60 protein-coding genes and 2 pseudogenes (1 of these 62 running past the window's edge) are annotated in these 54,425 nt (G+C 69.2%); 40 read left to right on the forward strand and 22 right to left on the reverse strand.

Annotation, left to right across the window (positions count from 1 at the left end; genetic code table 11):
- Window positions 1–134: 134 nt before the first annotated feature.
- Window positions 135–479 carry a hypothetical protein gene (locus tag ACFY3C_RS35445; RefSeq protein ID WP_390773721.1) on the forward strand — a complete coding sequence of 115 codons (345 nt, stop codon included), beginning with the start codon at window positions 135–137 and terminating at the stop codon, window positions 477–479.
- Between the two features lie 276 nt (window positions 480–755).
- Entirely contained in the window at window positions 756–1,064 is a 309-nt protein-coding gene (locus ACFY3C_RS35450) for a helix-turn-helix domain-containing protein (RefSeq protein WP_390773722.1), read from the forward strand.
- Between the two features lie 56 nt (window positions 1,065–1,120).
- On the opposite strand, the gene ACFY3C_RS35455 is transcribed toward ACFY3C_RS35450, so the two are convergent.
- Complete coding sequence (locus ACFY3C_RS35455; RefSeq protein WP_390773723.1) at window positions 1,121–1,879, reverse strand: GntR family transcriptional regulator; 759 nt, start codon at window positions 1,877–1,879, stop codon at window positions 1,121–1,123.
- A 286-nt stretch (window positions 1,880–2,165) separates the two neighbouring features.
- Here ACFY3C_RS35455 and ACFY3C_RS35460 point away from each other — a divergent pair, with 286 nt between their 5' ends.
- From ACFY3C_RS35460 to ACFY3C_RS35550, 19 genes are all read left to right on the forward strand, one after another.
- On the forward strand, window positions 2,166–2,480 hold the full coding sequence (locus ACFY3C_RS35460) for a helix-turn-helix domain-containing protein (protein ID WP_390773724.1): 315 nt from the start codon (window positions 2,166–2,168) through the stop codon (window positions 2,478–2,480).
- A gap of 79 nt (window positions 2,481–2,559) precedes the next feature.
- The gene (locus tag ACFY3C_RS35465) at window positions 2,560–2,850 is read left to right on the forward strand and encodes a WhiB family transcriptional regulator (RefSeq protein WP_390773725.1); all 291 of its coding nucleotides are present in this window, start codon (window positions 2,560–2,562) and stop codon (window positions 2,848–2,850) included.
- Window positions 2,847–3,113 carry a hypothetical protein gene (locus ACFY3C_RS35470; RefSeq protein ID WP_390773726.1) on the forward strand — a complete coding sequence of 89 codons (267 nt, stop codon included), beginning with the start codon at window positions 2,847–2,849 and terminating at the stop codon, window positions 3,111–3,113. The genes ACFY3C_RS35465 and ACFY3C_RS35470 overlap by 4 nt, the downstream gene beginning before the upstream one ends.
- On the forward strand, window positions 3,110–4,288 hold the full coding sequence (locus ACFY3C_RS35475; RefSeq protein WP_390773727.1) for a hypothetical protein: 1,179 nt from the start codon (window positions 3,110–3,112) through the stop codon (window positions 4,286–4,288). The genes ACFY3C_RS35470 and ACFY3C_RS35475 overlap by 4 nt, the downstream gene beginning before the upstream one ends.
- 27 nt (window positions 4,289–4,315) lie before the next feature.
- Window positions 4,316–4,897, forward strand: coding sequence for a hypothetical protein (locus tag ACFY3C_RS35480; RefSeq protein ID WP_390773728.1), 582 nt, complete (start codon window positions 4,316–4,318; stop codon window positions 4,895–4,897).
- A gap of 53 nt (window positions 4,898–4,950) precedes the next feature.
- A complete protein-coding gene (locus tag ACFY3C_RS35485) occupies window positions 4,951–5,250 on the forward strand; it encodes a hypothetical protein (RefSeq protein ID WP_390773729.1) in 300 nt (99 codons plus the stop codon).
- A gap of 84 nt (window positions 5,251–5,334) precedes the next feature.
- Complete coding sequence (locus ACFY3C_RS35490) at window positions 5,335–6,957, forward strand: hypothetical protein (protein ID WP_390773730.1); 1,623 nt, start codon at window positions 5,335–5,337, stop codon at window positions 6,955–6,957.
- Entirely contained in the window at window positions 6,936–7,613 is a 678-nt protein-coding gene (locus ACFY3C_RS35495) for a hypothetical protein (protein WP_390773731.1), read from the forward strand. Before ACFY3C_RS35490 ends, ACFY3C_RS35495 begins: the two co-directional genes overlap by 22 nt.
- 268 nt (window positions 7,614–7,881) lie before the next feature.
- On the forward strand, window positions 7,882–8,289 hold the full coding sequence (locus ACFY3C_RS35500; protein ID WP_390773732.1) for a hypothetical protein: 408 nt from the start codon (window positions 7,882–7,884) through the stop codon (window positions 8,287–8,289).
- Window positions 8,290–8,294: 5 nt separating this feature from the next.
- Window positions 8,295–8,480, forward strand: a complete 186-nt coding sequence (locus tag ACFY3C_RS35505; RefSeq protein ID WP_390773733.1) for a hypothetical protein — start codon at window positions 8,295–8,297, stop codon at window positions 8,478–8,480.
- Between the two features lie 82 nt (window positions 8,481–8,562).
- The gene (locus ACFY3C_RS35510; RefSeq protein WP_390773734.1) at window positions 8,563–9,159 is read left to right on the forward strand and encodes a hypothetical protein; all 597 of its coding nucleotides are present in this window, start codon (window positions 8,563–8,565) and stop codon (window positions 9,157–9,159) included.
- 16 nt (window positions 9,160–9,175) lie between these two features.
- On the forward strand, window positions 9,176–9,379 hold the full coding sequence (locus ACFY3C_RS35515; protein ID WP_390773735.1) for a hypothetical protein: 204 nt from the start codon (window positions 9,176–9,178) through the stop codon (window positions 9,377–9,379).
- Window positions 9,373–9,696, forward strand: coding sequence for a hypothetical protein (locus tag ACFY3C_RS35520; protein WP_390773736.1), 324 nt, complete (start codon window positions 9,373–9,375; stop codon window positions 9,694–9,696). Before ACFY3C_RS35515 ends, ACFY3C_RS35520 begins: the two co-directional genes overlap by 7 nt.
- A gap of 5 nt (window positions 9,697–9,701) precedes the next feature.
- Complete coding sequence (locus ACFY3C_RS35525; RefSeq protein ID WP_390773737.1) at window positions 9,702–10,028, forward strand: hypothetical protein; 327 nt, start codon at window positions 9,702–9,704, stop codon at window positions 10,026–10,028.
- Window positions 10,025–10,165, forward strand: a complete 141-nt coding sequence (locus ACFY3C_RS35530) for a hypothetical protein (protein WP_390773738.1) — start codon at window positions 10,025–10,027, stop codon at window positions 10,163–10,165. Before ACFY3C_RS35525 ends, ACFY3C_RS35530 begins: the two co-directional genes overlap by 4 nt.
- A 115-nt stretch (window positions 10,166–10,280) precedes the next feature.
- A complete protein-coding gene (locus ACFY3C_RS35535; RefSeq protein WP_390773739.1) occupies window positions 10,281–10,907 on the forward strand; it encodes a hypothetical protein in 627 nt (208 codons plus the stop codon).
- Window positions 10,908–11,124: 217 nt separating this feature from the next.
- A complete protein-coding gene (locus tag ACFY3C_RS35540) occupies window positions 11,125–13,041 on the forward strand; it encodes a DUF3987 domain-containing protein (protein WP_390773740.1) in 1,917 nt (638 codons plus the stop codon).
- Window positions 13,042–13,425: 384 nt separating this feature from the next.
- Complete coding sequence (locus tag ACFY3C_RS35545; RefSeq protein ID WP_390773741.1) at window positions 13,426–14,007, forward strand: hypothetical protein; 582 nt, start codon at window positions 13,426–13,428, stop codon at window positions 14,005–14,007.
- A gap of 500 nt (window positions 14,008–14,507) precedes the next feature.
- Window positions 14,508–14,645: a hypothetical protein gene (locus ACFY3C_RS35550; RefSeq protein WP_390773869.1), complete on the forward strand. Its 138-nt coding sequence runs from the start codon at window positions 14,508–14,510 to the stop codon at window positions 14,643–14,645.
- 48 nt (window positions 14,646–14,693) lie between these two features.
- On the opposite strand, the gene ACFY3C_RS35555 is transcribed toward ACFY3C_RS35550, so the two are convergent.
- Window positions 14,694–15,638, reverse strand: coding sequence for a 5,10-methylenetetrahydrofolate reductase (locus ACFY3C_RS35555; protein WP_355944478.1), 945 nt, complete (start codon window positions 15,636–15,638; stop codon window positions 14,694–14,696).
- Between the two features lie 200 nt (window positions 15,639–15,838).
- On the opposite strand from ACFY3C_RS35555, the gene ACFY3C_RS35560 reads away from it, so the two are divergent.
- Window positions 15,839–16,861 (forward strand): IS110 family transposase, encoded by a 1,023-nt coding sequence (locus ACFY3C_RS35560; protein ID WP_390773742.1) that lies wholly within the window; start codon window positions 15,839–15,841, stop codon window positions 16,859–16,861.
- A gap of 239 nt (window positions 16,862–17,100) precedes the next feature.
- Here ACFY3C_RS35560 and ACFY3C_RS35565 read toward each other — a convergent pair whose 3' ends face one another.
- The 3 genes and pseudogenes from ACFY3C_RS35565 to ACFY3C_RS35575 all read right to left on the reverse strand — a co-directional run bounded on the left by ACFY3C_RS35565 (window position 17,101) and on the right by ACFY3C_RS35575 (window position 19,678).
- Complete coding sequence (locus ACFY3C_RS35565) at window positions 17,101–17,376, reverse strand: hypothetical protein (protein WP_390773743.1); 276 nt, start codon at window positions 17,374–17,376, stop codon at window positions 17,101–17,103.
- A pseudogene (locus ACFY3C_RS35570) lies at window positions 17,376–17,581 on the reverse strand (excisionase family DNA-binding protein). Before ACFY3C_RS35570 ends, ACFY3C_RS35565 begins: the two are co-directional and overlap by 1 nt.
- A 126-nt stretch (window positions 17,582–17,707) precedes the next feature.
- Window positions 17,708–19,678: a hypothetical protein gene (locus ACFY3C_RS35575; RefSeq protein ID WP_390773744.1), complete on the reverse strand. Its 1,971-nt coding sequence runs from the start codon at window positions 19,676–19,678 to the stop codon at window positions 17,708–17,710.
- A gap of 486 nt (window positions 19,679–20,164) precedes the next feature.
- Here ACFY3C_RS35575 and ACFY3C_RS35580 point away from each other — a divergent pair, with 486 nt between their 5' ends.
- Entirely contained in the window at window positions 20,165–20,320 is a 156-nt protein-coding gene (locus tag ACFY3C_RS35580; protein WP_390773745.1) for a hypothetical protein, read from the forward strand.
- Between the two features lie 388 nt (window positions 20,321–20,708).
- Here ACFY3C_RS35580 and ACFY3C_RS35585 read toward each other — a convergent pair whose 3' ends face one another.
- Window positions 20,709–21,056, reverse strand: coding sequence for a tyrosine-type recombinase/integrase (locus ACFY3C_RS35585; RefSeq protein WP_390773746.1), 348 nt, complete (start codon window positions 21,054–21,056; stop codon window positions 20,709–20,711).
- Window positions 21,057–21,993: 937 nt separating this feature from the next.
- On the opposite strand from ACFY3C_RS35585, the gene ACFY3C_RS35590 reads away from it, so the two are divergent.
- The gene (locus ACFY3C_RS35590) at window positions 21,994–23,157 is read left to right on the forward strand and encodes an acyl-CoA thioesterase/BAAT N-terminal domain-containing protein (RefSeq protein ID WP_390773747.1); all 1,164 of its coding nucleotides are present in this window, start codon (window positions 21,994–21,996) and stop codon (window positions 23,155–23,157) included.
- A gap of 701 nt (window positions 23,158–23,858) precedes the next feature.
- Complete coding sequence (locus tag ACFY3C_RS35595; RefSeq protein WP_390773748.1) at window positions 23,859–25,262, forward strand: arylsulfotransferase family protein; 1,404 nt, start codon at window positions 23,859–23,861, stop codon at window positions 25,260–25,262.
- Window positions 25,263–25,283: 21 nt separating this feature from the next.
- Here the strand turns inward: ACFY3C_RS35595 and ACFY3C_RS35600 are convergent, their stop codons facing one another.
- From ACFY3C_RS35600 to ACFY3C_RS35615, 4 genes are all read right to left on the reverse strand, one after another.
- The gene (locus tag ACFY3C_RS35600; RefSeq protein ID WP_390773749.1) at window positions 25,284–25,730 is read right to left on the reverse strand and encodes a cupin domain-containing protein; all 447 of its coding nucleotides are present in this window, start codon (window positions 25,728–25,730) and stop codon (window positions 25,284–25,286) included.
- A gap of 31 nt (window positions 25,731–25,761) precedes the next feature.
- A complete protein-coding gene (locus ACFY3C_RS35605; protein ID WP_390773750.1) occupies window positions 25,762–26,493 on the reverse strand; it encodes an SDR family oxidoreductase in 732 nt (243 codons plus the stop codon).
- 254 nt (window positions 26,494–26,747) lie between these two features.
- Window positions 26,748–27,626: a universal stress protein gene (locus tag ACFY3C_RS35610; RefSeq protein ID WP_390773751.1), complete on the reverse strand. Its 879-nt coding sequence runs from the start codon at window positions 27,624–27,626 to the stop codon at window positions 26,748–26,750.
- 399 nt (window positions 27,627–28,025) lie between these two features.
- Complete coding sequence (locus ACFY3C_RS35615) at window positions 28,026–28,559, reverse strand: MarR family winged helix-turn-helix transcriptional regulator (RefSeq protein ID WP_390773867.1); 534 nt, start codon at window positions 28,557–28,559, stop codon at window positions 28,026–28,028.
- Between the two features lie 251 nt (window positions 28,560–28,810).
- Between ACFY3C_RS35615 and ACFY3C_RS35620 the strand changes: the two genes are divergently transcribed.
- Window positions 28,811–29,878, forward strand: a complete 1,068-nt coding sequence (locus ACFY3C_RS35620; protein WP_390773752.1) for an alkene reductase — start codon at window positions 28,811–28,813, stop codon at window positions 29,876–29,878.
- A gap of 85 nt (window positions 29,879–29,963) precedes the next feature.
- Here the strand turns inward: ACFY3C_RS35620 and ACFY3C_RS35625 are convergent, their stop codons facing one another.
- Window positions 29,964–31,175 (reverse strand): M23 family metallopeptidase, encoded by a 1,212-nt coding sequence (locus ACFY3C_RS35625; protein WP_390773753.1) that lies wholly within the window; start codon window positions 31,173–31,175, stop codon window positions 29,964–29,966.
- Between the two features lie 222 nt (window positions 31,176–31,397).
- Here ACFY3C_RS35625 and ACFY3C_RS35630 point away from each other — a divergent pair, with 222 nt between their 5' ends.
- From ACFY3C_RS35630 to ACFY3C_RS35640, 3 genes are all read left to right on the forward strand, one after another.
- Window positions 31,398–32,252, forward strand: a complete 855-nt coding sequence (locus ACFY3C_RS35630; protein WP_390773754.1) for a slipin family protein — start codon at window positions 31,398–31,400, stop codon at window positions 32,250–32,252.
- A 24-nt stretch (window positions 32,253–32,276) separates the two neighbouring features.
- A complete protein-coding gene (locus tag ACFY3C_RS35635) occupies window positions 32,277–32,783 on the forward strand; it encodes a glutathione peroxidase (RefSeq protein ID WP_386573417.1) in 507 nt (168 codons plus the stop codon).
- A 65-nt stretch (window positions 32,784–32,848) separates the two neighbouring features.
- Window positions 32,849–33,715, forward strand: a complete 867-nt coding sequence (locus ACFY3C_RS35640; protein ID WP_390773755.1) for a MerR family transcriptional regulator — start codon at window positions 32,849–32,851, stop codon at window positions 33,713–33,715.
- Window positions 33,716–33,823: 108 nt separating this feature from the next.
- On the opposite strand, the gene ACFY3C_RS35645 is transcribed toward ACFY3C_RS35640, so the two are convergent.
- The 3 genes from ACFY3C_RS35645 to ACFY3C_RS35655 all read right to left on the reverse strand — a co-directional run bounded on the left by ACFY3C_RS35645 (window position 33,824) and on the right by ACFY3C_RS35655 (window position 36,060).
- The gene (locus tag ACFY3C_RS35645) at window positions 33,824–34,015 is read right to left on the reverse strand and encodes a DUF397 domain-containing protein (protein WP_386573419.1); all 192 of its coding nucleotides are present in this window, start codon (window positions 34,013–34,015) and stop codon (window positions 33,824–33,826) included.
- Between the two features lie 190 nt (window positions 34,016–34,205).
- Window positions 34,206–35,063 (reverse strand): helix-turn-helix domain-containing protein, encoded by an 858-nt coding sequence (locus ACFY3C_RS35650; RefSeq protein WP_390773756.1) that lies wholly within the window; start codon window positions 35,061–35,063, stop codon window positions 34,206–34,208.
- Between the two features lie 241 nt (window positions 35,064–35,304).
- Window positions 35,305–36,060 (reverse strand): GPP34 family phosphoprotein, encoded by a 756-nt coding sequence (locus ACFY3C_RS35655; RefSeq protein WP_390773757.1) that lies wholly within the window; start codon window positions 36,058–36,060, stop codon window positions 35,305–35,307.
- Window positions 36,061–36,255: 195 nt separating this feature from the next.
- Here ACFY3C_RS35655 and ACFY3C_RS35660 point away from each other — a divergent pair, with 195 nt between their 5' ends.
- The gene (locus ACFY3C_RS35660; RefSeq protein WP_390773758.1) at window positions 36,256–38,616 is read left to right on the forward strand and encodes a D-alanyl-D-alanine carboxypeptidase; all 2,361 of its coding nucleotides are present in this window, start codon (window positions 36,256–36,258) and stop codon (window positions 38,614–38,616) included.
- A 186-nt stretch (window positions 38,617–38,802) separates the two neighbouring features.
- A complete protein-coding gene (locus tag ACFY3C_RS35665) occupies window positions 38,803–40,746 on the forward strand; it encodes an MFS transporter (RefSeq protein ID WP_390773759.1) in 1,944 nt (647 codons plus the stop codon).
- A 3-nt stretch (window positions 40,747–40,749) separates the two neighbouring features.
- Here the strand turns inward: ACFY3C_RS35665 and ACFY3C_RS35670 are convergent, their stop codons facing one another.
- Complete coding sequence (locus ACFY3C_RS35670; RefSeq protein WP_390773760.1) at window positions 40,750–41,598, reverse strand: hypothetical protein; 849 nt, start codon at window positions 41,596–41,598, stop codon at window positions 40,750–40,752.
- A 92-nt stretch (window positions 41,599–41,690) separates the two neighbouring features.
- Between ACFY3C_RS35670 and ACFY3C_RS35675 the strand changes: the two genes are divergently transcribed.
- The 3 genes from ACFY3C_RS35675 to ACFY3C_RS35685 all read left to right on the forward strand — a co-directional run bounded on the left by ACFY3C_RS35675 (window position 41,691) and on the right by ACFY3C_RS35685 (window position 44,842).
- A complete protein-coding gene (locus tag ACFY3C_RS35675; RefSeq protein ID WP_390773761.1) occupies window positions 41,691–42,479 on the forward strand; it encodes an SDR family oxidoreductase in 789 nt (262 codons plus the stop codon).
- A 116-nt stretch (window positions 42,480–42,595) separates the two neighbouring features.
- Window positions 42,596–44,167 (forward strand): sodium:solute symporter family protein, encoded by a 1,572-nt coding sequence (locus ACFY3C_RS35680; RefSeq protein WP_390773762.1) that lies wholly within the window; start codon window positions 42,596–42,598, stop codon window positions 44,165–44,167.
- A 39-nt stretch (window positions 44,168–44,206) separates the two neighbouring features.
- Window positions 44,207–44,842, forward strand: a complete 636-nt coding sequence (locus tag ACFY3C_RS35685) for a lipocalin family protein (protein WP_390773763.1) — start codon at window positions 44,207–44,209, stop codon at window positions 44,840–44,842.
- A 24-nt stretch (window positions 44,843–44,866) separates the two neighbouring features.
- Here the strand turns inward: ACFY3C_RS35685 and ACFY3C_RS35690 are convergent, their stop codons facing one another.
- Window positions 44,867–45,982 (reverse strand): ADP-ribosylglycohydrolase family protein, encoded by a 1,116-nt coding sequence (locus tag ACFY3C_RS35690; protein ID WP_390773764.1) that lies wholly within the window; start codon window positions 45,980–45,982, stop codon window positions 44,867–44,869.
- Between the two features lie 95 nt (window positions 45,983–46,077).
- Window positions 46,078–46,566, reverse strand: coding sequence for a MarR family winged helix-turn-helix transcriptional regulator (locus ACFY3C_RS35695; RefSeq protein WP_390773765.1), 489 nt, complete (start codon window positions 46,564–46,566; stop codon window positions 46,078–46,080).
- 95 nt (window positions 46,567–46,661) lie between these two features.
- On the opposite strand from ACFY3C_RS35695, the gene ACFY3C_RS35700 reads away from it, so the two are divergent.
- Window positions 46,662–47,114 carry an SgcJ/EcaC family oxidoreductase gene (locus ACFY3C_RS35700; RefSeq protein WP_390773766.1) on the forward strand — a complete coding sequence of 151 codons (453 nt, stop codon included), beginning with the start codon at window positions 46,662–46,664 and terminating at the stop codon, window positions 47,112–47,114.
- A gap of 33 nt (window positions 47,115–47,147) precedes the next feature.
- Here the strand turns inward: ACFY3C_RS35700 and ACFY3C_RS35705 are convergent, their stop codons facing one another.
- The 4 genes and pseudogenes from ACFY3C_RS35705 to ACFY3C_RS35720 form a co-directional block, all read right to left on the reverse strand.
- Window positions 47,148–47,408, reverse strand: coding sequence for a hypothetical protein (locus ACFY3C_RS35705; protein ID WP_390773767.1), 261 nt, complete (start codon window positions 47,406–47,408; stop codon window positions 47,148–47,150).
- Window positions 47,405–47,752 (reverse strand): DUF6247 family protein, encoded by a 348-nt coding sequence (locus ACFY3C_RS35710; protein WP_390773768.1) that lies wholly within the window; start codon window positions 47,750–47,752, stop codon window positions 47,405–47,407. Before ACFY3C_RS35710 ends, ACFY3C_RS35705 begins: the two co-directional genes overlap by 4 nt.
- Window positions 47,753–48,330: 578 nt before the next feature.
- Window positions 48,331–48,606 carry a hypothetical protein gene (locus tag ACFY3C_RS35715; protein WP_390773769.1) on the reverse strand — a complete coding sequence of 92 codons (276 nt, stop codon included), beginning with the start codon at window positions 48,604–48,606 and terminating at the stop codon, window positions 48,331–48,333.
- Window positions 48,607–48,832: 226 nt separating this feature from the next.
- Window positions 48,833–49,158, reverse strand: a pseudogene (locus tag ACFY3C_RS35720) (ATP-binding protein).
- A 194-nt stretch (window positions 49,159–49,352) separates the two neighbouring features.
- Between ACFY3C_RS35720 and ACFY3C_RS35725 the strand changes: the two are divergent.
- Both ACFY3C_RS35725 and ACFY3C_RS35730 read left to right on the forward strand, forming a co-directional pair.
- On the forward strand, window positions 49,353–50,165 hold the full coding sequence (locus ACFY3C_RS35725) for a helix-turn-helix domain-containing protein (RefSeq protein WP_390773770.1): 813 nt from the start codon (window positions 49,353–49,355) through the stop codon (window positions 50,163–50,165).
- A complete protein-coding gene (locus tag ACFY3C_RS35730; protein ID WP_390773771.1) occupies window positions 50,162–50,344 on the forward strand; it encodes a DUF397 domain-containing protein in 183 nt (60 codons plus the stop codon). Before ACFY3C_RS35725 ends, ACFY3C_RS35730 begins: the two co-directional genes overlap by 4 nt.
- Here the strand turns inward: ACFY3C_RS35730 and ACFY3C_RS35735 are convergent.
- Window positions 50,332–53,394 (reverse strand): tetratricopeptide repeat protein, encoded by a 3,063-nt coding sequence (locus ACFY3C_RS35735; RefSeq protein WP_390773772.1) that lies wholly within the window; start codon window positions 53,392–53,394, stop codon window positions 50,332–50,334. The two genes, ACFY3C_RS35730 and ACFY3C_RS35735, sit on opposite strands and share 13 nt — an antisense overlap.
- Window positions 53,395–53,501: 107 nt before the next feature.
- On the opposite strand from ACFY3C_RS35735, the gene ACFY3C_RS35740 reads away from it, so the two are divergent.
- The 3 genes from ACFY3C_RS35740 to ACFY3C_RS35750 form a co-directional block, all read left to right on the forward strand.
- Window positions 53,502–53,963 carry a prevent-host-death family protein gene (locus tag ACFY3C_RS35740; protein WP_390773773.1) on the forward strand — a complete coding sequence of 154 codons (462 nt, stop codon included), beginning with the start codon at window positions 53,502–53,504 and terminating at the stop codon, window positions 53,961–53,963.
- Entirely contained in the window at window positions 53,960–54,313 is a 354-nt protein-coding gene (locus ACFY3C_RS35745) for a hypothetical protein (protein WP_390773774.1), read from the forward strand. Before ACFY3C_RS35740 ends, ACFY3C_RS35745 begins: the two co-directional genes overlap by 4 nt.
- A gap of 102 nt (window positions 54,314–54,415) precedes the next feature.
- Window positions 54,416–54,425, forward strand: the 5' end (the start) of a protein-coding gene (locus ACFY3C_RS35750; protein WP_390773775.1) for a DUF2165 domain-containing protein. 527 nt of this gene lie beyond the right edge of the window; the window shows 10 of its 537 coding nt (coding positions 1–10); it begins with the start codon at window positions 54,416–54,418; its stop codon lies off the right edge, out of view.

Here is a 54,425-nt window from a genome sequence, read left to right on the forward strand (position 1 = left end):
TAACTCACCCCGGAGCCGCTCCACTTCCCCCAACCTCACACCACGAGGATGCCCACCACCAGCCGAGATCACTCGACGTAACGAAGCACTACTAGGGTCTGTCCGGCGGATCACCGCATCGTAGGCTCCAGGGCATGCACAGCACTCTGACGGAGCACGCGCGGTGTCTCTACGGAGACGAGTACCGGACGACGCCGGAGTGCGGTCGCGAGCACCAAGAGCACTACTTCGTCGAAGAGCTGACCTTCGCTGACGCGGATTCGATCCTCGCCATGCTGCATGAGCTCAGCCCGCACGTGGTCGACGGTTATCTGCCGGTTTGGGTCCGCAATCTGGCCTATCGGTTGGTGCTCCTGCAGCGCCCGGACGAGCCGGCGCTCATGCGGGAGGCTGCCGAGAACCTGTGGCTGCACGGCCCAGACTGGGACCACATCGCAGCGGATTTGACGAGAAGGGCGGACGCTCTGGAAGCGCGCTGATCCATGCGTCCGAACGGATCGAAACGGCGCATGACTCCTACCATCCCCCAGCCGTCAGAACCGCGTTGTCCAGACGGGCCTGCCCGCTCGGCGGGAAATCGAGAAGAAAGTTTCCCGCCCTGCGGGTAGTTCGGCGCTCGCCGCCGTTCCGCGCTTGTAAGTCCTGTCAGCCTCAGGAGATCAAGGACCCGGAACCGGGTCGCGAAGTGTTCACACACCCCGCGAACCGCTCTCCGACGCCCGAAACGCCACCACCCTGAGTACACAGGAGTATCAATGCACGACCTGGCTGGTCAGCCCGCTCCCGCTGTGAAACTGCAGCGCATCAACGGCGACCACAAGCCGAATCGGCTCGCCGTCCCCATCGCCGAGGCCGCTGAGCGACTCGGTGTCAGCTACCAGACACTGTGGCGAGCGATCCGCGAGGGCGATTTCCCCGGCATCAAGATCCGCGGCCGCATTCTCGTCCCGATCAAGGCCATCGAGCTGCTGATGGAGTCCGTGACTCAGTCCGGGCAGCTCGTTGACGTCGCCGAGTGGACGGCCGCTTGGCGAACCGAGACGGCCATCGCCGAGGTGAGCTGAGATGGCCACACCGCGCCGTACTGTGCGCCTCGCTGCAACCTCGACATCCCGCCGAGTCAGGCGTCGAAGTCGTACTCCAGGATGTACGAAGCCGAATCCAGGACCATCTCGTTCACTTCGACGGCGCGCCCTCCATCGGCGAAGGCCGTGCGGCAGATCTCGATCACCGGCGTCCCCATGGAGAGATCGAGCTGCGCGGCCTCGCTCTGTGCAGGCATCCGGCAGCGGATCTCTTCACGGAAGTGCACGGGCTTGTGGCCGAGTTCGGCGAGGCGCGCATATGTTCCGCCCGGCCCCGTGTCCTCTTGGAGGATGGCCGATCCCGCTACAAGCTCGGCCGACAGGTATGACGTGGCGAGCAACACGGGCTTTCCATCCAAGACGAAGCGCCGACTCCGCGCGCAAGCATCCGCGCCTTGCGGCAGATCGAGAACGGCGGCGACTACGTCGGGCGCCGGCCGCACACCGACTTCAAGCTGGTCGACCACCAGCCGCCGATCCTCGACGTCGACCGCCCAGATCGACCGCCCCGCCCCCCAGTTCTCCTTCGCGAGGCGCTGAATCCCTCTACGCCGAAGGGGTCGAAAAGCACGGACGAAGACGCCAGCCCCCTTGCGGGCCTCTGCAACGCCTTCACTCCGCAGCACCCCGAGCGCCTGCCGCGCGGTCATGCGAGCCACTTCATAAGTGGCCATGAGGTCATTCTCGCCGGGCAACCGGTCGCCGGGGGCATAGACCCCTTCCTTGATCGCCCGCTTCAGGTCATCGGCGATCCGCTGGTACTTGGGCTGGCGGCTGGCGCCCTGGGTGGCCATCGAGCGATCACTCTCCCTTCCTCTCTAGACAGCGTACGGGCGACACCCGCACGCGCGCATCGAGGGGGATCACCCCCTTTCGCCATCCGACAGAAGCCCCGTTGACATCTCTAGAGATGTTCGGTTCACTGAAGACGTCTCTAGAGATGTCAGCCAAAGTGTGGCGTCTCAGGAGAGCTCTTGTCACGGGAAAGCCCTGGTGAGTCGCGAGATCACACGGTGCCGCCAGCACCTTCTGATCCCTCACCAGGGCCCCACATCACCCCCTGAGCACACAGGAGGATCGATGCACGACCAGGTTAATGAACAGGCCGCCCACGTCGTAAAGCTGCAGCGGGCCGGCCGCGAGCGTCAGCCCGGCGCCAAGCTCGCCGTGACGATCGCCGAGGCCGCCGAGCAGCTCGGCGTGAGCTACCAGACACTGTGGCGGGCGATCCGTGAGGGCGAGTTCCCCGGCATCAAGATCCGCGGCCGCATCCTCGTCCCGATCAAGGCCATCGAGCTGTTGATGGAGTCCGTGACTCAGGCCGGGCAGCTCGTCGACGTAGCCGAGTGGACGGCCGCTTGGCGAGCCGAGACGGCCATCGCCGAGGTGAGCTGAGATGGCCACACCGCGCCGAACTGTGCGCATCGCTGCCACCTCGAAGCCCACTCCAGCCCCGCTTGACTGGCGAGCTCAGATGGCGAGGCGAACCGCACAGGCCGCTCCTCGCCTCGACGAGGACATCGAGCGCCGGGCCGCCTGCGCCGGCCGGGACACCGACATCTTCTTCCCTCACGCGTCCGACACTCGGGCCGTCGAGATGGCCAAGGTCATGTGTCGAAGCTGCCCGGTCATGCAGGCCTGCCTGATGCAAGCGCTGCGGAACGGCGACGAGTTCGCGGTCTTGGGAGGCACGACCCCCGACGAGCGGCGGCTCATCCGTCGCCGGCTCGCCACGCAAAAGCGCGAGATGGGGGCGGCGGCATGACTTCGCCCACGAAGTTCCGCAAGGAACACGGCGACCCGGTCACTTGGTGCGGTGCGGAGTTCGACGAGTACCTCGCCGTCTGCGACCGCAGCAAGGACATCACCGAGCGCCTGGAGGGCGCGGCCGCCGTCGATATGAACGGCGCCGAGGTGGAGATCGCGTGCACCCGCGGCCTGTCGGACGACGAGGCTCAGGCCTGGCCCACCAGGCAGGACCTGGCTTCCGTCGGAAAGCCCGCGGACCAGTCGGGAGGTGCCCGGTGAGCGTCACCGAGCTGCACGCGTCCGGCGACACGTACGCCGAGGGCCTGGCGCGTGCCGAGCAGCTGCAGGCCGACGCCGAAGCCAAGCGCATCAAGAACGAGGGCGAGCGCGTCCGCCAAGAGCTGGCGAGCGAGCGGGCCCGCGCGAAGGCGCAGAAGGACATCCAGCGCGACCTCGACGACGCGACCGAGGAGCGCCGGCGCCGCGAGGAGACCCGCCGAGAGGAGGCCGCCGCCAAGGCCAGGGCCGAGAAGTCGGCGACGACCTGGCGGAAGGCCGCGAAGACGATCGCGATCGTGTGCGTCGTCGTCAGCTTGCCGATGCAGGTCATGGCGTTCTGGGACCCGCACGCCTGGTTCCTCGTTGCCGCGCCCTTCGTCCTGGAGGGCGTCGCCTGGGCGCTGCTTTGCGGGGGGCAGGCTGCCATCGACGAGGGCCGCCCGTCCTGGCACTACCGGCTCGGGGCCCTGGTCCAGGCGCTCATCGCCGCCGGGATCAACTTCGCGCACGGCAGTGCCGAGTACGGCATCGCCACCGGGATCGGCGGCGCGCTGTGCTCCGTGATCGGCCCGGCAATCTGGGACCTGCACGAGCACGGCCGGATCGCCAAGCGCGAGGGCCGCACCCCCCGCTCGGTGCGCCGTGCCGAGCGTCGTACGGCCCATGCCGAGCTGCTGCGGCTGGGCGCGGTCAACGCCGCCCGGGCCGCCGGGGACCCGGAGGTGTGGGAGCGGGCGATCGACCTCGCGACCGCGCTGGGCGAGGTCCGTCCCGGCCGCCGCCGGAGCCCGTTCGGACTGCGCCGGCCGGAGGGCCCGGAGGTCGTGCCGAGCGAGAAGACCTACGCCCGCGCGTGCCTGGAAATCCACGGCGCGGAGCCTGGCTCGACGGCCGACCGGATCGCCCACATGCGGGCAGCCAAGCGCGCCGTCCGTCTCGCCCAGAACGGCCCCCTGGACGCCCCCGGGAAGGACGAAAAGCCGCAGGTCGATTCCCAAACGCCGTCTGCCGACGACGAGTCGTCCACGGCCCGCGTGAAGGCGTCGAGGAAGCCGGGCGAGGACGGCCGCAAGCGCAACGGCGGCACCCCGCCCCGCCGCCGCCCCGGCACGGTCAAGTACCACCCCGCCGCCCGCCGTCAGATGTCCCTGGCCGCCACCCGCCCCACCGACTGACACCGCCCCGTGAAGGAGAACACGACCATGGCCCGCATCATCCGCACCCTTGCCCTGACCGGTACCGCTGCGGCCGCCCTCCTGGGCATCGCCGGAACCGCCCACGCCGACACCCCCGAGAAGGCCACCACCGTCGTCCGGTCCGCCGTCGACCGCGCGGCCGGCGCCCCGGTCACCCTCCCCTCGGGCAAGGCCGTCCACATCCGCGGTCTCGACACCGCCGCCTACCGCGCCGACGCCGCCCACCGCTCGGCCGTCGTCACGGTCGCAGACGGCCAGACCGGTCAGCCGGGCATGGCGGGCATCGACTTCAGCCTGCGCCAGGGCACCACGGGCACCGGCGCCACCGTCGGCACCCCGGCCGGATACAACCAGCAGCAGGTCCAGGTGCAGTCGGCCGGAGGCACGATCAGCGTCGTCGCGATGCTCGGCATCGGCCTGGCGGTCTTCACCTTCGTCATGGTCAAGAAGGGCCGGATCAACGCCTGGCACGCCACCGCGCTGGTGATGTTCGGCGTGGTCCTCGCCCCGACCACCTTCGGCCCGCTCCTGCAGAACCTGGGCGTGTCCGCCGCCACCTCCCTCGGCAACGTCTGGTCCGGCTTCTAGGCCCCGCCGGCGAACCAGTCACCCCAACCCGCCTTCACCGAAGGAGTTCACTGATGGCACTCGAAATCTTCGCCGACGCCTTCGTCCTGAACCACGCCAACGGCCGCCAGTCGAAGTGCGTTGCCTGGGCCGAGCGGATCAACGCCAGCACCATCCGCTTCGACAAGATCACCTGCACCGAGTGCGACGGCGAGGGCCAGCCGAAGGGCGAGCCCACCCACGGCGAGATCCTCGCCCGCGTCCAGCGCCACGCCGCCGAATGCGGACAGCGCTACGAACAGCGCGCCTACCGCTGCGTCGACGCCGACCGCAAGGGCGACCGCTTCGACTGCGCCGCCGCACTCCACCACTGACCTCTCCGAAGCCAGCACGTCAGCAAGCCCACTAGCCAGCTAGCCGGGGCGCGCAAGGCGCCCCGGGAGAGGGGAAACCGGCTGATGGCCATCGACACCAACCCCCACCTGACCGGGGACGAGGACATCGTCGACGCCGAGATCATCGAGGCCGAGGAGGTCACTTGCACCGAGCGGGCCAAGGACTGGGCCACCCGCCGCCGCGTGCAGGCCGCCGCCGCGTTCGCCGAGCAGCGCGCCCGGGTCGCCCAGCGCTTGCAGGAGTGGTTCGCCACGGCGGACGTCACCGACGAGCGCCTCGCTCAGGACCTCGAGCGCAAGCGCCGCCAGGCTCAGCGCGGCCAGGAGGCCGAAGTACGGGGCCGGATCAAGGCTCTGCAGGCGAAGCTGCGAGGCGCCTCCCCTGAGGAGGCAAGCGGGATTGCCGCGCAGCTGGCGGGCGCCGAGGCCCAGCTCGCCCTCATCGCGGGCGACGCGGACGCCGACCGGATGAAGGTCGACGGCCGGGCCCTGAGCCGGGCCCGCTGGGCGAAGAAGGCTGGCCGACTGGCAAGCGCCATCGGCGTCGTCGTGGTCTATCTCAACGTGGTCGCCATGGCACCGATGTTCGCTCTCGCCGGACTGGGCGCCGCGCCGTTCGGCTGGTGGTACCTCTCCAGGCCGCTGGTCGACGAGGAGACCAAGCAGGCCGGGAAGGTCGTCCTGACCGAGACCCCGGACGGGGCGGTCATCGTGGTGGACCAGGCGACCGGCGAAGCCGTGCTGGCGGAAGACGCGCCGTTCGTGCCGGACACCCTGGCCAACCTCGGACGGGTCAGCCTGTTCAAGCGGGAGTCGGGCCGGGTCCAGGGCGAATCTGACCTGGTCACCGCCCTGGTCAAAGCGGGCATCATCACCGAGGCCCAGCGGGACGAGACCCACCTCGCCGGGGTCATCCAGCCGTCCGGCCCGGGCTGGACGGCCACCGTCGAACTGCCGCGCGGCGTGAAGGCGTCGGCCGCGATCAGCAAGGTCGAGGACCTCGCCTCCTCGATGCGGATCAAGAAGACCCGGATCGAGATGTCCGCCGACACCTCCGAGGAGGGGCACGAGGGCCGCTTCGTGCTGTGGGTCGCCGACGAGGACAATCCCTACGGCACCGGCAAGGTCCCGTCCGAGCTGATCAAGGCAGAACGGTGGGACTACTGGCAGCACGGCGTACCGCTCGGTGCCGACGCCCGCCGCGAGCGCCACACCCTCCACCTGCTGTGGTTCTCCCTGCTCATCGGCGGACTCATGGGCTACGGCAAGTCCTACCTCGCCCGCCTGGTCGCCGCGGCGGCCGCGCTGGACCCGACCGTGCGGATCATCGTCATCACCGGCAAGACCGGCCCGGACTGGGCACCGCTGCGGCACATCGCCCACAAGTGGATCGCCGGAGCCACCCCCGAGATCATCCGCGAGGTCCTGGACGTCATCGGCGGCACCATCGAGGAGATGCAGGACCGGGGCACCGAGCTGGACCGCCTCTACGAGGAGGACCCCGAGTCCGTCCCCGAAGGGAAGATCACCCCCGACCTGGCGAAGAAGGGCATGGGCCCGGTGCTCCTGGTCGTCGACGAGCTCCAGAGCTGCTCGATGGCGCCGCACTGGTCCAGGTCCCCATCGACGAGGATCGCGACCCGGAGGCCGGCGGCCGGGTCAAGATGCGCTCGGGCCGCGACCTGATGGTCGAAGGCTTCGCCCGCTACGTGCGCGTCACCCGGTTCGTCGGCGGCATGGGCGTGTTCATCACCCAGCGCCCCGACGCCGACTCCGTCCCGACCAAGCTGCGCGAGGTCTGCGCCAAGCGCGCCTCGTACCGGGTCAAGGGCGACCGCAGCGCCAAGATGGTCCTCGGTGACGACGCCGTGGCCAACGGCGCAGCCCCCCACCTGCTCACCGAGGCGAGCCGGGGCGTGGTCGTCCTGGACCAGGGCAGCGACGACGGCCACGTCACCCTCAAGGCCGATGTCATCGACCTGCCCGACTTCAAGGAGATCTGCCTGCGCGGCCGCCAGCTGCGCGAGGAGGCAGGCACCCTCACTGGCGACGCCGTCGTGTACGGCAAGACCCACGCGGCCGAGGCCACCGCCCGCGGCCTGATCGCCGACTGCATCGCCGTCATGGACGCGGACGGCGTCGACCGCATCCGCACCCAGCGCCTGGTCGAACTCCTCCAGCTCCGCTACCCCGACCGCTACGGCGACCTGACCACCACCCAGCTCCAGGCCCAGCTGCGGGACGCGGGCGCCGGCACCACCCGAAAGCTCGGCCCGCTCGACGGCATGGCCAACCCCAACGGCTACACCCGCGAGCAACTCGCCGACGCAGCACGCAAATAGGGACAGACCATCCCGGTCGAACCCCCGGTCGGCGCTCAGCCGATGCCCGGAATGCCCCAGTAAACACCCGGTCCCGCAGGGTACCGAACTGGTCGGCAGACCACCCGGACCGCCCTGACGACCGCCCGCCAAACCGGTGCATATCCGGCACCAACCGAGGGTCGACCACCCGCCCAACCACCCGTCAAACCAGGACAGAAGGGCGCTCGCTCGCCTGGACAGCACCCGGGCGCCCCACCCCAACCCTGATCACGAAGGAGCACACGCCATGGCAGGCAAGGTCTGGCAGCCGAAGGACGCGAAGAAGTTCGCCCGGCAGGCCAAGCTCAACCGGCCCTACTACGTGGTGATGCAGATCGCCACCAACCTCGCCCCGTACGAGGACTCCCAGCTCTATAGCGAGTACGTCTTCGAAGGCCACCGCCCCTTCACCGGCACCCCGTACTGCGGCTCGATGGACGCCGAATCCCTGTGCCTCCTGTACGGGCCCGTCTACGAGGAGCCCCCGGCCGACATCCGCAACATCGCCACCCCCGGCCCCCAGGTCGCCCCGCCGCTCGGCAGTAACGACTACGCGGCGTACCTCGACGAGGCAGAGATCCGTGGCCTGGAGAAGCGCGTCGCCAACGGCAGCGACCCCAAGCGCCGTCGCCCGCTCGGTGGCTGGAGGGCGTGATCCCCATGACCTCGACCCGCGAGCAGCTACTGAAGGAAGCCGCCGACCTGGTCCTGGAGCACGCCCGCAGTGGCTTCGCCACCGACCCCCAGCCCATGGCGGCCGCCATCGCCGCGGCCCGCAAGGCCGGGATTGGCGTGCAGGAGATCGCCGACTACAACGCCGCCCGGCCCGACCGCCAAGGCCTCTGACACGACCGGGGCGCCCCTTCTCGCCTGGACAGCACCAGGGGCGCCCCTCCCAACCCGCGCATCGCGCAGGAGGTAGAACGAGATGAGCACGACCACCCTGGCCAGAGCAAGCCACGCAGGTGACGTCACCGAGGCGCCCGTCGACGTCGACGGCCTGGTCGTCGAAATCGAGCGGTACCTCGCCGCCCGGACCCGCACCACCGCCCACCCGCTGGTCACCAAGACCACCCAGCAGCTCATCGACGAGGCACTCCGCGGCCTCACCTCCGCCCCGGCCGCCGACCGTTCCCCGGTCCTCGCTCCGCCGCCGGCCTGGCTGCGACGTCTGCCGGAATGGGCGCTGTCCATCTCCCTGGTCCGCAACCGGTGGGGCGCCGGCACCCGCCAGGTCACCGCCGCTGAGCACCTGGAGCTGACCGCGCTGGTCATCGAGCGGTGGGGCTGGGCCTGGGGAGCCGACCGCGACGAGGACGGCGGCCGATGCATTCGCGGCGCCCAGTTCGTTCTGCTGCGCCTGGGCTACGGGAATGCCGACACCCTTCACCGCGCCACCGACCACCTCCACCAGGTCCTCGCCCCATCGGGAGGTGGCTCGTTCGTCGCCTGGAACGACACCCCCGGCCGGACCCGCGACCAGGTCCTCGCCCTGCTGCGCGCCGCCGCCGGCGAAGCCCGCTGATTCGAAGGAGAACGCAATGAGCACCGCCCAGAACCTGGTCACCTTCACCGTCACCTGGTCCGACCGCACCGAAGACGGCGCGGGGACGTTCAGGACGACCAACGTCCGTATGCCACACCTCAACCACCGCTTCGCCGCCCGCAACATCGCCAAGCGCGTCTTCGGCGACGTCGACCAGTACGACCGGGTCCACATCCTCAGCATCCGAGAGGCGTGGTGACCATGGGCTGGAACGTCTCCCACGACACCAACCAGCACGGCGAGTTCCGCCGCTCCTACACCTCGATGTCCAACCTCGCGCAGCAGCTGGCCCACGTGCTGACAGCCAGCGACTGGCGATCGATCGCCTACCTGTTCAACCGCCCGTCCGGCGACCCGTTCACCGTGGACCCGGCAGAGGCCGGCCGCGTCGCCCAAGTCCTGCACACGGCGGCTACGCACCAGCTCATGCCCGGCGACTGGGGCGCCACGGCCAACGAACTTGCCGACGCCGCCGACCGCGCGGCGGCCGCGGGCCAGCCATGGGAGTGGAGGTGACCAGCGTGACCACCACCGTCACCATCTCCCACGGCAGCGACCTATACGGCGAGGAACGCCGCTCCGTCCAGCAGATCGCGGCCCTGGTCAAGCAGCTCTCACAGCTCTTGCCCGCCACGGACTGGGCGCACATCCGGGACCCGTTCGACGCGGCGCTGCGTGGCGAGAAGGCCGAGGTCGAGCCGGGCCACGCCCGGCAGATCGCGATCGTGCTGCGGCGCGCGGCCGCCGACTGGCTGATGCCGACCCGGTTCGAGCGGGAGGCCCTGCTGTTCGCTGAGGCCGCCGACCGCGCCGCGGGCGCCGGCGAACCGTGGGAGTGGTCGTCGTGATGCACTGCGAGTTCTGCGGCGAGGCCAAACCGGACGTCACCGTCCGGCAGGACCCGTTCGCCTGGGTCGTCCTCGATGAGGACGACCAGGTGCCTATGTGCGACAGGTGCGAGCAGACCCGCTTCGACGACTCCTGAACCCGCAGCCGTGTGCGCATCGGCACACCGCACATCAAGCGGGGCGCGACCGCTGCCTCCTACAACCCACGGATCGCGCCCCGCATTGTCCACCGAGCGAAGGAATGCATTCATCATGCCTGCCCACAAACCGAGTTGGGCGCCCTCGACACTGGTCCGCGTCGATGACTACGACGCGCGGAACGCCTCCGACGGCCGCTCTCGATACGGTGCCTATCTAGCCGCCCGCCTCGACTGGTTCCACGAGTACGGCGTGCCGGACCAGCCGCTGTCGCCCGCCGAGTTCGCGGCGGCGGCGTGGACGGTCGCGACCTCGCCCGTCATGTCACCGGGCTACGTGCGCATCCGGCCCGACCTCAGCGGTATCACCTCCGCCTTCTCTGAGGACGGAGAGGGCCGTCTGCTGTTCGAAATTCAGGTCCCGCTCGATCACTATGACCTGCGCGCCGAGTGCCGTAGCCGCATCCCGCGCGCCTGGCGCGACTGGCAGCCGGGGTCGGTCCTCGACACCGACTCATCCGGCCCGTACCGGCCCCGCCGGGAGCCGGACTCGCAGCGACCGGCCCTGCTGACCACGGCCGTCATGCGACTGGTGGCCGAGGACACCTGGGGCTTGGTCACGCCCCAGCACACCACCGGCGACGGCCTGGTCGACGACGCCAATCGGGCCATCGCGGTCCTGGCCGCGAACATCAACGAGCACGGCGGACCGATGGTCGCCGCTCTGCGGGGTGAACGCTGATGGACGCCCGCCCCGTTCCCGCACACGGAAGGCGGGCACGTCATGCCCGCGGTTGCCGCTGCGCCGCCTGCCGGGAAGCGAACACAGCCCACGACACCGAACCTGCCCCGCTGCCGACCTGGCTGGCCGCCCTGATGCCGTCTCGCAGAACCACCACCGCACCGAGAGGAGTGGCGTGAGCACGCCCCAGCACGCCCCCAGCGACAACGTCATCCCCATGACCGAGGCGCCGAACAGCATCGAGGCCGAGCAGATCGTTCTCGGCGCTGTCATGTTCGACGCCGCCGTCCTGCCCGAGATCGAAGAGGAACTCGGGCAGGACCCTGCCGTGTTCTACCGCCCTGCCCATGAGACGATCTGGCGCGCGATCCTGGAGCTCGCGGCAGGCGGCATCCAGCCGACCCCGGTCGTTCTCGCCGACGCGCTGTACAAGGCGGGCGACCTTCAGCGGGTGGGCGGGGCGACCTATCTGCACACTCTCTACGGGGCCGTGCCAACAGCCGGCATGGGCCAGTACTACGCGAAGATCGTGCGCGAGCATGCAGATCGGCGGCAGATCGCGGCGCTTGGCACCCGGCTCATCCAGGCCGCGCGCGAATCCGGCGAAGACCACGACGAGCTACTCGCCGCAGCACGTCACGCGCTCGACCGCACGACGGTCGAGGAACGCTGGCCTGCCCCAACCCCCATCGGCCAACAGGGCACACTGTCCTCTTTCCCTGTGGAGGCCCTGCCCACCTGGGTGGCTGAACAAGTAACCGCCGTTGCCGAGTTCACCCAGACACCCGCGGACATGGCCGCCACCATGGCGCTCGCCGCGCTCTCCACCGCCGCCGGCGGGCGCGTCCACGTTCAGATCCGCGACGGATGGGTCGAGCAGACGAACCTCTACCTGGTCGTCGCCATGCCCCCGGCGTCCCGCAAGTCGGACGTCTTCGCCGCCATGACCCGTCCGATCTACGACATCGAGTCGGTTCTGCAGGAGGACGCCCGCCCTTCCATCATTGAGGCCGAGGTCGCGAAGGAAGCTGCGGAGGCCCGCGCCGAAGCCATCATGACCAAGGCACGCAAGGTCGACGACTCCACCGCGGCTACTTCCCTGGTCGCCGAGGCTGCCGGCCTACGCATGGAAGCCGAGGCCATCGTCGTCCCGCCCAAGCCCCGCCTGACCGCCTCGGGTGACGTCACCCCCGAGACCCTGACCAAGCTCCTGAGCACGCACGGCCGCCTCGGCGTCCTGTCCCCGGAGGGCGACCTCTTCGACATCATCGCGGGGCGCTACAGCTCCCGCCCCAACCTCGGCGTCTTCCTCCAGGGCCACAAGGGCGAACGCCTCCAGGCCGAACGCATCACCCGTGACGCCGACTTGGGCGAGAAGCCTGCCCTCACCATCGGCATCACCCTTCAGCCCCCCGTGCTGATGGATCTCGCCCAGACCCCGGGCGCCCGCGGCCGGGGCCTCCTGGCGCGCTTCCTCTTCTCTCTCCCGGCGTCAACCCTCGGCTACCGCAAGATTGTTGTCCCGCCGGTCCCGGAGAAGACGTCCCGCACGTATGAGTCCCGCCTCACAGCTTTGGTCCACACCCTCACGGATCTCCCTGAGCCGGTCACCATCAAATGCTCAGGCCCGGCCGACCGGGCCGTCATCAAGCTGCAGGAAGCGATCGAGCCCCAGCTCCGCCCGGACGGCGCCCTGGCTCACATCGACGACTGGGCAGGCAAGTACGTCGGAGCGGTGGCCCGTATCGCAGGCCTTCTGCACCTCGCCGAACCCGCCACGGGCCGCTGGGGCGAATCGATCGAGGCGGCCACGATCAAGCGCGCCATTGCGATCGGCGAGTACTACACCGCCCACGCCCTGGCGGCCTTCGACCTCATGGAAACCGACGCTGACAGCGAGAAGGCTCAGCTGGTGCTCGACTGGATCCGCCGGACGAAGGTGACCAGCTTCAAGGCCCACGAACTCGTCACAGCCCGCCGCCGGGCCTTCCCCACCGTGAGTTCCACAGCTCCGGCACTGAGGCTCCTCGAGGAGCACGGCTACGTCCGTCGGCTCCACGAAGAACGAACCGGGACGCGTGGACGCCAACCGGCTGCGCTGTACCGAGTGCATCCTGGCCTCAAGGATGAGTAATGGCCCCATCTTCGAAGGTGGGGCTGGTTCTGTTCGCGAGTTCCGGTTCCGGCTCAACTTTTGTGAAGCGACACCGTGCGCGAGCGTCCACGCGGCTGTCGGCCGCTGACGTGCCCGTTCTCAGTCGTCATCGGACCGATCCGCTGCACGGCGGCGGTCCACCACAGAAGTTGAGCCAGAACCTGAGAACGGACGTCGTGTGTCGACGACTTCTGTCCGTTGCCATCGACGCCAGCCGTCTTGGGCCATGCGCCCTTCCAGGGGTGTGATGGCAGGTAGGTGATCTCCGCTGCGGCTGGAGAGTACGCGTCAGCAGGTGGGGATGTTTCCTCCGTCGGGCACCCCGCATGTTCGAGTACCGACCGCACGCGAGACGATGTCGTCATGAGTGAGTGGGGGGTAGCACTGATCGCGGCAGGTTCAGCGATTGCTGGCAGCGTCGTAACCGGCTGGCTCACGCGCAGCGCCGGGCTTCGCCAAGCGGCTGCAGCACAACAGGCCGGCGAGGACCAAGCTGCTGCCGCCCGGCACGCTGGGGAGAAGCAGGCCGAGGCCGTCTTGAAGACAGTGCAGCAGACCCTGGAAGCGCAGGCCAGGACGCAGCAGCTCGAAGCCAAGCGCGAGGTGTACGTGGCCTTCCTGCAAGCCGCCCAAGCGCTCGCCGAAGACCGAAAGCGCGATCAAGGCTCTCTGGACGAGGCGCTCCTCGCCGAGGCGCAACGGACGTACCAGGTCCTGCGGCTGGAGGGCCCCGACAATGTCACGGCGCAGGCGCACTTCCTGATGCAAGCCATCGACGACTCCTTGAACGACCCTTCGGTGGGCGCAGCTGAGATGGACCGTCACCTGCACCACTACGTCACCGTGGCACAGCTCCACCTGCGAGAACCGTGGAGCTGGATGGGGCGAAGCCGCAACTCCTGGATCGCAGGCGGGACGACCGAGCCCCATGCCACAGGGCCCTGAAGCAAACCAGGGACCGCAACTCAACGGGGGGCTGCCGGTTTACCAGGGAGGTCGCGCGATGGCCGCCCCATGAGCAGGGGCCAACCCAAGATCCCCACTGCACCACCCAGTGGACACGTCATCCACGGCTGTATTCAGGATCGCCCGCAGGACCTGGTACGCCCTGACCACGGTCGGCTCACCCGTCCGCTTGAGGCACTCCGTACGCCACGCCCGTACCTGAGCCGTGGTGATTGAGGAGGGCGGCCGCTCAGCGAACGTAGGCAGGAGATGCAGGCGGATCGCCTACTCATGACGCTCACGCGTGCGGTCCTCAAGCTTGCGGTCCTTCAGCCACGCCGTGGCGTACGCACCGAAGCGTGCCTTGCCTGCATCAAGGTCGGACCAGAGCAATGCTCAGAACCTGTGGATCGGCTCGGTGAGGGCGCACCCTCCCGAGTGATCGATTCGAAGGTCACTGAGTAGGCCGGCGTTGGCGCGTCGGCTGGGAGGGCACGCCCATGCTTACCGTAGTTGATGCCGCCGCCCAGGAACGCTGGCGCGCGGTCAATGCGCCGCACCTGGTCGCCCTTGTGCGAGCCGGAGCCCGCTTCAAGCGCGGCGTCCTCGTCGAACGGGAGGACGCCAGCGCGGCCTGAGCCGCGTCCCGATCGCGGGATTCGACAGCCGCACGTTCGTGCCCGGCTTCACACCGAGGGTGTACCTCGTCCGAGCAGCCTGCTGAGCTCGTGGGCCAGGGCGACCGAGGCGTCGATCTCGACCTTGCGGATGGACACGCTCTCCACGAGGAAGCCGAACGGCATGCCGAGCTTGCGGCAGAAGGCGATCAGGTCCCGGGCGTTCGCCAAGCAGTGCTGGTATGACTCGGCCAGGGTGTCGTCCGCATGGCGCAGGGAGTTCTCCAGCCAGCGCGGGACGTCGACGCCGAGCCATTGGAGGAACGCCAGCGTCTTCACCGAGCCGCACACCGAGAGCGTGAACAGGACGGGCCTCGGTTCGAGGTCCCGCTCGCGGCAGGCGTAGTAGTAGTCGGAGACCATGCTTTTCGCCGCGTCGGCGCTGTAGATGACCTGCGAGATGAAGTACGCGCATCCGGCCACCTGCTTGGCGACGAGCCGCAGATGCTCCTCGGGGCGTTCGGTGATGGCCACGCCACCGAGCAGCAGGTCTGGGCGGACATCGCGGCGCAGGTCCTGCGCCTCGGACAGGCCGGTCCGCACCGCCTTCCCCTTCGAGGACGCGCCGACGAAGACGCCGAGCAGCCGGTCGGCGTCGGCCGTCCGCAGCCAGGTCCGCAGCTCCGTCTGGGAGTACTTGCCGACGCACCGGTAGACGACCACCGGGCGGTTCCACTTGCCGAGATAGTCCGCGTGGTACACGGCAGGGTCGATGGTCGGCAGGTACGGAAACGGCCGCTGCGCCGGATTACGGTCGCTCTCATCGTCGATGTCGTACAGCGCCAGACCGTCGACATCGAGGGACTCCAACCGTGCCAGGGTGGCTGCGGTGATCTCCCGGATCCGCTCGGGAGTGTTGCTCAGGCGGGGCGGCGTGATGCCGAACAACAGGACACCGCTGTCGGCATCGGCCACCCGGCTTCGGAGATCTGTGCCGTCGCTCTGGTTCGCCATGACGCGGAAGTTAGCAGCTCATCCGCCATGCGGCAGGCGAAAACCACCCTGTGAGACCGGACTCGGTTCTGAACCAACTGACGTCCGGCCGCGCGGACCAGATCCACAGGATTTGATGCGATGAAGGGGCGTGGCCTCCGCCCCCGCGGGGCCGGGTACACACCCGGTGTTCACGTTCGTCATGGCGAAGGAGGCCCCTGATGAGCGAGTACGACGGACATCAGTACGTCGGCATCGACCTGCATCGCAGGCGCTCCGTGATCGTGCGTCAGACCGCGGACGGCACGCAGCTGAGCGCAGTGCGTATCGCCAACGACCCGGTCGCGCTGGGCCTGCAGATCGAGCAGGCCGGCAGCCGCCCGGACGTGGTCGTGGAGGCTACCTACGGCTGGTACTGGGCAGTTGACGTGCTTCAGGCCGCCGGGGCCGAGGTCCACCTGGCCCACCCGTTGGGCGTGAAGGGCTTCGCCTACCGGCGCGTCAAGAACGACATCAAGGACGCCTCGGACCTCGCCGACCTGCTGCGCATGGGGCGTCTCCCGGAGTCCTGGATCGCCCCGCCCGACCTGCGGGAGTTGCGCGAACTGGTCCGCTACCGGGCCAAACTGGTGGCCCTGCGCAGTGGACTGAAGGCCCAGGTGCACGCGGTGCTCGCGAAGGCCGGGGTCCTCATCGCCGTCTCCGACTTGTTCGGGACCGACGGCCGCCGCCAGTTGGGGCAGACCACGCTGTCCGGTGCCTACGCCCAGCGCGTGGTCTCTCTTCTGAAGCTGATCGACATCCTCGACGCCGAGGAAGCCGTCTTCAACACCCGGATCGCCGAGCGGCTTCGCGGCCACGCCGGCTGTGGGGCCATCCGGTGGCTGCCCGGCATCGGACCGGTCCTGGCCGCCGTGCTGGTCGCCGAGATCGGCGACGTGCACCGGTTCCCCTCCGCCGACCGGTTGTGCTCCTGGGCCGGACTGACCCCGCGCCACTACGAATCCGACACCGTCGTGCGCCGCGGGCACGTCACCAAGCAGGGCAGCAAGCTCGTGCGCTGGGCCGTCGTGGAGGCCATCCAACGCGCCACCACACCCAAGATCGCCGAAGACCGGGCACGGATCGAGGCCCGCCGCGGCAGGAACATCGCGAAGGTCGCCGCGGCCCGCAAACTGCTCACGCTGGTCTACTACGGGCTGCGCGACGGACACATCCGCGCCCTGGCCCGCCAGGCGGCGTGAGCAGCTCGGTGGCGGCAGGCGCGTGGCCGGGCAATTGTCTGGCCCCCTCAACGGCGCGGCCGTGGATTTGATTTGCCCCGCCTGCCCCACGTCGTATCGCTCCATGCGGCCCAGCGTCGCGAAGGAATGACCGGCAGCCGAGTACGGCCCTGCCCTCCCGCATCGCGGGCTGGAGAACAGCGACACCCACAACCGCATGCTCACGCCTACCTCGGGACCACACCCCGGCCACGAGTCGGTCAGCGCTGCCCGATACCGCCAACAACCAGCAGAAACACCACCGTTGACAGAACTCGCCCCTTCAGGAATGACAATTGCTCGTCGGACCACTGACCAGGGGTGATGTCCGACTCTATGAGGCTCAGCGCGACCTCAGCGTCGGTCTTGGTCGCGTACGTCTCCTCCGTGCTCCGGAGCTGACCCATGTTCGGATCGCGGTAACGCGCCTGCCAGCGGCCGGACTTGAGTTGCCGGACCGAGCCGAAGCGGCGACGCCTGCCCTGGTTGTTCGCCATCAGGCAACCCTCCTGAGGACACCAGGACGCACCGTGATCGGCTTCACGGTGTTCACTTCCACGTACTCTCGTACGGCGGACTCGGGGATGCGGACATTGCGCCCGACCTTGACGTGATGCGGCGCTCCTCGATGAGCCGACGCGGGAAGCGCACACCAGTGCCGAGGATCTCAGCAACTTCCTGCACCTTCAGAAGCCGGTCCATGGTCACCACTCCCCCGGCCGTCAGCAGCTCGGCACGGCTGAATGTCTTCGCGTGCGCGGTCAGCCCTGTCTCGGGGACGAACACCACGACGGCGAGGGCAACACAATGGATTTCCGGCGCAGGACACTAAGTGTCGGACCGTGGTTGCCTGCGGCGCCGTCGCTGAGGGGGAGGTTTGTCATCTTTTCGCGGGGTTGAGGTGAGGCGCAGCTCGTATTCGCCGGTATCCGGGTTGAGCAACCATGCGTCAGCCGGATCGATGTCCGCTCCTGGCCGCCTCTGAGTAGGGGTGAGGCGCAGCTCGTATTCGCCGGTATCCGGGTTGAGCAACCAATCGTCGGCCGGATCAATGTCCGCTCCTGGCCGCCCCTGGCTAGGGGCGGGCTGCAGACTCAGCAGGCCGTCGCGAGTGTCGGGCTCGAATTCCCAACTGTCCTCGTGTTCTGACGCCTTCGTGACGTCTGCGGGCGGGGTAGCCGGTTCCGCCTTGTCGGCTGTGGCCCTCCCTGCGGGCGGTGTGTCGCCCGCGTCAATGGTGTTGCGCGTGGGAGGAACCGCTTCGAGGCCGGCGACCTTCGCGTGACGCTGGAAGCGCGTTTGTGCGATCTTGGCAGCATCGGCCCGTCGAGCGTGAAAGGCGAGCCTTTCTTCAAGGAGTTTCAGCTCGTCGGAGGAGCGGTTGCGGCAGGCCGCGTCCAGGACCCAGTCGCCGTCACTGACCGTCAACTGCTCCAGGACTGCGACCACGTGGTCCGCAGGGCTGTGGCGTCCTACGGCACTGAGGACCTGATAGGCGTCGCTGTCCTGTCCGGCCGCACGGAGGGAGTTCACCGCTTCGATGGTGTCTTGCGGCGACCAGTGCCGGGCGATCCGGCTGAGCAACTGGTAAAGCTCCGCGTCGCGGGCTTGTCTGCGAAGCCCTTCTAGCAGTGCAGGCACGTCGGCAGGCAGCACGTTGCCAATTCCGTAGAAGATCAGCTGCCTCGCGTGCTGGTCCATGCCATCGTCGCGGAGCTGCGCCGCCACTGACAGGAGCGCGGCCACGGAAAGCGAGGTCCCCGCCTGCCGCAGCAGGCCCTCGATCGCCCCCTCGCTCCCGCCCTGGGAAGTGAGCGTTCGCAGCTCACGCACCAGCCGCGCCCCCGCGCCTCCGGCTCCTTGTCCGGCAGGGTTGTCCGGCCCATCACCAGAGGTAGGAGAGTTGTCCGGGTCGATGTCCGAACGCAGTTCGTCGGCGAGTTGATCAAGCCTCCCAGCGCGGTCCTCCCTGACCCGGGCAGCCTTCAGAAGAGCCACATCGATGTCGTCGGCGTCCTCGGCCAGCTTCGCAGTCGGCAGCGGATCGGCGTCCGCCAGCGGAACACCCTCCCCACGTAGCCGAGCGAGCTCCTCGCTCAGCACACGGACCCGCTCCTGCGCCTCCTCAGCCAGCTGGTCGGCTCTCTGCCGCTCCGCGCGGGCCTGTTCCAGCTCCGCTTCCGCCACACTGCGCTGCGCCTCGCTGCGAGCCAGCTGCTCACGGACCCGCTTCACTTCTGCTGCGTTGCGCAGTCGGTCCCGTTCACGGGTCAGGGAGGCCATGTCGCGCTGGAGCTTGTCCACCATCGACACCAGCACGAGAACCATGTGGTTGGCATCGTTTCGTTCGCGTTCCAGCTGGGCCGCGCGCTCCATCGCGCGTAACAACCTGTCGGAGATTTCGATCGACCGCTGCTGCACGAACATGAGCTGTGCCTGAGCGGACGTCTGTGCGGCTGCGCGTTGCTCGGCGGACAGCCGTGCCTGCTGCCGAGCGACACGGACCTGATCGATTAGCTCAAGGCGGGCGGTCTCGTCCCGTGCACAGATGCGTGCGATGGCATGAATGAAATCGCGGCGAAGCCCCACACCTGCTAGGCGCTCAGACACGGTGGTCCGGCCGGGTGCCCGGCCGTCGTCGAAGTCTTCCGGGGTCAACCTTTCGAGAATGTCGTCGACTCGCAGGCCTCCGGCTTGGTCGAGCCACTGACGCATGAGATGGGCCACGGCGTTGGTCTCGGCGGTCGGCCCTTTCAACGGGCCCCACGGACGCGTCCGTCTGCCTTGGTCCGGCATCATCTTTCCCCCTTGTCGGCGACGTAGTCGCCGGTTGTCCGGACTTGTCCGTGCCGAGCGCGGGACAACTGGACCGGCCAGCCCCGACGCACCGACCGTGGTGACTTCATCGAGCCCGCCGGTTTCGGGTTCGATCGTTCCCCGCCAGGAGGCTGGTTAATGAATGTGAACCTCCAGCAGGCTCTCGACCTTGCGGTCCATGGACTATTGACACATCTGCCCACTCAACTCATCACCGCAACCCTCGTCGCTGTCGTGACGGCTCTCCTCCGCGCATGGCGCAAGCGCCGCACCAGGCCGAGTAGCAGCAACAAGACGGAGGGGTAGCGGCGCACTGTTTGCGCGGAGGCTCGCCGAGGCGCTGGCAGGTCCGCCGAACCAGGCCAGCCGCCTACTCAAGCGAGGCAACGCCGTCATCCGGGGAGAGCGGCTATCGGCCTAGACAGCACCGGCCGGACACCGTGGTGAACGTTCTGTCGCAGCTGCTTGATGACGCCGCCGCCCCCGGTGCTTGTGTGGCGGAGCTTCGCAAAGCTCTACTGCAGCGCCTACGGCCACATCTCCGGTCAGACTGGTGCCGCGGCCTTCGCGGGCAGTGCCACGCTGTCCCTGGCGCTGCTGATCTCCGTCCTCGCGGCGCTGTGAACCGACGGATGGGTCGCCGTACTGCGGCAGGCGCGCGTTGATCCGCTATGGGCGCAGTTCATTCTCCCGAAGGGTCGTCTCCTCCCGTCCGGTGATCGGCAAGGTACCGAAGGGTCTCGGGAGGAGATCGGAACCCCTGAGGTAGCCGTGTTTCTAGCCGTGAACCACAGGCGAAACCTGCACTCACAGACACTCCAGGTGTCATCATGAAGACGAAAGATGCAGGTAGGAGCCACTGGCTACAGGCGCTGTTGCCCTCCTAAAGCGGGTGTCGCAGGTTCGAATCCTGCCGGGGGCACAAGACAAAGGGCCAGTTCAGAGGCTTGATCCTCTCGAACTGGCCCTTTGCTGTGATCACGGCCGTGCCACACGCGTGCCATGAGGTCCGCTAGGAGTCCACGTCGCCCCGTTCCTTGCGGATCATCGAGCCGAGCCGATCGGCGATCTCACGGTCACGGCCGTTGACCATGTGCTGATAGATCAGCGCGGCGCGGGGGGTGCTGTGGCCCATCCGTGTCATCAGCTCCCGCAGGCTCGCCCCGGAGGCGGCGAGGGTGTTCCCGGTGTGCCGAAGGTCATGGAAGTGGACGTCTGCCGTGATGCCCGCCTTGGTCCGCGCGTTGATCCAGTCACCCCGGAAGTTGCTCCGCCGGAGCCGACCACCCTGGGGGCCGACGAAGACGTGACCGTCACGGCCGGGCCCGGCGAAGGCCCTGAGTCGAGACCTGGACGGCAAGGCAACGGTCAGAACGATGCCTCCGGCGGGGGATCGGCCGGCACCGGGATGGGAGCTGGGTGAGTGGTGGGTTGAGCGACCTCGGCGGGCGAATAGAGCGTGATCTTCAACATCCGCTGGGCGGCTAATGGGACTTCCTCATTCCCGCGGCGAATGATGCAGCGCCCACTCCTGCAGTGATAAGCCCCGCGACCGAGGTGATGATTGCAGGGACGTCGTTTCCCGACTTGCCAGCAGATGTCTCGCCGTCACCTCCGGTCTGGATCGTTTGCGTGACTGTCACAGTCGCAACAGGGGATGGCAGCTCTGGACCAGGACTCTCGCCGGCAGTGTCACTGGGTGGGGAAGCTTCTCCGCTGGTGGGAGAAGCTTCGGGGGGCTCCTCGCTGGTGGCGCTCTCCCCCTCGCTCGGCGTGGCCGACGGCGACGTGGAACGGCCCGGCTCCTGATTGCCCAAGTTGCCGAAGACGACCACAGCGAGCAAAGCAACGCTGACACACATGAGGACAGCGCCAGCCCACAGCAGGCGTGACCGTCGCGGGTCGCCACGCCTTCGCCCATCCCGCGAGGGCCGGCGCCTCGCATCACGGTCCGTCACAACTGTCAGGTTGCAGCACGATCACAGACCATGCGACGTGACCGCGACCGGACGGGTCAAGGATCTGAGACAGCGCCCGCCTACGCGATCTTCCAAACCAGTGCTTCGGGATCCGAGCACGGCGGCGCTCGGCTGGGGCGTCGAAACTCCAGCCAACGCCGCTCAGCTGCCCGCCCGTTAAAGTCCCGCCCCCAGGATTGACTCGGTGGGCACTTCAGGATGAGTGTGGATGATCATTTCCTGGTGATGGGGAGCAACGTGTCGTTACGGCGGTTGCGGGGATGGGCCCTGGCGGTAGGCGTCCTGATCAGCTGGGGGGCGGCGGGATGCTCGTCGGGGATGCACGCCAGTACCAGGGCGGTCATCGGGGTCGATGCGCCGATAGCCCTGGCTGATCAGGCCGTTCACTTGACAGTCAGTGGTCTGGAGCCACACGACGAGATCACCGTCGGCTCTGCGGCGACCGCCTACGACGGCAAGGTGTGGCATGGCCGGGCAACGTTCACCGCGGACGATGACGGCGTCGTCGACCTCTCCACGACGCGGCCGGTGTCGGGGACGTACAACATGGTCGACGGTATGGGCCTGTTCTGGTCGATGAGGCCCTCGGCCGGCGATCCGAACAGTGACTACTTCCTCCCCCATTACCCTGAGTCTTCCCCCTCCTACGCCGTGCAGATCACCGTGACGGCGCATGGGCGGCAGTTGGCCGGTCGCACGCTAACCCGTGAATGGGCGGCCAAAGGAGTCAGCGCCCGAACGCTCACCCTGGCCCATGACAAGGTCATCGGAGAGATGTTCCTGCCCCGCCCCGGCACTCCCCGTCACCCGGCCGTGCTGGCCTTCGGCGGATCCGAAGGCGGTGTCAGCATGAAGTGGGAGGCGGCTCTGCTGGCCTCCCACGGCTACCCGACGTTGGCTCTCGGCTACTTCGGGGAGCACGGCCTGCCCGCCACCCTGCACAACGTCCCGCTGGAGTACTTCGCCACCGCCGCCCGCCTGCTGGCAGCCCAGCCCGACGTGGACCCCGCGCACATCATCGCCATGGGCTACTCCCGAGGCAGCGAACCCGCCCTGCTCCTCGCCGAGGACTATCCCCGTCTGATCCACGGCGTCGTCGTGTACTCCCCGTCGTCCAACGTCAACCCGGGATACCCGGGTAGGGGCAACGCCTGGACCAAGGACGGGCATCCCATTCCCCAGGGCAGCATCCCGCTGGACCATCTCAGCGGACCACTGCTGGCCATCGCCGGCGCAGACGACGCCCTATGGCCGTCACCGACTTACGTCAAGGCGATCACCGGGAACCTGCATGCGATCCACGACCGGCATCCATACCGGGCACTGGTCTACCCCGGCGCCGGGCACGGCGTCGGAACCTTCCCTTTCCTCGCGGAGGGCACCGTCGCCCCATCCATGGGCGGTAATCGCGTCGGCAACGCTGTCGCCAGGGAGCGGGGCTGGCCCAAGCTCCTCGACCTCCTCGCCGACACCCAGACGTGAGTGCTCCGGTGCGCAGGTCAGAACAGGCAGCCCCTGTCAAGACCACGCGCGGCGGCTGACACCAGCGGCTTCGCCGCCCAGCAGCCGGCAGCGCGTGAGCGATGCGGTCCCGCTCCTGCCGGAGGCACAGACAAACACCTGGTCAGAGACCCTTTCGTCCGTCGGGCGGGAGGGCCTTCGCTGGAGGACGACCACCCGTCGCGCAGGACACGCCTGAGCGTCCTCCCATGGCTCTGCCGCCTGTCCGGGTGAGGCGGCGCCTGCCGAACGGTCTACCTCAGTCGCTTTGAGCAGGAGTAGGCGGTCCTTGCCGCCTACTGTCGCCCGAGGAGCAACTCCCGATCTTGTTCATTCCGGGTCTGCGGGGGTCACCGGAGAAGGGGTGCCGGGTGCCAAGGAGGTCGGCAATGGCGACGCGAGAGACGCGGGTTCGCCGGACACGGAGAAGGATCCGTCACACCGTCGGGGCCTGCATGCTCACCGCGGGATGTGTCGTCGCAAGCTGCGTGCCCCCGGCCGCGGCGAGTCCGCAAGGGCGTTCATCCCTGTGCGCGACGGAGCCCTTCCCCCCATCGGAAAGCACCCCGCCCCCGATCCTCTCGGGCAGCGACGTGTGGAGCTTCGTCTCAGCGCCGGGCCTTCACCCCATGCGGGTGACCGTAACTGCGAACAAACCGGGAACGGCTCGCGGAGACATCTTCGTGGGCCCGTTCAGCGCGGACCAGATGATCGGCCAGACCGGTGCGTTGATCAACGACAACTCCGGCAATCCGGTCTGGTTCCGCCCGCTCCCCTCCACGAACCTCCAGAACGCCGACTTCAGGGTCCAGACCTACTACGACACCCACAGGGACCGGGGACAGCCGGTGCTGACCTGGTGGCAGGGGAGCCTCGCCCTGCCACCGGCGTACACGAACCTGCCGGCCGGTGCGCCCGAACCGGGCGGGTGCTACTACATCTACGACACCCACTACCGCCTGCTCAAGACGGTCTTCGCGCATCACGGCTACTACCCGGACGAGCATGAATTCACCCTGACCCGCAGGGGTACCGCGCTGTTCATCGCGTCCAAGCCCGTGCCCATGGATCTCACGCCCTACGGAGGCCCGAAGAACGGCTCCATCGAGAACAGCGAGATCCAGGAGGTCGACCTCGCCACGGGCAGACTTCTCTTCTCGTGGAACGCACTGGACCACCTGGACCCCTCGGACTCCGAGGAGCCGGCCTCCAGTGCGTCGTCGTCCGACGGGGTGTGGGATGCCTTTCACATCAACTCGGTCGACGAGGGTCCCGACGGCCGGCTGCTGATCTCGGCCCGGAACATGTGGGCGCTCTACGACGTCACCAAGAGATCCGGGAAGATCCGCTATCAGATCGGCGGAAAGAAAAGCGACTTCACCTTCGGCCCGAACGCGGACTTCTACTGGCAGCACGATGCCCGATTCCGGCCGGGGAACCGGATCAGCATGTTCGACGACGGCTGCTGCGACCTGCCCGACGGCGCACCCGAACAGGTGTCGCACGGCCTGATCCTCAGCCTCGACTTCCGCAACCGGAAGGCGACCGTGGACAGGACCTACTACCACCAGCCACCGCTGGAGTCGCCGACCCAGGGAAACACACAGGCCCTTTCCAACGGCAACGAATTCATCGGATGGGGCCAGAGCCCGTACTACTCGGAGTACGCGGGCGCGGGGAACACCCAGGGCAACGGCTCACAGAACCTGCTCTACGACGCGAAGCTGCCGGGTTCCGACATCTCGTACCGAGCGTTCCGGAACGAATGGATCGGCACCCCGTACTACCCCCCGAGTGCCGCGGCACGGCCCAACGGCGGGGGCAGCGTCCTCTACGCCTCCTGGAACGGCTCGACGCAGACCAGAGCATGGCGGGTACTCGCCGGGTCCGACCCCCACGCCCTGTCGGTCGTGGTCAGACACGCCCCACGCTCCGGATTCGAGACAGCCGTCACCACGAACGCTCCCGGACCGTACTTCCAGGTAAAGGCACTGGACGCGCGAGGCAAGGTCATTGGGACCTCCCATGTCGTAACGCTCTCCAGACAGCGGTTGACGAGGGAGACCACGGAAGCGCGGCATGGCTGAGCACAACCTGTTTTTCCCGGGTCAAGTGCCTGGGCGGGGAGCGCGCAGGTGTTGGCGCTGGGCCAGCTCTTCCTCGTCGACCAGGGTGAGCATGGGCTGACCCGGCGCACACATCATGGTGACGAGGAAGCGGCTCCAGGAGTCGGTCCGGTTGTTCCCGTCCTGGTAGTGGATGACATCGCCGCCCGGCTCCCAGAACGTCTCTCCGGCCTTGATCACCCGCTGGGGCTCGCCTTCCAGCTCGAAGAGCATCTCCCCTTCCAGCATGTAGCCGAAAGCGGGTCCCGAGTGCCGGTGCGGAGGGGTGCCGGGGTCGCCGGGAGGAAATTCGATGAGGACCGTCATCGCCTCTGCCCCCGTCGGAATGGACGGCGGTTTCGCCGACTGCAGCACGGTGAGCGCCGTCTTCCATGCTTCCGAGCGCGGTTGGCTCTCACCGCGGCCCGCCGCCGGCTCATTGTTCGACATGGTGAGGCCTCCAGTGGGTGGGCTGGGTGGCTCAGGAAAGCCAGTCGCTGTAGTGGGTGGGGGCGATGCGGGTGTCGCCCTTGGCGATGAGGGCGTCGCCGTGGACGGCGGCGAACATGCCGGCGGTGTCATCGGTGACGACTGTGCGGCCGTCGGGGTGGGCGTTCAGGGTGATGCGGCCGAGTTCGTCGAGGGGGAAGGCGTCCGGCCCAGCGACGTTGAGGGTGCCGTTCAAAGGGGTGCCGGCAGCGACATCGGCGACGGTGTCGGAGACGTCCTGGGCGGCGATCGGCTGGATCGGGGTGGTGGGCAGGCGCACGGTGTCGCCCTCGGTGGTCCAGGACAGGACGGCGTCCATGAACTCCATGAACTGGGTGGCGCGGACGATCGAGTAGGGAATCGGCCCGGCTTTGAGGATGTCTTCCTGGAGGGCCTTGGCCCGGTAGTAGACGAGGTCGGGCACCTGGTCGGTGCCGACGATCGAGAGGATGACGACGTGGCCGACCCCGCCCTTGTGACTGGCGGCCAGGAGATTGTCCATGGAGGTCCGGAAGAACGCCGGGGAGGCGTCGTCGAAGGTCGGGGAGTTCGTCACGTTGACGACGACGTCGGCGCCGGCCACCGCCTCCTCCAGGCCCTGGCCGCTGATCACGTCGGCACCTGTGGACATGGAGTGCGGCACGGCCTCGTGCCCGGCCGCGTTCAGCTTCTTCACGACCTGCGACCCGATCAGGCCGGTACCGCCGATGACTGCGAACTTCATTGATCACCCTTCGTCCCGCGCTGATGGGTCATGCGTCCAGATTGCGACTGTGCGGTGTGCGGTGTGCGCGGGCCGTGCGCTCCGGGGCATCCCGGTGGCGCTGCACGCTGACGGCATGGTCCGCCATCGTGGGGGTGGCCTCGTTCGCGACTGGTGTGATCACCGGCTCCCTGGCGGCCACGGCGCTACTCGGCCTGGCAGCGAACGATGGGCTGCGGAGCTGATGCCGAAGGCCCGGCGGACGGGGCCGGTGGTCACTCCTTGCCCCGGACCACGGCGACGGAGCAGTGCGCGTGATGGAGCAGGGCCTGGCTGACCGAGCCGAGCAGCAGGCCGGTGAAGCCACCGCGTCCGCGCGCGCCGACCACGACCAACTGCGTGTCGTGGCTTGCGTCGATCAGCGCCACGCGGATCCGGGAGCGCACCAGGCGCCGCTCCACCGCGACCTGGGCATAGCGCGTCTGCCACGGGGACAGGGTTTCGTCCAGCAGGCGCTGCTCCTCCTCGCGGAGCCGGTCGATGTCGACCACCATGTTCAGCGGGTCGCCGGGCCCTTCATAGGCCCGTTCGCTCCAGGTGTTCCACACGTGCAGGGCCAGCAGGCCCGCACCGCGCATTGACGCTTCGGCGAAGGCGAATTCGACAGCGCGTTCGCCCGCCGGAGAGCCGTCCACCGCCAGCAGTACGGGTCCGGTCGGATTCGGCCTGCCCCGTACCACCAGCACAGGGCAGCGACCGTGGGCGGCCAGATGCACGGCGGTGGAACCGAGGAGCAGGCCGCCGAACGCGCCCAGCCCGCGGCTGCCCACTACGACGAGCGAGGCGGTGCGCGACTCGATCTCCAGCACCATCAGCGGCTCGCCGACGGTGACCTCTCGTGTGATGTCCACATGCGGCGCGATCTCGCGTGCCCGTTGTTCGGCCTCGGCCAGCGTGCCGTCAACCAGCTCGCGCACCCCCGCCCTGGCAGGATTCCAAGGCGGCCCACCAGGCGGTGGATGGATCGAGGGCCACTCGAAGGCGTGCACCAGCCGCAGGCCGACCCCGCTCAGCACCGCCTCGTGTGCTGCTGTCTCGACCGCGTCCAGGCTGGACGGTGAGCCGTCGACTCCCACTACGACGGGTTTCGCCATGCCGCACCTCCTCGCCAGGCCGGCTCGGCAGCCGCCTGCCCGGCTCTCGTCCATCGTCCGCCACCGCGCCGGGCCGCGCATCGGACCCCACGGCCCTCCCGGCATCCCTTCAAGTCGGCGATGCCGCACGCGTCCCTGGACCGCCTTGGCCCAGCTGCCCTACCGGCCGGGTGGCCCGCGGAACGCCCGGCCCGGTCGACGCTGTCGCCGCCTGGTCGCCGACGACCCCGATCCGAGCGCGTTGGCGTTCACTGCACACCCGGCTCGGCCGGTGACGGCAGGGCTGCCGGCCTGGTGACCGGGGAGGCGAAGAGCCCGATCGCCGCGACGGTCAGGGCGCCTCTGCCGCCGAGCGCGCCGGTCAGGAGACCGGCGGACAGGCCGCCGAGTGCGCCGCCGTCAGCGCTCCGTCTCTGCGTCTGTGTCTGTGTCTGTGTCTGTGTCTGTGTCTGCCGGATCGGCGGCTGCCCGTGCGAGGTTGTGTTCCAGGCGTTCCAGGGTGAGCAGGGCCGCGGTCCGTTCCTCGGGAGAGAGGTCCGCGGTCACGAGGTCCTCCAGCTGGCTCCAGGTCTGCTCGACCTCTTGGCGCAGGGCCTGGCTGGCCGCTGTTGGTTCGATGAGGGACGCGCGCTTGTCGGTGGGTGAGGGGCGGCGGCGGACGAAGCCGGCCTGTTCGAGGCGCTTGATGGTGCGGGTCATGGTGGCGGCGTCGGAGTCCATCAAGCGCACCAGGTCGGCCTGGCGCTGGGGGCCGAGTTCCCACAGGTGCATCATGACCAGCTCCTGACCCGGATGCAGGCCGATGCGGCGCAGCAGCTGTCCCGCGAACATGCGGTGCAGGCGGGCCAGGCGGAAGATCGCGTGGCTGACCGGTCCGCCGCCGGCCGCGGCCGGCACCGGGACGGAGGCGGCCTCCGGCTTGGACTGCGCCATCATCTCTTCCCCTTCCCTCTTCTTCTTCCCTCTTCTTCCCTTGCTCAGCTGCCTGGCCGAGCAGCTAATTCTACCTCCGGGTGGGTAGCTCGGCCGCCCTCGGCTGCCCATTCGGGCCTGGATAGCGGGCACAGGCAGGGCAGTAGGACGTGACGCACATCACATTTGACCTCGGGAATGGGTTCAGCGGATTTACCTGTTCGGACAGGTAAATCTACATCGCATCGTCCACCCCTTCCCGAGGAAGAGCCATGACTACTGCTTTCGAACCGATCGTTCTGGGCGGCAAGCGCCTGGTGAACCGCGTCGTGATGGCGCCGATGACCCGCAGCCGTGCCTACGGGCCCGGCGCCGAGCCGACCGAGCTGATGGCGACGTACTACGCGCAGCGCGCCGGCGCCGGGCTGATCGTCACGGAGGGCATCCAGCCCTCGCCGGTCGGCCAGGGCTACCCCGACACCCCCGGCCTGCACACGGACGCGCAGGTGCGGGCCTGGCGGACGGTGACCGACGCCGTGCACCGCGAGGGCGGCGTGATCTTCGCGCAGCTGATGCACACCGGGCGGATCGGCCATCCGAAGCTCCTGCCCGACGGCCTGGTGCCGGTGGGGCCGTCGGCGGTGGCCGCCAAGGGGCAGGTCTACACCCATGAGGGTCCGCAGGACTTCGTGACGCCGAAGGAGCTGAGCGAGGCGGAGATCCGGCAGACCGTCGACGACTTCGCCGACGCGGCCCGAAACGCCGTCGAGGCCGGGTTCGACGGCGTGGAGATCCACGGCGCCAACGGCTACCTGATCCACCAGTTCCTCGCGCCCAACACCAACCGGCGCACCGACGCCTGGGGCGGTGACACCGAGGGCCGGATCCGCTTCGCCGTCGAGGTCGTCACGGCCGTGGCCGAGGCGATCGGCGGCCACCGGGTCGGCCTGCGGATCTCGCCCGGAAACCCGTTCAACGACATGTCCGAGGACAACCCGGGCGAGGTCTACCCCGCCCTGCTCGACCGGCTCGCCGGCCTGGAACTCGCCTACCTGCACCTGATGGAGGGGCCGGACCGCGACCTGACCACGGCGCTGCGCGAGGCCTGGTCCGGCACCTTCGTCCTCAACCCGTTCACGCACCCCGACGTCACCGGCCCCGACGAACTGAAGCTGCTGGAGGACGGGATCGCGGACATGGTGGCCTTCGGGGCGCTGTTCCTGGCCAACCCCGACCTGCCCCGGCGGCTGGCCGCCGGCGGTCCGTTCAACACCCCGGACCCAGCCACCTTCTACGGCGGCGACCACCGCGGTTACACCGACTACCCCGCCCTCGACTGACGGTCCCCAGGTCCTCCCCCTGTCGGCCGGGGCTCGTCCAGGTGGCCCCGGCCGGGTCTTCACATGGTGCGGCCCGGCCGGGTCTTCAGATGGTGCGGCCCCGGTACAGCCGACCCCCGACATCCGTGAACCGCAGGTCCAGGCCGACGCCGTCGCGCTCCGCGTGGAAGTGGAGGTGGGGCTCGGTGGAGTTGCCGCTGTTGCCGACCTCGCCGAGGAGGTCGCCCGGTTCGACCGTGTCACCCGGGCGCACCATCACCGAACCCGGGCGCAGGTGCGCCAGTTTCACGATCTCGTGGCCCGTGTCGAGGAAGACGTGGTTGCCGTAGGGAGGTTGGTAGCGGATCTCGCCCGGGCGCTGGTCGGCGATCGTCGTGGCCGCCGAGATCACGCGGCCGCGGCAGGGGGAGCGGACGGGGCGGCCGTATGCGGCGTAGTCGGCCAGGTCGCGGCCGGGGCGGGTGCGGGTGCCGTGCGGGCCCAGGGAGACCAGGTCCAGGGCGGCCCGCTGCTCCGGGACCCGGGCGTGGTGGTTGAGGGGGCGGCCGCCGCCCTGGATGACGTACCAGGTGCCCTCCAAGGGGAAGAGGAGGGGCTGGGAGACGGGGGTGCGCCAGTGGTGGAGGCGGGCTCTGGTCACCAGGAGCACGGCGCCTGCGAGGAGGGCCAGGGACGCGGTGAGGGCCAGGGTGAAGTGACCGGTCGGGAGGGTGGGGAGGCGGTAGGCCGAGGCGAGGGCGGTGAGGGCGGCCGCCTCGACCGTGCGGCGGTGCAGGCGCGGCTGCTGGGCGGGGGCGCCGCAGCCTTCGAGGAAGACGAAGAAGGCCGCGAGGGTGGCCAGGCCGGCGCACCAGGAGGTGCGGTCAGCGGCCGTCCAGAGCGTGAAGACGTTCCAGAGGGTGATCAGGAGGACCAGCGTCAGCCAGGGCGCGGGTAGGGGGAGCGGGCTGCGGCGGGACGGGGGGTCGTGGAGGACTCCCTCCAGGAGCAGGCCGGTGATCTTCTCGCCGTCGGGGGTCTGGTGGGCCCAGGCGCGGACGCCGCCCTGCGGGCCGGAGACGATCAGGCCGTCGGGGCTGTCCGTGACGGTGACGGGGGTTCCGGTGCGGGCGAGCGTGGCCTCGACGATCTCCTCCATGCGGGAGGCGCCGACCGCTTCCGCGACGCCCGGCGCGAGCCGGACCCTCCCTGCCGGGTCCGCCGTGAGGAAGCGGACCAGGATGTCGGCCTCCGGCGGCGGAGCAGGAGGCGGAGCAGGGGACGAGGGCGCGGCCTCGGACGTCGGATCGTCGTGCATGTGGGCTCCCGGTCGCAGATCTGGCAGCAGTGGGCCGCGCGGTCGTCTCGCGGCCGACTGGAAGACGATCAGTGGCGGCGCGGGGTTCGTCGCCCGGCCCGACGATCCCGCAGCGGTTTCTTTACGGATCCCTGACATCCAGCACGCATCCATCGACGCCCGCCGTGATGTCATCCCCGTTGTCCGGAACCGGACGGAAGTCGCGTCGGAGAATGGAGTGCCATGGAAGGCACCGTCGTCGCAGTGGTCGTCGTGGCCGCGCTCGTACTGCTCGTGCTGAAGAGCGGTATGCGGGTGGTCAACCAGGTGGAGCGCGGAGTGGTGTTCCGCTGGGGCAAGGCGCAGCCCGCCTACCGGCAGCCGGGCATCACCTTCCTCATCCCGTTCGCCGACCGGATGCGCAAGGTGAACGTGCAGGTCGTGACCATGCCGGTGCCCACCCAGGAGGGCATCACCAAGGACAACGTGTCGGTGAAGGTCGACGCCGTCGTCTACTTCCGGGTGACCGACCCGGTGCGGGCGGCCATCGAGGTGCAGGACTACCACTTCGCCGTCGGGCAGGTCGCCCAGTCCTCCCTGCGCTCCATCATCGGCAAGAGCGACCTGGACGATCTGCTGAGCGACCGGGAGCGGCTGCACGAGGGGCTGGCCCTGATGATCGACAGTCCGGCCGCCGGGTGGGGCATCCACATCGACCGCGTCGAGATCAAGGACGTACAGCTGCCCGAGTCGCTGAAGCGGTCCATGTCGCGGCAGGCCGAGGCGGAGCGGGAGCGGCGGGCCCGGGTCATCACCGCGGACGGCGAGTTCCAGGCGGCCCAGCAGCTCGCCAACGCGTCGAGGATCATGTCGGACACGCCCGAGGCCATGCAGTTGCGGCTGCTCCAGACGGTCGTCGAGGTCGCCGCCGAGAAGAACTCCACGCTCGTGATGCCGTTCCCCGTGGAGCTGCTGCGGTACTTCGACCGGGCCGCACAGCACATCGGTGCCGACCTCAACGCGAAGAGCGTCCCGGCGCAGCAGCCGCAGGAGACCATTCCGGCACAGCAGCCGCAGCAGAGCGCCGACCAGTCGTAGCAGCGGTGGAGTTAGCATCCGCTCATGACGACCAACGACCACAACGGCTCCGTACTGGACACCGAGATCGGGGCCCTCAAGGGCGGCTCCGCGAACCTGCCGCAGTACGCCGGCAAGAGCGTCCTCATCGTGAACGTGGCCTCCAAGTGCGGCCTGACCCCGCAGTACACGGGTCTTGAGCGGCTGCAGGAGCGGTACGCCGAGCAGGGCTTCACCGTGCTCGGCGTGCCCTGCAACCAGTTCCTCGGGCAGGAGCCCGGCACCGCCGAGGAGATCGCCGAGTTCTGCTCCGCGACGTACGGCGTGACCTTCCCGCTGACCGAGAAGGTCGAGGTGAACGGGGAGGGCCGGCACACGCTGTACGAGCGTCTGGTGGGCTTCGCCGACGCCGAGGGGCACAGCGGGGACATCCGCTGGAACTTCGAGAAGTTCCTCATCGGCCGCGACGGGCAGGTCGTCGCGCGCTTCTCGCCGCAGACCGAGCCGGAGGCCGCGGAGGTCGTGGCGGCCATCGAGGGCCAGCTGGGCTAGCCGGGTTGACCTTGCCCCAGGGGCAGGGCCGAGCGTCCTTGTCACCGGGCGGGAAGGACCGCCCGGTGACGGAGGATGGCATCGTGAACGAGGAGCTGCTGACCATCGGCGCGTTCGCCGCGCGGGCCCGGCTTTCGGCCAAGGCGCTGCGGCTGTACGACCGCCTCGGGCTGCTCGCCCCGGCGCATGTCGACGAGGCCAGCGGTTACCGCTACTACCGCGCCGACCAGGTGGAACGCGCGCGTCTGGTGGCCCTGCTGCGGCAGCTGGACATGCCGCTCGCCCGGATCGCCGAGGTCGTCGGGGCGCAGGGCGCCGCGGCCGCGGACCTGCTCACCACCTACTGGGCGGACGTGGAGACCCGGGTGGCCGGGCAGCGCACCCTCGCCGAGTACCTCCGTGGACGACTGTCGGGGAGGAGCTCCGAGATGTACGACAAGTTCGTGGTCGAGACGGTGGACGTGCCCACGCGGGTGGTGATCACCGAGACGCGGCACACGCTCGCGGACGAGCTGCCGGCCTGGATCAGCGCCTCGCTGGACCGGCTGCTGAAGGCCGCGCAGGAGTGCGGGGGCGTGGCGGGTGAGCCGTTCGTCGTCTACCACTCCGAGGTGTCGATGGAGAGTGACGGGCCCGCCGAGTCGTGTGTGCCGGTGGCGGACGAGGCGGCGGCCCGGGCGTGGGTGGAGGCGCACGGCCGGGCCGGGGCGACCCGGGTACGGGTGGAGCCGGCGGCCCGGCTGGCCTACACCCGGATCGCCAAGGCCCAGGTGGCCCATCCACAGATCCTCGCCGCCTTCGGGGCGGTGGAGCAGTGGATGGCCGGGGAGGGCCTGGAGATGGCCGGCCCCTGCCGAGAGGTGTACTTCGCGGACTGGGACGCGGCCGGGCCCGGGGATCCGGTGTGCGATGTGGCGTTTCCGGTGAAGTAACGCCGGGCCGGGTGTGGCCGAGCCCCCTCGGCAAGGACGGCGACTCGTCGAGAGGGCTCTGCAGTTGAACGTCGGACGTGTCTGCGAGGGAACGTCAGAGAGGGCTCCCTACGCCTTGACCGAGGCCACGAAGGCGTTCCACGCGCCGGCGGGGAACGCCAGGGTCGGGCCCTCGGTGACCTTGGAGTCGCGTACGGCGAGCTCCGCGGTGGTGGGCGACTTGACCTCGACGCAGGCGCCGTTGCCCGCGGAATAGGAGGACTTCATCCACGTCTCCGAAGCGCCCTGAATCAGTGCCATGTCCACTCCTGTTGCGAGTTGCTGGTGGTGCGGTTCACGCCAACCTTGTCGTCTGGTTGGCGTGATCGACGCTACCGGGCAACCGCCTCTGCTGGAGCAGTCGTTCACTCAAGCGGATGGCATATTCCAAGTGAGCCTTCCACTGAATCGTAACGACGGTGTACGATCCGGCACTTCCTGTGGAGCAGGCTCAATCCGCGTAGGTTTTCGCCACGTCGGAGATGCATTGCCGGGATTGCTCCACGTTGAGGGACTGTGCCCGCAGATGCTCGTACATCACGGCGTACTTCTGCACGTCCTGCGCCTTCTCCAGGTACAGGTCGCTGGTCACGCCCTCCAGGTAGACCACGCTGGAGTCGGCCGCGTCCGCGAACTCCAGGATCGCGTACTGACCGTTGAGCCCCGGGTGCGCGCCCACCTCGAAGGGCAGCACCTGCACGGTGACGTGCGGCAGCTGGGACATCTCGATCAGGTGCTCCAGCTGCTCGCGCATCACCAGCTTGCTGCCGACGACGCGCCGCAGCGCCGCCTCGTCCAGCACCACCCACAGCCGCAGCGGGTTACCCTCGGCGGTGATACGTTCCTGTCGGCGCATGCGCACCTGCACACGCTTCTCGATCTCCGCCGTCGACGTCTCCGGCAACGCGCCCTGCACCAGGGCCTCCGCGTAGGCGCGGGTCTGCAACAGACCGGTCACCAGCTGGGGTTCGTACACCCGCAGCGACTCGGCGTCGGTCTCCAGGCCGATGTACACGCTGTACGGGATGTCCCCGAACGTGTGCCACCAGCCCTGCTGCCGCGAGTCCCGGGCCATCTCCATCAGCGAGTCGACGATCCGCTGATCCTCGACCTCGTACACCCCGCACAGGTCACGCACATCGCGCTGACTGATGCTTCTGCGGCCGTTCTCCAGCCGGCTGATCTTCGACTGCGACACGAGCAGCCGCTCCGCCACCTCTTCGGCCGTCATGCCCTTGAGCTCACGGAGCCGGCGCAGCTCCTGGCCCAGTCGGCGTCGTCTGACGGTGGGATTGACACTGGACGCCACGGGACGTGCACCTCCGGCTGCCTGCCTGTACCTGACACTTTGTGTATCTGCTGTTGAGCAGACTGCCACCAAGGTGCTTTCTACCGCTGGCAAACGGTGGATATGCGGCGCGTACGCGTCAGTTCGGGCACGGATTTACGAGTGCGGACGCGGTCGAGCGGGGCGGTGGGATCACGAGGATCCCACCGCCCCGCTCGAACCAGCGGCTCCCGTACCGGGTCTTGAGGACTGACGGTGCGGCTCAGTGGGCCACGGCGCGTGCCATGGATCCGTGGCGCGGCTGCATCGGAACCCCGCGTGCGGGTTCCGCCGCGGCCCTGGCTCCGGGCCCCGCCTGCCGGCCGGCCGTGGCCGGACCGCGCCGCGGCTGGGCCGCAGCGCCGTTCTGTACGTCCATCACGGCATGCGCGACCAGCCCGCCCATGGGGTCGTGCCTGATCAGGTCCCGCAACCGGGAACGTGAGGAGCGGCCCTCGTTCCCCGGGTACAGGTGCTTGCCGAGTCCGACGGCGTGGGCCAGGGCGGCGAGCGCCGCGGTCCGCGGGTCCGGCGGTACGCCGGTGCGGATCGCGGAATCCAGCCGGGCACGGATCTCCCGGCTGATTTCGGTGTCCGTCGCCTGGTAGCGAGTCGTCGGCAGCACTCCGCACATCTGCCCCGGTACGGCGGCAACCATGCCGCACCGTTCGAGATGCGAGAGGTAGATCTGACGCAGCCCCAGCCGGGGCCCGCCGATCCAGTGGACGGCACGCACGGGAGCGCCACGCCTTCGCAGCAACTCCAACGCGCAGTCCAAAGTCGGATCTCCAGTCGGCCGTGGTACCACCACGGCGATACGATCCCCGTCTGGGGCTATCCGTCCGGCCAGCGCCAGCTCCACTAGCTGTGCTCCGGCCAGACCGAGGTCGAGCGACTGCGGCTGTGCAGTGGTACCCGTGGCCGGGTCCAGTGCCAGCAGCAGAAGCTCCTCCGGAAGTGTTCTGCGGCTCCTGCCCATCCATGCCTCCCCGCGTGGATGACAGACAGGGTGACCCCTCTCACATTGGTCTGTCGAGGGTGCGTGACCGGTTCGTGAGGGAACCGGTAGGTATGTCGTTCTCGTCTACCACAGGGGCCAAGCCCTCACACAGGACACTGGTACATGGTTCGGACAGGGCGCGCGAGTGGGCGTGCGGCGCACTAGGAGGCATCGGTGGCGGGCGAGTCCCCCGACAGGTCGAAGCAGCACGAGTCGTCGGCGGAACCGACGTCGGGGAGCGGGGGTACGGTTCCCGAAGCCCGCGATCCGCGCCTCGCGGTCTCCCGCGAAAAGGATTCCTCCGGCGCCTCGGTGGATACGGCGACGAAGGTCCTCTCCATCCGCGACGTGAAGGTCGCCGCCAACTCCGAGGACGACGACTCCGACCTCCACGAGGCGGTCTCGGCGTGGGTCCGCTCGGCCGAGGACCCGAAGACCCCGGAAGAGCCCGAGCACCAGACCGAGCCTGCCGACCCCAAGTCGAAGCCGGCCACGAAGGCTGACGCGAAGTCGGAGCCGACGGAGGACGCAGCCGAGCCCCAGGACGAGGCCGAGAACGCAAAGGCTGAGCCAGAGCCCGAGGACGAGGACGAGCAGAAGCCTGCCGCGGAGGCCGAGGACGAGCCGCAGGCCGACACCGAGCCTGAGGACGAGGACGAGGCGAAGCCTGCTGCGGACGCCGAGCCTGAGGACGCGAAGGCTGAGCCCGAGGACGAGCCGAAGGCTGTTGCCGAGGCCGACGCCGAGCCCGAGGACGAGCCGAAGGCTGCTGCCGACGAGGAGCCGCAGGCCGCCGACGGCGAGGACGCCCCACAGGGGCCACCCGCAGCCGACAACGAGACCCGCACGGGTGGTGCGGGTGGGAACGAGACCGCCGAAGGCGAAGCCGAGGCGAAGGCAGAGGACGACGCCCCGCAGGGCGCCGACGGCGAGGACGCCCCACAGGGGCCACCCGCAGCCGACAACGAAAGCCGCACGGGTGGTGCGGGTGGGAACGAGACCGCCGAAGGCGAAGCCGAGGCGAAGCCCGCCAAGGCGAAGCCCGCCGAAGCAAAGCCCGCCAAGGCGAAGGGTGTTGACCAGCCGACCACCCTCATCAAGGTCGTCAAGCCCAAGAAGCCCCAGGTCGACCAGCCCACCACCACCCTCAAGCTGGGCGGCAGCAAGTTCGTCCCGCTGAAGAACGACACCTCCGCCCCCACCACCGCCCTCCCCCAGGTCGGCCCCGAACGCACCACCCAGCAGCCCCTCCCGCCCAAGCCCCCGCTGGACCTGCTGGCCGAGCTGACGAACACGCCTCCGCCCCCGGAGACCCCGGTCCGCACCCTGCTCCGCCGGGTCAAGATCTGGACCCCCCTGGCCCTCCTCCTGGCGATCATCTTTGCGGTCGTACAGGCCTTCCGTCCGCTCCCCCAGCCCACCCTCGCCCTCACCACGAAGGACACCTTCACCTTCGAGGGCGACCTGGCCAACATCCCGTGGCCGTCCCAGGGCCAGGCCGCCCTCGACGTCCAGGGCATCGGCACGTTCGGCTCCTCCGGCACCCAGAAGCCCGTACCGATCGCGAGCGTCGCGAAGGTCATGACGGCGTACCTGATCCTGCGCGAGCACCCGCTCAAGAGCGGCGAGGACGGCCCCAAGATCAAGATCGACAAGCCCGCCGAGGAGCAGTCGGACGCCGGCCAGGAGTCCACCGTCCCGGTCACCGCCGGTGACAGCATCTCCGAGCGCGAGGCCCTGGAGGCGATCCTCCTGCCCTCCGCCAACAACGTGGCCCGCCTGCTCGCCCGCTGGGACTCGGGTTCGGAGAAGGCGTTCGTGACGAAGATGAACGCCACCGCCAAGAAGCTCGGCATGACCAACACCACGTACACCGACCCGTCGGGCCTGACGGACTCGACGGTCAGCACGGCCGTGGACCAGGTCAAGCTGGCCAAGAAGGCGATGGAGCAGCCCGCGTTCCGCGAGGTCGCCGCGATGATGTCGTACGTCGACTACAAGGGCGCCAAGCACAACAACTACAACCGGCTGGTCGGCTACAACAACGTCGTCGGCATCAAGACCGGCACCACCACCTCCGCCCTCGGCAACCTCGTCTTCGCGGCGAAGCAGCAGGTCGGCGGCGAGACCCGCACCATCATCGGCGCCGCGATGCGCCAGCCCGCCGGCGGCTCCGACAACACCATCATCAGCGGCGTCCTGGACGCGGGCGACAAACTGATCCGAGCCGCACAGGGCGCGCTGAAGTCGGCGACGATCCTGAAGAAGGGCACGGTCGTCGGGTACGTCGACGACGGCCTCGGCGGCCGTACGCCGATCGTGGCGACGAAGGACGTCACGGCGGCCGGCTGGGCCGGTCTGAAGGTGAAGCTGTCGTTCACCTCGGACGCCGTACCGCACACCGCGAAGGCCGGCACCAAGGTCGGCTCGCTCACCGTGGGTGACGGTTCGGCCGGTGCGGTGACGGTCCCGGTGGCACTGCAGAAGGACCTGACCGAACCCGGCTTCACGGACAAGCTGACCCGCCTCGGCTGACGCATAGCCCCGCTTCACCACTCCCCCACCCCGCCGACGGAGCCCGTCGGCGGGGTGCGTGCTAGCGTCACGAAACGGGGCAGCTCGCCGGTCCATGGGACGGGGCCGCGAACTGGACGAGAAGCGGCCGGTAACACCGAGGGACACGGCCGAGAACAGAAGACGGGACACGGGGAGTGCCTTCAGGTGGCCACAACGGAGCGGACACGCGCGGACGACGCCGACCCGGACCCGGGATCCGGCCCTCGAATACGCCTGTCCACGGCTGACACGGACGCTCGCGCCGACACGGACGGTCGTCACCACGACCGTACCGACAGCCACACCGACAGCCACACGGACAGCGGCGCAGGCGAGCGGACAGACGGCCGGACGGATGACCAACCGTACGGCCGTACGACCGCACCTCAGGGCCGGCTCACCCGTCTCCTCGCCGCCGCCGAGCCCCTGCGTCAGCGGCTCCTGCTGCACCCCGTGCTGTCGGTCACCGCTCTCGCCGGCCTTCTGCACATCGTCTGGTTCTTCACGTTCGCGAACAGCGGTGGCGACCTCGCGGCCCAGGACGCCTGGGCGGAGTTCGTCGGCCGGCACCCGGACTCGGCGTACAACCTCGCCTGGTACGGGGGCATGCACCCGGTGTCGTACAGCGTGGTGTCGCCGTATCTGATGTCGGTCCTCGGCGTCCGTACGACGATGATGATCGCCGGGACGGTCTCGGCGGGCCTGCTGACGCTCGTGCTGATCCGCAGCCGGGCGGTGAAGAACCCGCTGTGGGCCGCGATGGCCGGGGTCTTCGCGCTGATCTGCAACGCGGTGTCCGGGCGGGTGACCTTCGGGCTCGGCACGATGTTCGCGCTCGGCGCGGTCGCGGCCGTCTTCTGCTGGCCCTACCGGTGGCGGTTCAAACGCTGGGCGAAGGCCCTGGTCGCCGCCCCGCTGGCGGCGCTCGCCACGATGGCCTCGCCGGTCGCGGGGCTGTTCGTGGGCCTGGTCGCGGTCGCGCTGTTCCTGCAGAAGCGGCGGCCCGGCGCGTGGGCGCTGGGGCTCGCGCCCACGGCGGTGGTCGCCGTCTCGGCGTGGCTGTTCCCGTTCTCCGGCACCCAGCCGATGATCTTCGGCTCGGTGATCCTGCCGCTGGCGTACGGCCTGCTGTGCCTGTTCCTCGTCCCCAAGGAGTGGATCACGGTACGGCTGACGGCCGCCGTCTACAGCCTCGGGGTCGTCCTGGTCTGGCTGATCAACTCGCAGATCGGCTCGAACATATCGCGGCTGCCGATGCTGTTCGCAGGTGCGGCGCTGATCGCCGCCCTGCCGTACACGGTGCCGCGCTCGCGCAAGTGGTACGCGACCGTGGTGGCCTTCGTGGGCTTCGTCGGCTGGATCGGCTTCAAGACGGTCGACGACATCGTCCACACGACCCCTGCCGCGTCCTGGGCCCGGGAGCTGGCGCCGCTGGTCAACCAGCTCCAGAACGTGGGCGCGGAGAAGGGCAGGGTCGAGGTGGTCCCGGCGCGCTCGCACCGCGAGGCCTCCGCGCTCGCGCCCTACGTCAACCTGGCCCGCGGCTGGAACCGCCAGGCCGACATGGAGCGCAATCCGCTCTTCTACGACGACACACTCAACTCGGCGAACTACCACGAGTGGCTCCAGCGGTGGGCCGTGCACTTCGTCGTGCTGCCCAAGGACAACCCGGACGGGGACGGCGGCGAGCGCGAGCGGCAGCTGCTGCAGCGCGGGATGCCGTACCTGAAGCAGATCTGGGGCGACGCCAACTGGCAGCTGTTCCGGGTGACCGATCCGACGCCGCTCGCCGAGCCGAACGCGGTGGTGGACCGGGCCGAGCAGGGCGAGATGACGCTGCAGGTGCACAAGGCGGGGCGGATCCTGATCAAGATCCCGTACTCGCCCTGGCTGAGCGTTGTCGATGAGCAGGGCAAGAGTCTGAAGGCGCCGCAGAAGATCTCCGGCACGATGAGGTACGACAACGTCAACGGGTGCCTGATGGAGTCGCCCGAGGACTCCAAGGGGGACAAGTGGACGATGCTGCTCGCGCCGAAGGCCGGGACGTATCACTTGGCTGCGCCGTACCAGTTGCCGCGGGGTACTCCCTGCCCGGACGAGCTGAAGTGAGCCTCAGCTGCGAAGTTCGGTGACGTACTTGTCCGTACCCGGAATCGTAGGGATGAACGGAGCCACCAGCTCCACCCGGCCCAGCCCTGACTCCCCCACCTGCTCGTCCAACCCCGTGAAGTGCTCCTCCCAGCACTCCCGCGGATCCTTCTCCAGGAACCACAGCAGCGTCAGGCGGGTGTCGACGCCCTCGACCTGTTTCACGTAGGTCATACGGTCGCCGGGCAGGGGCGTAGGGCGGAAGACCGTCACCATGGCCGCCGGGGAGCCCGCCAGGCGCTTCGGCACATGGCGAACGCTCAGCCACTCGACGAGTCGTCCCCGCTGCTCCGCCGACTCCGCGTCGATCACCTCGACCACCAGCCCCGCGTACGGATGGTCGAGGGCGTGGAAGTCCCTGGGGCCCGCCGCGCCGTCCCGGTAGACCGTGGTCTCGTGGTCCTGGAAGGCCGTGAAGACGTGGGTGCGGGCGTGGTGGACGCGGGCGTCGCGGTTGAGGCGCTTGTTGATGGCGACGGTCCACTTCATGTGGTCGTCGTAACGGCCGTCGGTGATCCAGTACGTGGAGATGTAGCAGCCGGCGGTGACGGGCTGGGCGACGGCCGACTTCTCCGGGTAGCGCAGGAGCTGCAGATCGCGGGTGGCGACCCAGCGGCGGCCGGCGTACATCCAGGGCATGGCCATGGCGCCGGCGTAGTAGTGGTCGTCCTCGTACCAGCGGTTGTAGGCGTACTCGTGGCCGGGGTGCGGCTCGACCATGGTGATCAGGGCGTGGCCGGGGTGGACGCCGTAGGGGCCCACGGCGGCCAGTTCGGCGTACGTCTCGCTACGGGTGTCGGTCTCCTCGGACATGAACGCTCCTCCCCTTCCGTCCTCCTCCACTCGCCCATACTCTGACGCTCCGTCAGATGATGCGCCAGAGCCAGGACAGCTGGAGGTCCGCCATGTCACTGCTCGCAGGCAAGACCGTCGTCGTCTCCGGGGTCGGGGCCGGGCTCGGCCATCAGGTCGCCGCGGCCGTCGTACGGGACGGCGGGAACGCGGTGCTGGGGGCGCGCACCGAGGCGAACCTCGCCAAGAGCGCGGCCGAGATCGATCCGGCCGGCGGGCACACGGCGTACCGGGCAACCGACATCACCGACGAGGGGCAGTGCGAGGCGCTGGCCGCGCTGGCGCGGGAACGCTTCGGGGTCGTCCACGCGGTGGTGCACGTGGCCGCCTGGGACTCCTACTTCGGCGGGGTCGAGGACGCGGACTTCGCGACCTGGCAGTCGGTCATCGACGTGAACCTGCTGGGGACGCTGCGGATGACGCGGGCGTGCCTGCCGGCTCTGCGGGCGGCGGGCGGCGGATCCGTCGTGTTCATCGGGACGCAGTCGGCGGTCGCCGCGCCCTCGCAGGTGGAGCAGGCCGCGTACGCCGCCTCGAAGGGGGCGCTGACCAGCGCGATGTACTCACTGGCGCGGGAGCTGGGGCCGGACCGGATCCGGGTCAACACGGTGCTGCCGGGCTGGATGTGGGGGCCGCCGGTGCAGGCGTACGTCCAGTTCACCGCGCACACGGAAGGGGTGCCGGAGGCGGAGGTGCTCGGGCGGCTGGCGGAGCGGATGGCGCTGCCGGAGCTGGCGACGGACGGGGACGTGGCCGACGCGGCGGTGTTCCTGGCCTCGGACCGAGCAAGGGCCATCACGGGGCAGTCGTTGCTGGTCAATGCGGGGGAGCTGATGCGATAGCTGCTCATCCGGCTGTTCATATAGGTGAACGACAGTCATCTCACCGAACATTTTTACCCTGACTTGACCTTACGCTTGCTTGTCGTGTTCACGTGGCCGCACCCACGATCGAGCACATGAACAGTCTCGACTGGGCCGTGCTGATCGGCTACTTCGGAGTGATGGTCGCGATCGGAGTCTGGTCGCACAAGCGCGTGGACAACGTCAGCGACTTCTTCACGGCCGGCGGCAAGATGCCCTGGTGGCTGTCCGGCATCTCGCACCACATGTCGGGCTACAGCGCGGTGATGTTCACCGGGTACGCGGGGATCGCCTACACCTACGGCGTCACCTCCTTCATCACCTGGTCCTTCCCGATCGCGCTCGGCATCGCCATCGGCTCCAAGCTGTTCGCGCCGCGCATCAACCGGCTGCGGTCCCGGCTCCATGTGGCCTCCCCGCTGGAGTACCTGAAGAACCGCTACAACCTGCCCACGCAGCAGGCGCTCGCCTGGTCGGGCATGCTGCTGAAGATCGTGGACGTGGGCGCCAAGTGGGCCGCGATCGCGACCCTGTTGTCGGTGTTCACGGGGGTGTCACTGAACCAGGGCATCCTCATCACCGGCGCCATCACCGCCGTCTACTGCACGATCGGCGGCCTGTGGGCGGACGCGCTGACCGAACTCGGCCAGTTCGTCATCCAGTTGCTGGCCGGTGTATCGATGTTCGTCGCGGTCGTGCTGAAGCTGAACGACAAGAACATCGGCTTCTTCGGCGCCTGGGACGAGCCCGCGCTGCACGGGCACGGCAAGCCGCTGGTCGGCCCGTACGGCACGGTCTTCCTGCTCGCGTTCCTGTTCATCAAGCTCTTCGAGTACAACGGCGGCATGCTGAACCAGGCCCAGCGCTACATGGCGACGGGCAGCGCGCGCGAGGCCGAGCGCTCGGCACGCCTGTCCTCGATCCTGTGGCTGGTCTGGCCGGTCGTCCTCTTCTTCCCCATGTGGATGTCCCCGCTGCTCGTTCACGCGCAGAAGCCGGACGGCTCGGACTCCTACGCCCTGATGACCGAACAGCTCCTGCCGCACGGCCTGTTGGGCCTCGTCATCGTCGGTTTCTTCTCCCACACGATGGCCATGTGCTCCTCTGACGCGAACGCGATCGCCGCGGTGTTCACGCGAGACGTGGCGCCGGTGGTGTCGGCGAAGGCACGGTCGTGGACCGAGCGTTCGGGTCTGATCGCGGCCCGGGTGACGACCGTCGTCTTCCTCGGTCTGTCCATGGCGGTCGCGACGCAGGTCAACTCCCCTGCCTTCAAGGACATCATCACGGTCGTCATCAAGTGGGTCGCCGGTCTCATGGGCCCGATCGCGATCCCGATGATGCTGGGTCTGCTCCGCCCGTTCCGCCGCTCCGGCCCGACGGCGGCGCTCACCAGCTGGGCGGCGGGCCTGCTGGCCTTCTGGCTGGTCAACTACCCCATCAACTGGAACGTCGACGGCGGAGTCCCGCTCCAGTACCAGGTCTCGATCCCGCTGGCGGTCTCCCTGGTCCTGTACGTCCTCATCGGCTACCTGAAGCCCGAGGACACCCCCGAACGCCTGGCGATCATCGAGAAGCTCAACACGGACGGGGACGGCGTGGCTGCCGTACCGGTGCCGGCCGGAGCGGGCGACGACGTCGTGGGGGCGCCCAACCAGCCCCTGTAACCTGCCGGTTGATCTTCAACAGGCAGGAACGGGGAAACGATGAGTCTGGACGGAATACGGGCGGCCTCCCGGATGGTGGGCCGCCGTACCACCCTGCGCTATCTCGCCGTGGGCGTCGGTGCGTCGCTGCTCGCCGCGTGCAAGGGCAACGGGAACGACAAGTCCGAGACCAAGGCCAAGGGCACGGGCGACGGGAGCGGCGGCGCCAAGGGGGACTCCGGTGGTGGCTCGTCGTCCTCTCCCTCCCCCGCCCCCGGGGTGACCGGCAAGGCGTTCGCGGCCTTCGTCCGCGGCACCTGGAAGGTCACCTCCACGATGCCCGGCGGCGAGAAAGTCTCGTTCTCCGCGGTCGTCGACGACGGCGTCTGGACGCTGAAGGGCGCCGGCGGGAAGCCGGAGAAAGGTACCTGGTCGCTCCAGGGCGGGCGGCTGACGCTGGGCGTGCCCGAGGACTTCAGCGGCGGCAGCTCCGGGCAGACCGCCTTCGCGGCCGACGTTCCGGCGGCGGTCGGCGAGCGGGCGTCCCTCGTCCTTCCCTGGCAACCGCCGGGGATGTCGGGCAGCGCCTCCGGCGAGCAGCTGGAGGTCAACTACATCGAGCACACCGGGGTGCTGGAGATCCGCCACGTCGAGGACAACGGCAGTACCACGGTGCACCTGTGCCGCAGGGCCTGAGCGCGGCCTGAGCGCGCCCGCGGATCAGGCCCGCGGGTAACGGGCCAGCCACCCCGGTGACGACCCCGCAGGCCCGTGCAGTGCAGGGCCCTGGGTCATCTCCATCGCGAAATCGTCGGCGAGTTCCAGGATCGTCGGGCGGCCCTCCAGCTCGGTCAGCCAGGCCGGGGGGAGGGCCGTTTCGCCGTGGAGGGCGCCGAGGAGGCCGCCGGTGAGGGTGCCCGCCGCAGCGGAGGGGCCACTCTGGTTGACCGCGAGGCAGAGGCCGTGGCGTACGTCCTCCCCCACCAGCGCGCAGTACACGGCCGCGGCCAGCAGACCGTCCGCCGTACCGTCACCGGCCAGTTCCTCCACCCGGGACGGACCGGGCAGCCCCTGCCGTACCGCGCCGAGTGCGTGCTGGAGGGCGTCGGAGACGGGCTGGTGCCCGGGGCGGACGGCGAGCAGGGCGAGGGCCCGCTGCACGGCGCCGTCCAGGCTCTCCCCGCGGGCGAGCGCGTGCACGATGACGGCGTACGCGCCCGCCGAGAGGTAGGCGATGGGGTGGCCGTGGGTCTGGGCGGCGCACTCCACGGCCAGCTGGATGACCAGCTGGGGTTCCCAGCCGACCAGCAGGCCGAAGGGGGCGGAGCGGGCCACGGCCTCGGGGCCCAGTTCGCCGGGGTTCTTAGGGGTCTCCAGCGTGCCCATGGTCTCGTCGCCGAACCCGACGAGCAGGGCCCGGGTCGGATCCCGCCGGGCGTACAGCCACTCTTCCCGCGCCAGCCAGCCGTCGTCCTTGCGGCGCTCGTCGGGCCCCCAGTCCCGCTGGGTGGCCGCCCACCGCAGATACGCCCGGTGCAGATCGGTCGGCGGATGCCAGGCGCCGGTGTCGCGGCGCACCTGGGCGCGGATCAGCCCGTCCACCGTGAAGAGGGTGAGCTGGGTGTGGTGGGTGACGGTGCCGCGCCGCCCGTGCCCGAAGGCCAGGTCGAGCAGGCCTTCCCCGCCGTACACGGAACGGATCTCGTCCAGGGCGAGCGCGTCGGCAGGCCCGCCGAGCGCGTCGCCGACGGCCACACCGAGCAGGGTGCCGCGCACCCGGCTGCGGAAGTCCTGCTGTTCGGCGCGCCCCCAGACGGCCACGGACGTCGTACTCACTCAGACCTCCTCACGGCACCGTCCGTACGTACGACGCTCAGCACTGTAATCGACCAGGGACGGTCGGTTCACGGGGGCAAATCGTCCCCGCTCGGTCATTCCCGCACAGCCCTCCTGCGCCTCGGCGCCACCGACTTGCGGATCTCCTCGGTGGCCGCACGGAACGCGGGTGCGGCGTGCTCGAAGTAGTCGAAGAGCACGGCGCGCTGCTCAGGGGTGTAGCGGGCGAGGATCTCGGCGATGTGGCGGCGGGCGGGGCCCACGACCTCCTCGATCCGGCCGAGCGCGTCCGGGACCGGTTCGACGATCACCCGCCGGCGGTCCTTGGGGTCCGCGGTGCGGCGCGCGTACCCGGCTCGCTCCAGACGGTCGATCAGGCGCGTGGTGGCACCGGTGGTCAGCCCGGTCCTGGTGGCCAGCTCACCTGAGGTGAGCTGGCCCTGCGCCGCAATCAGGCTGAGCGCGTACCACTCCGACGTGTGCAGACCGGCGGCCTCCGCGCTGGCCAGACCCTGGAGGCACACCGCGTCCAGGTACTGGCGGAAGATCACGTGCTCGTCCCCGCCGCCCACAGGGGTTGCCATCACCGGAGTTCCCTCCTAAATTTATCTGCACGGATGCAGATACTGCTTTCGTTCAGATTCTGCATGCAGTCTAGCGAGCAGAGGAGACCTCCACCATGTCGAACGCCACCCACGACGTCGCCGCCATCACCTCGGTACTGGACGACCTGGTCGCCGCATGGGAGCGGCACGACGCCGACGCCTACGGCGAGCTGTTCACCCCGGACGCCACCTACGTCACCTACGTCGGCACCTTCTACCAGGGGCGCCAGGACATCGTGGACAGCCACCGCACCCTGTGGACGGGCTTCCTCAAGGGCACCAAACTGGCCGACGAGGTCCTCGACATCCGTTTCCAAGGACCGGACACGGCCGTGGTCAACGGGCGCGGCGACACCTACAAGGACAAGCGGCCACACAAGCTCACCAAGATCCAGACGTACACCCTGGTCCGCGGGAGCGACGGCGCGTGGCGCATCGCGGCCTTCCACAACACCAAGCGCAAGCCGCTGATGGAGTCGATCTCCTACCGGTTCGCACCGGGGCTCGTCCCGGCGGCCGAGAGGTGAGCCCCATGGAGCACTGAGGGCGTCAGGGCGAGGTCAGCCGTACCACGTGACGTTGCAGACATAGACGCATTCATGGCGAGGTACGGCAAGGAAACTGATGAAGCCGCGACCGCCGAGGATGTCGAACTCGCGCAGTCCGCCCTCACGGTCGAGAGGCCGACCCACCTTGACGGCGTCGTGACCGAGTGCGGCGAGTTCGGCCGCGAGCCGCTCCACCTCCGCCACCACCCCTGGCGGCAAACCTCCCGTGACGTACTCGGCGCTCGGGTTGTAGTCCCAAGCCCAGTCCGTCACAGCTCCGCCTCCGCCTCGGCTGTCTCGCGGATCGCGCGGATCTCCGCGATGGCCGCCGCCGGATCCTGCTCCCCAGCATCCACGATCCGCTCCAACTCCCTGAGCCGGGTGGCGCGTTCGGGATGCCGCTCGATCGCCACGAAGACGGCCCAGGAGTGTACGAAGGCGCGCAGTGGCGCCAGGCTCTGGGTCTGCTGCGCATTGGTCGTGGCTTCGAAAAGGTGCTGCGTGAGGGCCGGGACCCGACTCGGAGCGATGCGCGCGACCGCCGCCCGCAATGCGTCCGGCGTCAGCTCGGGCATGGGGATCAGCGGTCCGTACGGGCCGTCGGTCTGGGCGCTCACGATGACCTCCGGTGCGGGTGGCTCGGTCCTCGTACGGTACCGGTGGAATCGGTAGTACGCCGGGGACGTGGCGCTCATGCCACGGCCACGGTTGACGCACGACAGTCGCGGCACCGGCCCGGGTGAGGGGCCCGGAAGGCTCGCTCGCAGCCGTCGCAGGTCTGGAGCGGGGATGGGCGGTGAGGTACCGGACCGGGAGCCGGAGTGGGGAGGTGCGGTGGCAGTTGGCTGGTGAGGCGGTGTCGCAGGAAGGCCGCCGGGTGCTTGATCGGGTCCTGGGGCAGGCCGGTCGTCAGGGTGCGCAGTACAGCCGTGGGTGGCACGCCTCGCTCCAGCCACTCGGAGACGGCCGGAGCCAGGCGGATCACGTGCCGCTCGGTGAGGAGAAGGCGGGAGTCGTGAGCACGGAGGCCGGCGAGCAGTTCACTGGCCTTGCCGGATGGTGCGGGAGCCTTCGGTACAGCCGCGGGCTCAGGGGCAGCCGGGGCCGCGGCGGCCACAGCGGCCCTGGGCCTGTTGTGCGAGATCGTCCGGGTCGTCACTTGCCCCGATTGAAGACGCTCCCTGGGGCGCGCGAGTTATCCGTGTTCCTCCAGCTCGCGAAGAGCCGCCGCGATCCGGATCTCACCCTCGGGAAACTTTGCAGCCAGCGCCTTGATGCCGATCGGGGTGCCCTCCGGCAACGACTGGATGTGCAGCGCCAGGCCGATGGCCACCAGGGACAGTTCGGGATGCTGAGCCAGGTGATTGCCGACCACGGTGAAGTTGTCGTGGTGAGGTTCGTTCACGTGGGTGACGCCGGAGGAATGCCGGGTCTTCGGACGCGCGGGCGCGTTACGCTGCTTGTCAGTCATCGGGAAGCTCTCTCTTCCTCGGTGATCAGGCCCTCGCAGTGGGATGGCAGTCCCGGCGAGGGCCGATGCACGTCTGGGGGTTGCTTTCGCCGACGTTGCACGACAACTGCCCCGCCGCGCCAGTTGCGTTGGGCATATTCACTCCGGCGGGTGATCGACGGGGGCGGTGGGGGCTGGTTCGGTTCTTTCCCCGGTTCTATGGTCTTTGGCGTCGGGAGCCACCGGGTCACGCCCCGCCACGACCCGGTGTGAGTTCGGCCCAGACCGTCTTGGCGTTGGCGGGCGCCTCGTCCACGCCCCAGCGGTGGGCATAGGCCGCCACGATCAGTAATCCCCGGCCGGACTCCGCCGCCCCGTCCGCCAGGTCCGGGGTCTGCGGGATCCGGTCACCCCGGGCGTCGGTCACCTCGATACGGAGCGTGCCGTCGTCGTGCACAGCTTCAGCCCGAGCCGGAAGTCCCGTCCCCCGACCCGCCCGTGCAGTACGGCGTTGGCGGCCAGCTCCGCCACCACCTGCGCCGCCTCCTCGAACGGCACGCCCCACTCGTCCAGTTGACGCTCGGTGAGGAGACGGGCGAGACGGGCCCCCTGCGGGTGGCGGACAGCTGGACCCTGAGGTGGGTTTTCTGATTCACGTCACCCAGCGTGGCCATTCCTCCCTGCCCTGAACAGCGACAACCACGGTACGCAGGGTGACTGTCCGGGTGGTTCGCGTAGTCGTACGGCTCGTACGTCGAGGGGTGCAAGTGGAGGACGAGGAGGCCGAGGCCGTACTCAAGGCGGTCGGCCGGCAGATCAAGATGTGGCGCGAGGCCGCGGGGATGCGGCAGACCGAGCTGGGCGATGCCATCGGGTACAGCGAGGAGATGGTCTCGTCGGTGGAGCGGGGGCGCCGGATTCCCAAGCCTGACTTCCTGGACAAGTCCGATGAAGTGCTGGGCGCGGGCGGGAAGTTGTCCGCGATGAAGGAGGACGTGGAGAGGGCGCGGTACCCGAAGAACGTTCGGGACCTGGCCAAGCTGGAAGGCGAGGCAGTTGAGTTGGGGGCCTACGCCGCTCTCCACATCCATGGCCTCTTGCAGACAGAGGAGTACTCGCGGGCTTTGTATGCCATGCGGCGGCCCGTGTACACCGAGGAGGAGATCGATCGCCTCGTCTCCGCGCGCATGGCGAGGAAGTCGGTCTTCGAGCGCGTGCCCTTGGCGCAGATCACGTTCGTGCAGGAAGAGGCAACTCTCAGGCGGCCGATCGGCGGCAGAATGGTGTTACGGCAGCAGCTGGAACACCTGCTGGAAATGAGCAAGTTGCGGCATGTGGTGATCCAGGTGATGCCCACGGACTGTGAGGATCACGCAGGCATGATGGGCTCGATCCAGATGCTGAAACTCCGGAGCGGCAAGACCCTGGGACACACTGAAGGCCAGCTGTACAGCCGAGTGATCAGTGATCCGCGGGAAGCCCAGATCATGGAGATGCGCTATGGAATGGTCCGGGCGCAGGCGCTCGCGCCCCGAGAGTCACTGGCCTTCATCGAGAAAGTACTGGAGAGAGAGACATGACTGCCCTGGACTGGTTCAAGAGCAGCTACAGCGGCAACGACGGTCCTGAATGCGTGGAGGTGGCCATAACCCCCGCCACCATCCACATCCGCGACTCCAAGAACAAGGAAGGCGCCCGACTCGCCTTCAGGGACGCCACCTGGACGGAGTTCCTGGACTTCGCCGTTCACTCCGCGTAGCGCACCCGCATCGCGTCCCGGGCCGCGATCGCCCTCGCCAGCCGAGGCGCGAGCCTCGCCCGGTCGATGCCGGGGCTGTGCAGCAGGGTGGTGAGGCAGTCGGTCAGGGCCGCCAGGTCGGTCCAGTCGTGTGGGACGGCAAGGGCACGGTGCAGGCGCGTGTCCAGTTCGGGCCAGGCCTGGAGGCCCGCGCTGATCACGGTTTCGATGAGGTCGTGCACCGAGGGGGGATAGGCGTCCGGTCGCCGGGCCGCGTCGGCGAAGCTCCGCCACAAGGGCCTGGCAGCGGCTATGCCCTCTCCCCCGCCCACCGCCAGGGCCAGACCAAGTCGGCCACGAGCCCTGTCGATCATCCCTGGCCGTTCGGCCTCCTGCCGGGCGAGGGACCAGTTCCGCGTGCTCAGGTACACATCGCATCGGACGCCGGCTGTGTCCAGCTCGGCCAGCGCGTCCTCGTACCTGCCGCTGAACAGATGCACTTCGGCCAGCTGCTCATGGGCCCAGGCGAGATCGCCGCCCAGCGTGAGGTATCGCTCCAGATCCGAGCGAGCCCGTTCCAGCCGGCCCACGCTCATATCGGTCTGAATCTTGTTCGCCAGGGCCCATGCACCCTCAGGGTCCAGTTCCACCGCACGGTAGGCATCGGCCAGCGCTTTGTCGTACGCGTCCGTGCGACGGTGCACCTTGGAGCGGTGCGCAAGTGCCCAGGGATAGTCCGGTGCGAGGCTCAGTGCGTGGTCGAAGTCCGTCAGCGCCTGCTCGTCACGGCCGTGTGCGCTGTGCAGGGCGCCGCGGCTGGCATAGGCAGAGGCGTAGGTGTCGTCCAGTCCGATGGCCCGCCGGTAGTCGGCGAGTGCCTCCTCCTCGCGGTCGACGGCGCGCCGGGCGTCTCCCCGCTCGCACCACACCCACGGGGACTCGGGGGAGAGTGCCACGGCGCGGTCGAGGTCGGCCAACTGCTGCTCGCGTTCGCCGCGTGACCGCCGTACCCGGGCCCGGCGGACCAGGGCCCAGACGAAGCCTGGGTCCATCTCCAGTGCCCGGTTCAGGTCCGAAAGCGCGTGTTCGTCCTGGCCGAGTACGGCGCGCGTCGCACCTCGTGAAGCCCAGGCGAGGGTCCGCGTCGGGTCGAGTTCGATGGCCCGGTCGAGATCCCGCAGCGCGCAGTCGTAGTGACGGGCGATGCGGTGGTATTCGCCGCGGGTGGCCAGGTGCCGGGGGTTGTCGGGTTCCAGGGCGTGAGCGCGGTCCAGGTCCGCGATGGCGGCTTCGTAGTCGCCCAGTCCGGCGCGGGCACCACCCCGACCGTGGTGGGCGCGGGCCAACTCGGGGTCGTGTGCGATGGCCCGGTCGTACTCGACCAGCGCGCGCTCGTAGTCACCACCGGTCCGGAAGATCCCGCCGCGGATCGCGAGCGCGAGCGCCCGGGAGACGGTGTCGAGAGCGCCCCGGTCGACGAGCAGGGCGAGCGCGTCGGCGGTGTTCGGGTGCTGCAGGGCGTGCAGCAGGTCTCCGCCCCAGCGGGTCACCGCCTCGGCCTGGGTGTCCGCTCCCGCCTCGACCAGCATCCGGGCCCAGCGGCGGGCCTCCTCGTCGCCCCGCTGGCAGGCCCGCACAATGATCCCGAGCACGAACGGCAGCGCGGCCTGCTCCCCCGCGCACAGCCGGTGGTAGGCCTCCGCCAACCGCAGTTCCCGCCAGTCCTCGTCCGCCCATGGATCGTCCAGACCGGCCCGCCGTTCCGCCCGCCACCCTCCGAACGTCTCTGCCAGCCGCCCGTGCCGTTCCACCCACCCCCGAGGTGACCGCCTGCGCTGCAACCTCAGCATCGGGGCCCGTACGACATCGTGGTACTGCACCCGCTCCCCGCGCTCGCTGACGAACGGCATCCCCCGCAGCCAGTCGTACAGGGCCTCGGCCTCCTCCTCCGGGCCGTCCACCACCGCCCGGAACACGTCTGCGTCCAGGCGCCGGGGCAGCGCGCAGGCCAGGGCCGCCGCCCGCCGGACCGGGTCCGGCTCCCACTTCAGGAACCGTTCGACCGCCGTGGCGCTCGGGTCCCCCACGTCGTCCGGGTCGGCCGGGCGGGCCTCGGCGAGGGTGGAGACGAGGACAGGCAGGCCGCCGGAGAGGCGGAGCACCTCCCCCACCACCGACTCGGCCACGACCCCCCGGTCCGCCAGCAGGCCCCGCGCCTCCGCCTCGGTGAACGGGCCGAGCGGTACGTCCGTCATAAAGTCCGCGAAGCCGCCCCAGCGGACGGTGTCGAAGGGGTGCTGGCCGGCGGTGACGACGATGACGTCGGCGGGGAGGGCGCCGTAGCGGTCGGTGGTCATCAGCTCGTGCAGCCAGCCGTCCAGGTACGGGCCGGTGCGCTCGTAGGTGTCGAAGAACAGCACCAGCCAGGGGACCGACGAGGTGAGGTCCGACAGTTCGTCCAGCAGCCGGGGTGTCAGGACCCGCTCCGGTGCCAGCACCAGCTGCACGTCCTCCTGGTTGCGGAACCGTGCGCTCAGTCTCGCCTTCAAACGCGCGGCTCTGTCGGCGAGTTGGCCCGCGTCCACGGCTCCCACGAACGCACCGGCCCCGGGGACCAGCGCCCCGAGGCCCGCCATGCCGAGCCGTACCGCCGTCGTGGCGAGCGGGGACGGGCCCTCCGGGGCGGGCTCCAGGGTGGCGACCTCGGCCTCCGCCTCGTGGCGGCGCTCCCGGTACGCGGTGAGCAACTCCTCCAGCTTCTTCAACCGACGTCCCTGCTGGGCGAGTTGGCGGCAAATCGCCGCCATCGCCTCCGGCACACTCCCCACACCTTCGTCGACGTACGCAGTCAGCGCCCCCCGCTCCCGCGCGATCTGCTCCATCTCCCGCACCAGGAACGTCTTTCCGACACCGGCGTTGCCGTGCACATGAAAGAGGAAACGGTGGCGTTCGTCCTCCGGTGGAAAGTCCAAGTTCTCCCGGAACGCGGCCCGCTCATCGCCCCGGCCGACGAAACCCGCCCGCCTGCGCCGCCCGATCAGCTCCTGCATCGACGGCCGCGTCGACCCCATGCGCCCCACCCCCGTAGCCGGCCCGTCTGAAGTCTGACAGAGGCTTGCGTACCCGGACAGCCACCCACCGATTGACTTCGGAATACGTTCCGAAGTACCGTCGGATCATGTCCACTCCCACGGTCGCCTTCTCCGAGCTCTCGAAGAATTCGAAGCGTGTCGCCGAAACGCTCGACCGGGCTCAGCGTGTGCACATCACGCGTCGGGACGGCGAGGACCTGTACCTGACGACAGCGCGCCATGACCAGCAGCGCGAGGAGACGGCTGACATCACCGCCCGCCTTCTCGCCGCCCTCGTCCGCAGCGACGCCGGCGAGCGGGCCATACTGCGCGCGCTCCCCTCGGTCTTCCCGTGGGTCCGCCATCTGTCGGCGGACGAGCTGAAGCAGTTCGTGGCCGAGCTCATCGACGCCACGTACGACGCAGCCCAGTTGGACGTCCATGGCAATCTCCACCGAGTCGTCGTCGAGTGGCGCGCAACGGCGCGTGTCCTCGCCGACCCCGAGCTCACCGCACAGCTCACCCGGCGACTGCCGGACGAGGACCACGGCGAGGTGACCGCGCCGTGAGCCCGAAGCGTGGCGACGACGTCGCCCCACCGCCGGTGGACAGCGAATGGCGCCTGCGATTCGCAACGAACGAGGCAGCGAAAGGATGGGGTGAGCTGGGAGCAGAGGCGCCGGGGAACACGCGGCGCTGCTTCGAGGCGCTGCGCCAAGACCCTCTGTCCCGAGCGGACCCAGACCGTCAGCACCGGCTGCGCGGTCGCCTGGCCGCGGGCAGCCTCGGTGGTCTGGAGTACCCCCAGTGGGAGTACGAGGTGACGGCGGGCGGTCGCGTGCGGTACCTCGTGGACGAGGCACGCCACACCGTCCATCTCGTGTACGCGTCCACCCACCACCCCAAGGACACCGAGTAGCTCCCCGGAAGCTTCTCGGCCCCTCCTCCGGAGCCTGTGGCGGAGCCACTCTGGCGCAAAGCAGAGGCGAGTTGGAGGCCCCTGCCGCGAGAGAATCCAGCCATGACCACCA

Source organism: Streptomyces sp. NPDC001410, assembly GCF_042895235.1.
Classification (GTDB): Bacteria; Actinomycetota; Actinomycetes; order Streptomycetales; family Streptomycetaceae; genus Streptomyces.

Bases quoted from the DNA above. Each gene is read 5' to 3' on its own strand.
- ACFY3C_RS35445 (WP_390773721.1), top strand. From the start codon at position 135: ATGCACAGCACTCTGACGGAGCACGCGCGGTGTCTCTACGGAGACGAG.
- ACFY3C_RS35450 (WP_390773722.1), top strand. From the start codon at position 756: ATGCACGACCTGGCTGGTCAGCCCGCTCCCGCTGTGAAACTGCAGCGC.
- ACFY3C_RS35455 (WP_390773723.1), bottom strand. From the start codon at position 1,879: ATGGCCACCCAGGGCGCCAGCCGCCAGCCCAAGTACCAGCGGATCGCC.
- ACFY3C_RS35460 (WP_390773724.1), top strand. From the start codon at position 2,166: ATGCACGACCAGGTTAATGAACAGGCCGCCCACGTCGTAAAGCTGCAG.
- ACFY3C_RS35465 (WP_390773725.1), top strand. From the start codon at position 2,560: ATGGCGAGGCGAACCGCACAGGCCGCTCCTCGCCTCGACGAGGACATC.
- ACFY3C_RS35470 (WP_390773726.1), top strand. From the start codon at position 2,847: ATGACTTCGCCCACGAAGTTCCGCAAGGAACACGGCGACCCGGTCACT.
- ACFY3C_RS35480 (WP_390773728.1), top strand. From the start codon at position 4,316: ATGGCCCGCATCATCCGCACCCTTGCCCTGACCGGTACCGCTGCGGCC.
- ACFY3C_RS35485 (WP_390773729.1), top strand. From the start codon at position 4,951: ATGGCACTCGAAATCTTCGCCGACGCCTTCGTCCTGAACCACGCCAAC.
- ACFY3C_RS35490 (WP_390773730.1), top strand. From the start codon at position 5,335: ATGGCCATCGACACCAACCCCCACCTGACCGGGGACGAGGACATCGTC.
- ACFY3C_RS35495 (WP_390773731.1), top strand. From the start codon at position 6,936: ATGCGCTCGGGCCGCGACCTGATGGTCGAAGGCTTCGCCCGCTACGTG.
- ACFY3C_RS35500 (WP_390773732.1), top strand. From the start codon at position 7,882: ATGGCAGGCAAGGTCTGGCAGCCGAAGGACGCGAAGAAGTTCGCCCGG.
- ACFY3C_RS35505 (WP_390773733.1), top strand. From the start codon at position 8,295: ATGACCTCGACCCGCGAGCAGCTACTGAAGGAAGCCGCCGACCTGGTC.
- ACFY3C_RS35510 (WP_390773734.1), top strand. From the start codon at position 8,563: ATGAGCACGACCACCCTGGCCAGAGCAAGCCACGCAGGTGACGTCACC.
- ACFY3C_RS35515 (WP_390773735.1), top strand. From the start codon at position 9,176: ATGAGCACCGCCCAGAACCTGGTCACCTTCACCGTCACCTGGTCCGAC.
- ACFY3C_RS35535 (WP_390773739.1), top strand. From the start codon at position 10,281: ATGCCTGCCCACAAACCGAGTTGGGCGCCCTCGACACTGGTCCGCGTC.
- ACFY3C_RS35540 (WP_390773740.1), top strand. From the start codon at position 11,125: ATGACCGAGGCGCCGAACAGCATCGAGGCCGAGCAGATCGTTCTCGGC.
- ACFY3C_RS35545 (WP_390773741.1), top strand. From the start codon at position 13,426: ATGAGTGAGTGGGGGGTAGCACTGATCGCGGCAGGTTCAGCGATTGCT.
- ACFY3C_RS35550 (WP_390773869.1), top strand. From the start codon at position 14,508: ATGCTTACCGTAGTTGATGCCGCCGCCCAGGAACGCTGGCGCGCGGTC.
- ACFY3C_RS35555 (WP_355944478.1), bottom strand. From the start codon at position 15,638: ATGGCGAACCAGAGCGACGGCACAGATCTCCGAAGCCGGGTGGCCGAT.
- ACFY3C_RS35560 (WP_390773742.1), top strand. From the start codon at position 15,839: ATGAGCGAGTACGACGGACATCAGTACGTCGGCATCGACCTGCATCGC.
- ACFY3C_RS35565 (WP_390773743.1), bottom strand. From the start codon at position 17,376: ATGGCGAACAACCAGGGCAGGCGTCGCCGCTTCGGCTCGGTCCGGCAA.
- ACFY3C_RS35575 (WP_390773744.1), bottom strand. From the start codon at position 19,678: ATGATGCCGGACCAAGGCAGACGGACGCGTCCGTGGGGCCCGTTGAAA.
- ACFY3C_RS35580 (WP_390773745.1), top strand. From the start codon at position 20,165: ATGACGCCGCCGCCCCCGGTGCTTGTGTGGCGGAGCTTCGCAAAGCTC.
- ACFY3C_RS35590 (WP_390773747.1), top strand. From the start codon at position 21,994: ATGCACGCCAGTACCAGGGCGGTCATCGGGGTCGATGCGCCGATAGCC.
- ACFY3C_RS35600 (WP_390773749.1), bottom strand. From the start codon at position 25,730: ATGTCGAACAATGAGCCGGCGGCGGGCCGCGGTGAGAGCCAACCGCGC.
- ACFY3C_RS35605 (WP_390773750.1), bottom strand. From the start codon at position 26,493: ATGAAGTTCGCAGTCATCGGCGGTACCGGCCTGATCGGGTCGCAGGTC.
- ACFY3C_RS35610 (WP_390773751.1), bottom strand. From the start codon at position 27,626: ATGGCGAAACCCGTCGTAGTGGGAGTCGACGGCTCACCGTCCAGCCTG.
- ACFY3C_RS35615 (WP_390773867.1), bottom strand. From the start codon at position 28,559: ATGGCGCAGTCCAAGCCGGAGGCCGCCTCCGTCCCGGTGCCGGCCGCG.
- ACFY3C_RS35620 (WP_390773752.1), top strand. From the start codon at position 28,811: ATGACTACTGCTTTCGAACCGATCGTTCTGGGCGGCAAGCGCCTGGTG.
- ACFY3C_RS35625 (WP_390773753.1), bottom strand. From the start codon at position 31,175: ATGCACGACGATCCGACGTCCGAGGCCGCGCCCTCGTCCCCTGCTCCG.
- ACFY3C_RS35630 (WP_390773754.1), top strand. From the start codon at position 31,398: ATGGAAGGCACCGTCGTCGCAGTGGTCGTCGTGGCCGCGCTCGTACTG.
- ACFY3C_RS35635 (WP_386573417.1), top strand. From the start codon at position 32,277: ATGACGACCAACGACCACAACGGCTCCGTACTGGACACCGAGATCGGG.
- ACFY3C_RS35645 (WP_386573419.1), bottom strand. From the start codon at position 34,015: ATGGCACTGATTCAGGGCGCTTCGGAGACGTGGATGAAGTCCTCCTAT.
- ACFY3C_RS35655 (WP_390773757.1), bottom strand. From the start codon at position 36,060: ATGGGCAGGAGCCGCAGAACACTTCCGGAGGAGCTTCTGCTGCTGGCA.
- ACFY3C_RS35670 (WP_390773760.1), bottom strand. From the start codon at position 41,598: ATGTCCGAGGAGACCGACACCCGTAGCGAGACGTACGCCGAACTGGCC.
- ACFY3C_RS35675 (WP_390773761.1), top strand. From the start codon at position 41,691: ATGTCACTGCTCGCAGGCAAGACCGTCGTCGTCTCCGGGGTCGGGGCC.
- ACFY3C_RS35680 (WP_390773762.1), top strand. From the start codon at position 42,596: ATGAACAGTCTCGACTGGGCCGTGCTGATCGGCTACTTCGGAGTGATG.
- ACFY3C_RS35685 (WP_390773763.1), top strand. From the start codon at position 44,207: ATGAGTCTGGACGGAATACGGGCGGCCTCCCGGATGGTGGGCCGCCGT.
- ACFY3C_RS35695 (WP_390773765.1), bottom strand. From the start codon at position 46,566: ATGGCAACCCCTGTGGGCGGCGGGGACGAGCACGTGATCTTCCGCCAG.
- ACFY3C_RS35700 (WP_390773766.1), top strand. From the start codon at position 46,662: ATGTCGAACGCCACCCACGACGTCGCCGCCATCACCTCGGTACTGGAC.
- ACFY3C_RS35715 (WP_390773769.1), bottom strand. From the start codon at position 48,606: ATGACTGACAAGCAGCGTAACGCGCCCGCGCGTCCGAAGACCCGGCAT.
- ACFY3C_RS35730 (WP_390773771.1), top strand. From the start codon at position 50,162: ATGACTGCCCTGGACTGGTTCAAGAGCAGCTACAGCGGCAACGACGGT.
- ACFY3C_RS35735 (WP_390773772.1), bottom strand. From the start codon at position 53,394: ATGGGGTCGACGCGGCCGTCGATGCAGGAGCTGATCGGGCGGCGCAGG.
- ACFY3C_RS35740 (WP_390773773.1), top strand. From the start codon at position 53,502: ATGTCCACTCCCACGGTCGCCTTCTCCGAGCTCTCGAAGAATTCGAAG.